The organism is Rufibacter ruber, assembly GCF_001647275.1.
Classification (GTDB): Bacteria; Bacteroidota; Bacteroidia; order Cytophagales; family Hymenobacteraceae; genus Nibribacter; species Nibribacter ruber_C.
Window position 1 is genome coordinate 57,672 of sequence record NZ_LRMM01000003.1, and the last position, 57,671, is coordinate 115,342.

A 57,671-nucleotide genomic window follows, 5' to 3' on the forward strand; every position below is an offset into this window, starting at 1 on the left:
AAAAACAGACAAGGCATCTTATCTTTACATTCCGTTTGAAACCCATGCTGGGCTCCGGCAAAACGGTTATGACCCGGGAGGCGACCCTCCTGATTTTCCAAACTCAGAACCACCCGTGCAGTTCTCTACTATTTACGGCCATCAGGAAACTAAGCAGCTGCTGCTGAACTCCGTTACGTCACAGCACGTGGCGCACGCCCAGTTGTTTCTGGGGGCAGAAGGAGGTGCCAACCTGGCGCTGGCGCTGGCCTATGCCCAATACCTCAACTGCGAAGACCCACAGCCCCAGGACTCCTGCGGCGTCTGCCCCAGCTGTACCAAAATCAGCAAGCGCATTCACCCAGACCTGAACTTTGTGATGCCGGTGACCAAGGTGAAAGACAGCGAGGCGCTCAGCAAGAACTTTGTACCCCAATGGCGCACCTTCCTGGCAGATAGCCCCTACCAGACGCTCAATGACTGGATGCAGTACATAGGGGCCGAAAACAAACAGGGAACCATTCCAGTGGGGGAGAGCCGGGAACTGGTGCGCATGACCTCGCTCAAAGCCTTTGAGGCCAAATACAAGGTGATAGTGATCTGGCTGCCGGAGCTTATGAACATCAGCGCGGCCAACGCCCTCTTAAAATTGCTGGAGGAGCCACCTGCCGCCACGGTCTTCCTGCTGGTAAGCAACGGGTCAGACAAGATCATGCCTACCATTCTCTCCCGCACCCAGCTGGTGAAAGTACGGGCCTTTACAGACGCCGAGGTGATCCGGTACCTGCAGGAGCAGCAGGGCGTGGAGGAGGAGCGGGCTTACCAGGTGGCGCAGCTCGCCGAGGGGAACCTGCAGGCGGCGCGGGTGCTGAGCCGGGAAATGACCTCAGACTATTTTACGTTTTTCCTGAGCTGGATGCGTCTGTGCTACAACCATAAGTTTGACGCCGTGCTGGAGCAGAGCGAAGACTTCCAGAAACTGGGCCGCGAGAATCAGAAAAACTTTCTCCAGTTTGCACTAAGCCTGCTCAGAAAAGTGTTGCTGTTTGGGGTAGACAACCAGCTGATTACCTTTCTGCCGGCACCGGAACTGGACTTTGTGCAGAAATTTGCAAAGCTCATTCACCAGGGCAACGGGGCGCAGCTGGCGCAGGAACTGAATGAGGCCCATTACCACATTGAGCGCAACGCCCACCCCAAGATCACGTTCCTGAATACATCTATCCAGATTGCGCAGCTTATACGGCCGGTCGCATAACCTTATATTATGGAAACAACTTCAACCACGTCTCCCATCAGAATAGGCACCCGCGGCAGCCGTCTGGCCCTCTGGCAGGCGCACCACGTGGCAGATACCCTTCGGGCCAACGGCATGGAGGTAGACATCATCACCATCACCACCAAGGGGGACCTGGTGCTTGACAAGTCACTGGATAAGATTGGCGCCAAAGGCGTGTTCACAGAGGAGCTGGAGGAGAGCCTTCGGAACGGGGCCATTGACATTGCCGTGCACAGCGCCAAAGATGTGCAGTCAACCATTCCGGAAGACCTGGAGCTGCTGGCCTTTATGGAGCGCGAGCAGGTGCATGACGTGGTGATCTCATTCAACCCGCTGTTCAAGCTGGGCGAGGGGCAGCAGGTCATTGGCACCTCGTCTACCCGCCGCCGGTCATTGCTCAAACGCTTCTACCCAAACGTGATCACCGCTGAGTGCCGCGGCAACCTGCAGACCCGTATCCAGAAGCTCAAAGACGGGCAGTATGACGCCATTCTGCTGGCCTACGCCGGGGTGGCCCGCATGCAGTATGACCACATGATTGCCCAGCACCTGCCGCTAGACACGTTCATTCCGGCCGCCGGGCAGGGCAGCGTGGCCATTGAGTGCGCCAAAACCCTTCCGCTGGAGCGGAAATTGAACCTGAAACTGGCGTTAGACCACAAACCCACCCACCTCTGCCTGCTTGCTGAGCGGGCGTACCTGCGCACCATGGAAGGCGGCTGCAGCATTCCTTCCTTCGCCCTGGCAACCTTAGACGCAGACACCTTGACCTTGAAAGCAGGCATCATTAGCCTGGACGGGGAAGAGCTGCTGGTGGAAGAAATGACCGGTTCTCCTGAAGACGCAGAAACCATGGGCGAGCAACTGGCGCACGCGGTACTGAGCCGTGGCGGTGACCGCATCCTGGCTGAAATCAGAAAAGAGAAGGATAGTTAACAGGCCAGGCCGCCCTTTTCACCCGGCTACCCTGGGAGCCGGGTAGAAAGGGCGGCCTGGCGTAGAAAAGAAGTACGTACCAACTTGAAAACCTGTTTTTGGCCTATTTTTCTGAAAACGGCCAAAAACGAACATTGTAACATGAGACCAATTTTGTTCCTGCTGGTGCTGTTGCTAGGTGCTGGCGCCGTGGCTACCGCCCAGAAGAAAAGCAAAAAAGACTATCTGGTGACCATAGAGACCAGCCAGGGCACTATGCGGCTGGTGTTGTTTGAAGACACCCCCAGGCACCGCGAGAACTTCCTGAAGCTGGTGAAAAAGAAGTTCTATGACGGCACCACGTTCCACCGCGTGATCAATGACTTCATGATACAGGGCGGTGACCCCAACAGCAAAGACAGTGACCCCAACAATGACGGGGCGGGAAACCCCGGCTACACCCTTCCGGCCGAGATTCTGCCCCACCACCAGCACGTGTACGGTGCGTTGGCGGCGGCGCGGTTGGGTGATGCCATGAACCCCCGGAAAGAGTCCAGCGGTTCCCAGTTTTACCTGGTGGAAAACCATGAGGGCGTTCCGTTCCTAAACAACCAGTACACCGTGTACGGGCAGGTGATTGACGGTCTGGCCGTAATAGACAAGATTGCCGAGGTGCAGAAAGATTACCGTGACCGGCCCACCGCTGATGTGAAGATGACGGTGACGGCCAGGAAAATGAAAAAGAAGAAAATCACCAAGACCTACGGCTACCGCTACCAATAACCCCCTTTCCCTATGAAAACCATCCTCATCACCGGCTCTAACGGCCTGCTGGGCCAGAAACTGGTAGACCTGCTGCACACAGAGCCTACTGTCAAGCTCATTGCGTCTTCGCGCGGCCAGAACAAGCTGGCCCAGATTTACCCGCAGGTGGCCTTTGCCGCTATGGATGTCACCAACGCCGGGCAGGTGGAGCAGGTGATTGCTGAGACCCAGCCTACCCACCTCATTCATACGGCGGCCATGACCAACGTAGATGACTGCGAGAGCCAGCGCGAGGAATGCTGGAAACAGAACGTAGACGCCGTGGAGAACCTGGTGAAAGCCTGCGAAAAACATGGCGTGCACCTTATTCACGTTTCCACAGATTTCATCTTTGACGGCGAAAACGGACCGTACTCAGAGGAAGCCGAGGGCAAACCGGTGAACTTCTACGGCGAAAGCAAGCTGGCCGCCGAGGAGCTGGTGAAGCGCGCTGCCTGCAAATGGGCCATACTGCGCACCGTGCTGGTGTTTGGCATTGTGCATGACTACGGCCGCTCCAACATTGTGCTGTGGGTGAAAGGCAGCCTGGAGCAGGGCAAGCAGATCAAAGTAGTGAATGACCAGTTGCGTACGCCTACGCTGGCCGAAGACCTGGCCCAAGGCTGCTGGCTGGCCGCCAAGCATGACGCCCAGGGCATCTTCAACATCTCGGGCGAGGAGCTGCTCACCCCGCACCAGATGGCCGTACAGGTAGCCGAGTACTTCAACTTAGACCAGAGCCTGATTGAGGAAGTAGACGGAACTCTCTTCACTCAGCCCGCCAAACGCCCACCGCGCACCGGCTTTGACATCACCAAAGCCAAAACGCAACTGGGCTACCAGCCGCATACCTTCAAAGAAAGCATCGCTATTGTGGCGGGGCAGATTTAGGTTTATTCAAGATTTTGCAAAACCCGTTTTTGCTGTTTTTCAGAAAACAGGCCAAAAACGGGTTTTGCTTTTACCGGTAGGGAAGACCCTGTGGGGATGATGGCGGCCGCAGTGGAACCCACTCCAATCCCTCTCAGGAGGGGAATCTCTGCCCGGGTAAAAAAAGCGATAAGCTCTACCGGATTTGCAATCTGGAAGTACATACCTCAGGGATTTGTAAACCCCGCACGTATTGATCAGCTCGCGCCGCGGAATACAAATCCGCAGGTATCTAAATTCGGGATTGCAAATCCCGAATAGCGGAAGAGTATAGCAAGATCATCTGCAAAAGTAGAAGAGGGAAATCCCCTCCCGGGAGGGGTAGGTTTTACGCAGGAGGTTAGATTTCCTGACCACCAATCCTAAATTATTGCGTAGAAGCAGGTTATGCTGAAGCGCCTGCTGCAAAACCTACAGGAATACTTCTCCTTCTCCCAGCGGGAGTTGCGGCAGTTTTTTCTGCTGCTGTTGCTCATGGGGGCGTGTATTGCGGCCCCGTTCCTCTTCTTTCAAGAAGATGATGCCTATGACCCCACCACTGACCAGCAGCTACTGGACAGCCTGGTGGTACAGCTGGACCAGCAAGCTGAGGACGCCGCCGTGGCCCGGGCTGAGCGCTACAGGCGCAAGCCCATCAAGCTCTACCGCTTCAACCCCAACCAGCTAACGGTGGCGCAGTGGCAGGAACTGGGCCTGAACCAATACCTCGCGCAGCGCATCCTGAACTACCGCGCCAAAGCCGGCGACTTCAAGAGCAAGGCGCAGCTCCAGAAAATCTACGGCCTGCCAGATTCCCTCTTCCAGCTGTGGTACCCGTACATTCAATTGCCAGATGAAAGTCCGGGCTACGCCCGAAACCAAGACCGTGCGTTTAGCGGCTCTTTTTCTGAAAACAGGCCAAAAACAGACTTCCCGCGTAAGCGGTGGCAGCTGCAGCCGTTTGACCTGAACACCGCCGACACGACTGAACTGAAGCAAATCAGGGGCATTGGCAGCAAACTCTCGCAGCGAATTATCAATTTCAGAGACAAGATGGGCGGTTTCCACAGCATCGACCAGGTGACCGAGGTGTACGGCCTCCCGCCCGAAGTGGCAGACAGCGTGCGCAAATACGCGTTTATTTCAGAAGCCAGCCGTGTCCAGAAAATCAACCTGAACACCGCCACTTTTGACGAACTCAGGGCGCACCCGTACATTGGCTACAGCCTGGCCCGCTCCATTGTCAACTACCGCACCCAGCACGGCCCGTACCCCAGCGTAGAGGAACTGCGCAAGATCAAGGTGCTCAAAGAGGAGCAGTTCCAGAAGATGCAGCCGTATCTGGTGGTGCAGTAAGCCAAGATTTTTTTACGGCACCACAGTGTTCTTGTGCATACCCTATGGTAGGGCGGGTTTGGTGCTGGAAGGGTGTGGTTAATGCAAACCGTTCTTCCGGCAATACTCTTTTTTTAGGCAATAGCCCTTGCCTTCTCCCTGATGTACAAATTCTGCTTTCCCATCTTTATTGATCAAGGAGTGTCTCCTCTGCTCCTATTAGGTAATCATATGTTATTTGTTTATTAACAATTATTTAATCCAATGCTCAGGACTTATTGCAAAATTTGTCAAAAGTTTTTGTTTTAATAAAAAATATTTGTTCCTTGGCCATGAAGAAAGAAATGCCTGCCTTTTAGGAGGATAAGCTGCAGATATTAAAATTTTTTCAAAAGTTACACGACCAGATTAGAGGGATTATTGGAGAAGGGCAGGTGAAGGGAGTCGTTTTATGAAATTCATAAAAGAGCTCAGGAGGGAACTGCTAAGAACAGCCAACCCTCTACAGCGTGCTGACTGGTACCACCCTCAAGCCAACAAGCGCTAGAGCAGCGGGAAAGGGTAAGCCAAGGATAAGCTCCCATTCAAAAAGTACCACATAAGGGATAGTGATTTGTGATGGTAGGCTTTCACGAGCTTACTGAATGGAGCGGTCAATACAGAAAAACAATTGCCGGGGGTATGACAAGCTGCCCTTCAAAAATAGGATCAGTAATAAACTAGAACGGATACATAAGACTAATTAGACTTCATGCTTTTATGAAACAATTGCTACTACTAAAAAACACTGGAAGTGCCCGACGAGGAGGCTCGCTGCTGTTGTTGGCGCTGCTGGGCCTTGCTCCGTTTGAGGGCTCTGCTTCTAAGAGAGAGCCTTCTAAGGTTGGTCTGGAGGTGACTTCTGCCAATGAGAAACAAAATGGACCCGTCACCGGGGTGGTAAAAGACGCCGCCGGCCAACCGCTGCCTGGTGTTTCGGTTTCTATAAAAGGAACCACCATTGGAGCCGTTACTGACATTGACGGGAAATTCAGCATCAACACCTCAGGGGTTAGCCAACCCGTGCTTGTCTTCACCTACATAGGGTTCAGGAACCAGGAGATAGCCTACACAGGGCAAACATCCTTGAATGTAGCTCTGCAGGAAGACACCAAATTGATGGATGAGGTGGTAGTGGTAGGCTATGGTACTCAAAAGAAAGCAAATTTGACGGGGGCTGTGCATCAAATTGAGGCCGAAGCTTTGGAAGACAGGCCGATAACAAATGTGACCTCAGGTATGCAGGGCCTTATGCCGGGCGTTACCATCACCGGGGCATCCGGTGCACCTGGTAACAATGGCGGCTCCATCCGGATCAGGGGGATTGGTACCATTGGAAACCCTACTCCTTTAGTAGTGATTGACGGAATTCCAGAAGGAAATATTGATATCCTTAATCCAAATGATATAGAGTCAATTACAGTTTTGAAAGATGCGGCCTCTTCCTCAATTTTTGGAGTGCGCGGAGCTAATGGGGTTATTTTGGTGACCACTAAAAAAGGTAAGTCAGGCAAACCTAACATTTCTTACAATTCCTACTTTGGAGTGCAAACACCAACCGCATTACCTGAGTTCGTAGGCTCACCTGATTACATGACTCTGCTCAATGAAGCCCAGGTTAATGCTGAACGTAACCCAACATATTCACCCGAGGATATTGAAATTGCCCGCAATGGCTCTGATCCTAATTACTTCGCCAATACCAACTGGGTGAAAGAAGTTTATAAGAGTTACGCACCTCAGCAAAGCCATAACCTAAGTGTAAGTGGCGGGGGGGATAATGTAAATTATGTATTGTCTTATGGTTTTTTAAAAGAAGGAGGCTTAGTGACCGGAGATGCCTTTGAGGCCAATCGGCACAATGTGCGGGCTAAGTTAAGTACCACTTTGGTAGATCGTCTTGATGTTTCTGCCAATCTGGGCTACATAGACAGAGCGTATTCTGGAGCTGCTGCGGGTACTGGTCCTCTTTATTCCGCCCTTTCCATCAAGCCTTTAGTGCCGGTGCGTTTTACCACAGGTACGTGGGGCTACCATGGTGGGCAGAGTAACCCAATAGCCGTTGCTACTGATGGAGGTTATAATAAATTTGGGTCACAGGAATTTACCGGTAACCTGAGCGCCACTTTAAAAATCATAGATGGGTTAAATGTGAAAGGTCAGTATGGCATCATTAGATCTAATTCTAAGCGCGATATCTTCAATAAGACCATTAATTATTATAGCCCAGACCCATCAGTTACAGACCCAATCTATACAACCGGCTATCCAAACAATTTTGAGGCCCGTGACTATACCAACTTTTATCAAACGTTTATTGGTACCGCTGAGTATGAGAAACGGATTGCTGATGACCATTACGTGAAACTACTGTTAGGTGCTTCGCAGGATGAAAATATTGGAGATAATTTTACCGCCTCCAGAACCAACCTGGCCACTCAGGAAGTGGGCCACATCGCGCTGGGAACCGATAAACAGCAAAATGACGGTAGCGCGGCTCAAAATGCCCTTCGTTCTGCCTTTGGCCGGTTGAACTACGGTTTCAGAGACAAATATCTAGTAGAATTGAACTTCCGCTATGACGGGTCTACCCGCTTTGCGCGTGATAAGCGCTGGGATTTATTCTATGCTGCTTCTGCAGGTTGGGTGTTTACTGAGGAAAGCTTCTTTGAAGGGGTTAAAAACATTGTAAACTTCGGGAAAGTGCGATTCTCCTACGGAACTCAAGGTAATGACAGAATTACGTTGCCAGGCGGAGGAATTATTGATTTTGGTTATATGGATATCCTTGGAACAGTAACCACCATGCCCATAGGGAACCAAGAAACCTTTGGTATGAGACAAACCAAGGTAGGTAATGAAATTTTAACTTGGGAATCAGCTATTAAGCAAAATATAGGGTTTGATTTAGCATTTGCCAACAACCGTCTGAACATTACGGGAGATTACTTTATCAATGAAACGGCTGACATTCTTTTGGTTCTTCCACAGCCGGCCCCTTTCGGGAATATATTCCCGCCCCAAAACGCAGGTAGAGTAGAAAACAGAGGTTGGGAGTTACAGGCGGGCTGGAAAGACCGCAAAGGTGATTTTGACTATAGCTTTAACTTCAATATCTCAGACGTAAGAAACAAAATTACCAGTCTGGGAGGTACCTTGGCTACTTACGGTGACCAGGTACGTTTGATAGGCGAGCCTATTGATGCATTTTATGGGTTAGTGGCTGATCGCCTGGCTCAGGAGTCTGACTTCTCTTATAAGCCAGAATCTGGCACCTTTGTAGCTGATTTCCCTTACATAGCCGGTGATAAGATAGCGCCAGGTGATATTATTTATAAAGACCTGAACGGAGACGGACAAATCACACTAGAAGGTGACCGGCAAGTAATTGGAAGTGCTATTCCCCGTTACACGTTTGGTTTTAGAGGTGATGTGGCCTGGAAAGGGTTTGATTTTCGTTTCTTTCTGCAAGGGGTAGGAGATGTAGATGGTTACTTGATGGGCAATGCCCGGCATGCTTTTGCCGCAGAAAGTAATATGGCGCAAAAAATACACTTAGATCGCTGGACCCCTGATAATCCAGGGGCCAGTTACCCTCGTTTGGCATATCAGCTTACCCATAACCAACGGCTGTCTACTTATTGGCTAGAAGATGCTTCTTATCTGCGGCTTAAAAACGTGCAACTTGGGTATACTTTGCCTGCCACGCTTACTGAAAGAGTGCGGGTAAGCCGTCTGCGCATATATGCCTCTGCTGACAATATATTTACCAAGACAGACTACTTCTATGGTTATGACCCAGAATCTCCTATCAGCAACGGGAACTTTTATCCGCAAGTGAAAACGTTCGTGTTGGGTGTAAACATCAATCTTAAGTAAGCAGTATCATGAATAAGACGAAATTATACAGCCTGTTATTAAGTGCGCTCCTGCTGGGGTCTTGTAACGATGATTTTCTGGAACGAGCTCCTTTAGATGAAATTTCCAATGAAACTTTCTGGCAAACCGAAGATCAGTTGGTGTTGGCTGTTAACGCGCTGTATGCTAACGTGAAAGCTTATAACACGGTTAGCATGGAGAATATGGGAGATAATACCCTGTGGCCTTCTTCTACAGCCTATCAATTGATAGGTAGCGGAAATTACGGGAATGACTTGGCTACACTCAATAATGAGTATACCTCTCAGTATGCTGGAGTACGTCAGGCTAACGCGTTTCTGGAGAATTATCAAAAAGCCAATGTAAATCCGGCGCGTAAAGAAGCCCTTGCGGCCGAAGTACGGGTTATCAGAGCCTTAATGTACAGCTATCTTGTTAACTTTTGGGGAGATGTGCCTTTGGTGACCAAAACCCTCACGTTAGAAGAGGTATTTGTACCCCGCACCCCAAAAGAGGAAGTGTTAGACTTTGTCCTGGCTGATCTGGATCTAGCCGCACAGCACTTAGACCCCGCTATCCCGACAGGCGCTAATTTAGGGCGCATGAACAAAGGTGCAGCCCTAGCCCTGAAGGCCCGTATTGCTCTGTACCACGGTCGGTATGATGTAGCTGAGAAAGCCGCCAAAGATGTCATGGATCTGGGAGTTTATCAATTGTTCACCTCTGGCAATCCGGATCGGAATTACTATGATTTGTTTACCTATAAAGGCAAGCTAGCTACTAATAACAACAAAGAGACCATCATAGCCCGCTTAACTATAGATTTATTAGGTTATTATCATAACCTGAGCCGCGAAATTCAGGTGCCGGACCAGGTAGTACGCTGGAACCCCACTAAATCATTGGTAGATTCTTACCTGATGAAAGATGGTTTGCCTATTGAGACATCTCCGCTCTACAACGTTACCAAGTACGAAGATGTGTTTGAAAACCGTGATCCCCGCATGACCCAGACTATCTTGAAGCCGGGTGCAGCTTGGGGCGGGCGTTTAGATGGCCGACCAGCTAACCAGAATCCAGACCCTTCTATTTTCATGGTTCCTAAATTCACATCAGATGGCCGTGGGGCAGTTACTGTTACAGGATATTATTTCACTAAATACGCAGAGATTTCCACAGTAGGTAGTGTTAGCCGTGACTATAATGATATCCACTTGTTGCGCTATGCTGAAGTGCTGCTTACCTATGCTGAGGCACGTTTGGAGCAGGGCAAACTGACCCAGGCAGACTTGGATATAACCATTAACCTGTTGCGTGACCGGGTAGGTATGAAACGTATGGACTTGGCGGAGCTGGCGGCTAATGGGCTTGATGTGCGGGAAGAAATTAGACGGGAACGCCGGGTGGAGCTTGCCCTGGAGGGACAGCGCTATTTTGATATCAAGCGCTGGAAGCAAGGCCATCTTTTGGCCGAGGATACCAAAGGAACCAATGTGAACTGGTTATCAAATCCTGCTTCTGCTTCTAACTTGCGTAGAGATCCCCAAGGGTTCATTATAGCCTTGAGCGGTAGAACCTTTGATCCTGCTAAGCATTACTTATGGCCAATCCCGCTGTCACAGCTAGAGAGATTCCCTGGCTTAGGGCAAAATCCAGGTTGGGATAGATAATGAATAAAGAAGCTCATCTATCTATTTGTTCTGATGGTAAACAAATGGATAGATGAGCTTCTCCTTGACATTCTGAGGATAAGACAACTGTTGTTTATAATAGTTTGGTTGATTCTGTTAGGGCTTAAATACTTAGTATTTACTTACATGTATAGCTATAACTGAATTTTATTATCATGTAATTCTTTAGTAAACACAGTTATAGTTATTAAAGCTTATTTGATAAAATACCCTTGTTTATTCTCCTAACAGGTGCTAAAAGAAATCTAGTAAACCTTTGCATCATCCATGCATTTTGTACTATCAGATTGTAGTGACATTTAACATTTTCAAATAATGAGAAAAATTCTAATACTATTTCTTGCACTCTTAGCAGGCGTTTCCCTTAATGCCTGTAAAGATGATGATATGGACGGCTTGATGGCGCCTGCAGCAGACTTCAATTTTACTCCATTGAAACCGGTAGAAGGAGTAAAAATGCTCTTTTATGCTGATCCAACTGAAGGTTCTGAAAAAATAACAGAATGGCATTGGAGTTTTGGAGATGGTAAAAACTCCACTTCAAACAAGCGGAACCCATATTTTACCTATGAGTCACCAGGGACTTATGAAGTAGTCCTAACCGTCAAAAATGCGGGTGGGGCTACTACTAGAGTGACTAAGTCAGTTACAGTAAATAAGATTCCAAAATTTAATTACACTAAAGTTTGGGAATTCAGTAACAGTACACCTGTTACTAAACTGAATGAAGGATCTAGTTCGCCAGTGATTGGTGATGACGGCACCGTTTATTATGTAGAAGGCCAGGGCAATCCAGTGGCCAACAGCAAAGTGGTGGCGGTGACAGACCTGGGGGCCACAGCCCAATTGAAGTGGGCTACTGCTGTTGGAAATTATATCGCCAATGCTCCGTCTATTGGAACTGATGGTAGCATTTACATAAATACTTGGGACAACACTAAATCTCTCTATAAACTAAACGGAACTGATGGATCTGTGATGTGGATGCGGGGAGGATCAGGACTTCTGGGAGCTTCCAACACTACCCCCGCCGTAGATGCACAAGGTAATATTTACCATGGTTCAAGATACACTTCACCCAATGGAGGCTTTTTCTCATGGACTCCGGGCGGCGATAAACGCTGGCAGATTGTTGGGGTAGGCTCTTTCTTCTCCTCCCCTGTATTGAGCAAAGATGAAGCGACAGTCTATGTGTACAACGCCACCGAAGGAAAATTATGGGCAGTGAATACCACAGACGGATCCCGTAAATGGACTGAATCTGTAGGGGTGGGCACTGCTGTCCATGGAACCTCATTGTCTATGGGCGCAGACGGTACTATTTTTTATACTACCAATACACACGTGGTGGCCATTACAGATAATGGCGCTACTGGTGCGGTGAAATGGTCTACCGCAGTTACCGGAGCTGCCCAATCAGGCGTGGTTATTGGAGCTAATGGTGATCTGTATACGGGTTCTACCTTAGGGCTTGTTTGCTTAAACCCAGCAGATGGCACTATCAGATGGACCTATGCCATGAGCAGCAATGAGAGTGTACCCGCCGTAGACAAGGAAGGGCGCATCTACCTGGGCTCTACCAATGGGAAACTGGTAGTAGTGAACGAGGAAGGGATATTAGTGTCTGAAATTCCGTTGGGAGACGGTAACGTGAACTCCCCCACCATTACCAGTAACGGGACAGTATATGTAGAGGGGGTTTCAGGAGCCAACATCAAACTCTACAAAATTGCCGTGGAAGACAGCGGTCCCGCCAACTCTTTCTGGCCCATGAAAGGAAGAAATGTGAAGAACACCAGCCAATCAAAATAACCGGTTTATCTTAAACTGAAATTTTGGGTTCCTCTCCTCTTAAAATGTTAAGCATACAAATGAAGAATATCCTCCTTGGAGTGATGGCAGGAGCCGCCTTAATGGTGGCCTCCTGTTCTCCTTCCGCCACTCAATCAGCCTCTGAGAGCCAGGCAAAAAAGCAAAATGCGCGTAAATCCCAGAACCCAGAACAACTGCGGGTCATGTGCTACAACATCCACTACGCCAATCCGCCCAGTAAGGAGAAGACGTTTATTGATTTGGACGCCATTGCGCGGGTCATCAAAGATGAAAACCCAGACGTGGTGGCGCTACAGGAGGTAGATGTAAACACCGCCCGTTCCGGTAAAATCAACGAAGCAGAGCAACTGGCTAAGAAAACCGGCATGAAAGCCTATTACTTCGCCAAGGCCATTGACCATGACGGCGGCGACTACGGCGTAGCCATGTTGTCTAAGTATGACCTGACAGACACCAAGACCTATGCCTTGCCAGATGACCGCAGCACCAACCCAGAGCCACGGGTCATGGCCACGGCCAAGGTGAAAACCAAGTCAGGGTTTGAGTTCATGTTTGCCGTTACCCACCTGGAGGTGAGAAGGGAAGAAAACCGGATGATGCAGATGGCTGAGATTGAGCGCATTGTAAAAGCTACCTCGCTGCCCGTGATCATTGCCGGTGATTTCAACGCCCGGCCGGAAAGCACCACTATTCAGTATTTGGATAGATTGTTCACCCGTACCTGCCAGACCTGCCCGCCTACCATACCGGTCATCAACCCCAACAGAACCATTGACTTCATCGCCTTCCGGCCAGGTGAAAAGTTTAAGGTATTGGAGCACAAAGTGATACCGGAGACCTACGCCTCTGACCACTTGCCTGTCTTCAGCGTATTGGAGATTAACCCCAACTAATGCCCTCGTCTGCACGTGACAGCCGGAGGCTGTTTTCGGCCTGTTTTTTGAAAAATAGACCCAAAACAGCCTCGGCTCCTGTGCCGTATAGAAGAAATACTTCATTGCCTGCTCCCCATTTTAATCTTCAGCAGGATTTTACCTTTTAAGCACCACTTGTATGCCTAGACATCTTTTTGCGTTTTTCATTGGCCTTGCTTTCTTCTCCCTCTCCTGTAAAGACTCTGACAAGAAAGAAGACCCGGCTCCCCAACCAGAACCTAAAGAAGTAGTGTCTTCTATAAAAGTGATGACCTACAACATTCACCACGCCAACCCGCCGTCCCGCGCCAATGTGATTGACTTGGATGCCATCACCAACGTGATCAAAGCCGAGAAGCCCGATGTGGTAGCCTTGCAGGAAGTGGATGCCAACACCCAGCGGTCCGGACCGGGGAACCAGGCGCAGCAATTGGCCGCGCGGCTGGGCATGCAGTTCTATTTTGTAAAGTCTATTGATTACCAGGGCGGAGAATACGGAGTGGCCATCTTGTCTAAATACCCGCTAACCGAGAAAACTATGTATATGCTGCCAACCAAAGCCGGTACTGGCGGGGAGGCCCGTGTGTTGGCCACTGCCAAAGTAACCCTGCCAGATGGGATGGTATTCCGGTTTGGGAGCACGCACCTAGATGCGCAGTCAGACCCGGCCAACCGCCAGTTGCAGATAGAAAAAATTACCGATTTGGCCTCCCAGGAAAGCCTGCCCTTCCTCATTGCCGGTGACTTCAATGCCACTCCGGGCTCAGAGGTCATCAATACCCTGGACGGCAGCTTTAAGAGAACCTGCCAAGCCTGTGCGCCTACCATTCCGGCAGTGAGTCCAACTAAGGCTATTGATTTTATTGCCTATAAGTACCCGGCCCCCAAACTAAGTGTAGTTTCTCATAACGTAGTCAATGAGCAGTATGCCTCAGACCACCGGCCCGTTGTAGCAGTGATTGGCATTGCAAAGTAACTGCATGAAGAACCTCTGGAGAACCTTTACCCTGGTGCTGTTGCTAGTGGCTTTTTGCCGTACGGGAATGGCCCAGCAAAAACGGGCCCTCACGTTTGCAGTGGTCACTGATACGCACATTGGCAAAAGCGGGAATGATACGGGCTTGGCGTCCATTGTGAAAGACATCAATGGAAACCCTGACATACATTTTGTCCTGCACGCCGGCGACGTTAGCGACTTTGGGTACAATGACCAGCTGGGCAAGGCCAAGGAACTCATGGACGGGCTGAATAAACCCTATTTCATAGTACCCGGTAACCATGATACCGGCTGGTCTGCCAGCGGAGGCCTGGTGTACAACACCCTCTGGAAAGAACAGAAGTTTGTGACTGATATTGAAGGCGTCCGTATCATCGGGTTCAGTACTGGGCCTTACGGCCGAATGTCAAGAGGATATGTGCCGCTGGACCAGATGCGGTGGCTGGACAGTCTGGTGCAAGCTACGCCAAAGAAGCAGCCCGTATTTTTCATTAGCCATTATCCGTTAGATGAAGGGCTAAGCAATTACAGCCAGGTCTTTGACAAACTGCACCAATTGAACACGCTCGCCGTTTTCTGCGGGCATGGGCATGTGAACAAGCTGTATGACTATGACGGGGTGCCGGGCATCATGACCAGAACCGCCCAGGTAAGACAAGGTACGCTGGCCTACAATATCTTCACCCTCACACCAGATTCGCTCCGTGCTCAGATGAAAGAGGTGGGGAGGCCACTTGGTGCTGCTTGGGCTTCCCTTTCGGCCAAAGGGAAAAGAGCAAGAACCAGAACCGCTGCTTTAACTCCCGGCAGATCCCCTATCGCCCCTGAGCATAAGCAGGTGAGGGCGGTATGGACCTACCAGGACAAAGGCAACATTGTCTCTACCCCGGCAATCTGGAAAGATCAGGTGCTGCTAGGGAACCTGCTGGGCGAGTTCAAATCCCTTAACCCAAAGAAAAACAGGGTCAACTGGAGTTTCAACGCAGGGCAGGGAATTTATGCGTCGCCGGTGGTGACGGGCAACCGGGTGATATTTGCCTCTTCAGACAGTTCTGTCTACTGTCTGAATGCCCGTACAGGAAAGCTGCTGTGGCGGGTGAAAACCCAGGCTCCGGTGCTGGCCACCCCTACCGTTGAGAAGGGGACAGTCTATATTGGCAGCAGTGACTCCACCTTCAGGGCGTTAGCCATACAGTCAGGCAAAGTGCTGTGGGCATATAAGGGGCTGGAGGGGTTTCCGGCCAGCCAGCCAACGGTGGCAGAAGGGAAAGTGGTGTTTGGCACCTGGGGCAAAACTCTTTATGCGCTCAACAGCAGAGACGGGAGCCTTGCCTGGACATGGAAGAACCTTGACTACAGCCACTACTACTCCCCGGCCATGTGTGTTCCCGTGATCCAGAACAAGAAGGTGTACATGGTGGCCCCAGATGAAAAACTGCGCCAATTTGACTTAGAAACCGGTGAGCAAACCTTTACCACCGCCAGATACCGGGTGCGGGAGTCGTTAGGCGGACAGGCAGAGCAGAAGCTGTTGGTGGCAAAGACTATGCAGGACTCAGTAGTGGTTTGGAGCACAAAAGGAGCGCAGCCTGAGCCGGTACTGAACTTCCATGCAGGGTTTGGAAACGATTTTTCAGCCTCTATGCCCGTTATTCAGGAAAAAACAGCCTTCTTCGGGACCACGTTTGGGCGGGTTTATGCGGTTGAGTTGCAGGCAGGGAAGGTGAGTTGGGTTTATCAGGCCAGTGAAGACATGATCAACACGGTACGGGTGTTACCCAACGGGAAAGTGCTGGCTGCCAGCGTTGACGGTAAAGTTGTATTACTGGAAGGATTAAAATAAAGGATCTCTGCCGTGCCTCTAACAGTGGGCGCAGCTAAGATGGTGAATTTTCTGTTTCCGGCCTGTTTTCTGAAAAACAGGCCGGAAACAGAAAACCTATACAGGCTGCAAGAGGAAGGCAGGAAAATGAAACTCATGCTGGAGGAACCGCCTTCTCCCCATCTTTGCCTGTCTGGAGGCTCCTGTTTATGGGCTGTTTTTCTTAAATCAGAGCAAAACCAGGAATAATGTTGCGCGTGCCACCGGTTAGGCAAATGCTGCCAAAGCCAGAAAATGGCTATTCCTCTAATAATAAATGTCTATTGCCCCTCGTAACTAGAAGCCTATGAATATTGTCATCGCCCCAGATTCTTATAAAGGGAGTTTATCAGCCAAAGAAGTGGGGCTTACAATTCAGGAGGCTTTTCAAATGGAGGCCCCTGAGGCCAAGGTGTGGGTGGTTCCTATGGCAGATGGCGGGGAAGGAACCCTGGAAACCCTACTCTATTCTACAAACGGTACCAAGGTAGAAACAACGGCAAGTGGCCCTTTGGGCAACACTGTAACCACAGGCTATGGCATCCTGGGTGATGGGCGTACCGCTGTTATTGAAATAGCCCAGATTGCTGGCCTGACCATGGTACCTGATGCGGAGAGGAATCCAATGCAGACAACCTCGTACGGGGTGGGGGAGCTGATCAAAGAAGCCCTTGGCAAAGGCATCAGAAACTTCATTATTGGTCTGGGCGGAAGTGCCACCAATGATGGGGGCTTGGGTATGTTGCAGGCGCTGGGGGTGGTGTTTCAGGATGAAGAGGGGAAGCCGGTGCAACCCATTGGGGCATCCCTTTCTAAAATAGTGAGCGTAGACTTTGCGCCTCTTCTCCCTCAGATGCAGGAGTGTCAATTTAAAATTGCCAGTGATGTGAAAAATCCGCTGTGCGGATCAAATGGCGCCTCCTTTACCTATGGCTCCCAGAAAGGGGCCTCTCAGGAGCAGGTGGTGCTGCTGGATAAGGGCATGCGCAACTTTGCTGATTTAATAGAGCAGGCCCTGCAGCAGAAGCTGCAGCAGATGCCGGGGGCGGGGGCTGCAGGAGGCCTGGGGTTTGCCTTTCTCGCTTTGGGCGCAACCCTGGAGCCAGGGGCGCGGCTTATAGCCAATGCCGCAGGTTTAGACCGTTATGTGCAGCAGGCAGACTGGGTTATTACCGGTGAGGGACAGAGTGATTACCAGACCTTGTACGGGAAACTCCCTTTGCATATAGCCCAGGTGGCCCGTTCTTACGGCAAGCCAACCATTTTGATTTCTGGGGCCTTGGGGCGCGGGCATGAACAGCTTTTACCCCATTTTTTCAGCTGCCACGCCATTACCCATGCCCCCGTGACGTTGCAAGAGGCCATGGCCAGCAGCAAAGAAAACCTCTATTTCTGCGCCCGTAACATTGCCCGGCTTATCTCAAAGAAAAACCACTAAACAGGCTATATGGTACAGGGAGCTTTACTTTGTTTGATACTGGTGGCAGGGGTGGCGTTCATTGTGGTGGCCACTGCAAAATTTAAGCTGCATCCTTTCCTGGGGTTACTGCTGGCTGCCTTTGGGGTGGGTATTGCCGCTGGGGTTCCCTTGCCAGAGGTGGTCAAAGCGGTGAATGACGGTTTTGGCGGACTCATGGGCTATATTGGGATAGTGGTGGTGGCCGGCACTATCATTGGTAAAATTCTGGAAAAATCAGGTGCTGCGCTGCGTATGGCCGAGGTGGTTCTGCGGGTGGTGGGGGAGAAAAGACCGCAGCTGGGCATGTCCTTAATTGGGGCGCTAGTGAGTATTCCGGTGTTTTGTGATTCTGCGTTCGTCATCTTGAGCAGCCTTAGAAAAGCGCTGGCGCAGAGGGCGCACGCCCCGCAGGCATCTATGTCAGTGGCCCTTGCCACGGGTTTGTATGCAACGCATACGCTGGTCCCGCCCACCCCGGGTCCCATAGCCGCAGCGGGTAATATTGGTGCCAGTAACTACCTGGGTACGGTGATTCTGTTCGGGTTGATCGTGTCTGTGCCTACCATGTTGGCCGGCTATTTCTGGGCCACCAACGTCGCCGTTAAAATTCCGGTGGAAGAGGAGCAGGAGCCAACCGACTCCTATGAGGACATTCTCAAGGATTTCGGCCAAATGCCTTCCGCTTTCAAAGCCTTCACCCCCATTCTATTGCCCATTGTCTTGATTGGGGCAGGCTCAGTAGTCAGCTTCCAGCAGTGGTCAGGGGAGGCGGCCTATGTCATGCTTTTTCTGGGAACGCCTGTGGTGGCGTTGCTCCTAGGGGTTTTGGCCGCGTTTGCCCTACTGCCCAAATGGAATGAAGAAACCCTGACCGGTTGGGTGGGCGAAGGGCTGAAAGATGCCGCCGTCATTCTCCTCCTTACCGGTGCCGGCGGTGCCTTTGGGGCGGTGATCAAAGCCACCTCTGTTGCAGAAGTGATCAAAGGGGTGGCTCAGGGCGAAGCCATGCAGGGAGCCTTGTTGCTGCTTGTGCCCTTCCTGATTGCGGCAGCCCTAAAGACGGCCCAGGGGTCTTCAACCGCCGCCCTGGTTATTACCTCAGCGCTGGTTGCCCCTACTCTTGCTCAGGCGGGCATTGTGGGCGCGGTGCCCTTGGCTTTAGTGGTCATGGCCATAGGGGCAGGGGCAATGGCGGTAAGCCATGTGAATGACAGCTATTTCTGGGTGGTGACACAGTTCAGCGGCTTAAAAGTAGCAGATGCCTATAAAGCCCACACCATGGCTACCTTGCTGCAGGGGATCACGGCTATTATAACGACCATGATCCTGTGGTGGCTCTTGGTATAGCCAGCTGCAAGTGGTTACTGCTGGTGCAGGCTCTGGTTTTACGCTGATTTCTGAAAAGTAAGCCATAAACAGCCTGTAAAGAGGGTATGATGCTGGCCAGGCTAAGAAATTATATTTTGTAAGCGCATAGAAGTAGTAAATTATAAGGAAAACCAATTTTTAGCGTAAAGACTTTTATAAAAAAATACCGAAAGTATTTTAAGATTAGGTAAAAAAGTTGTTATTTGTAAAGTGATTAGTTGCAAACAGGTATGAGTACATTAATTCAGGTAGATGCTTATATAGATTCTCTAAACCATGTAGAGAAGAAAAAATATAACCAGAAGATTAAAATAATCAAGGAGTTGTATGTGCAGGGGCCTAAGACCAACGCAGAAATCTGTACAGATTTCCGGATCAGTTCCCCCACCTCCAAAGGTCTTCTGAAAGAGTTGATAGAAGAAGGGTTGGTAGAGAAGCAGGGGCAGGGGAAATCTGAGGGCGGGAGAAAACCAGCCCTGTATGGTCTTCGGGATAACTCTTTATACGTGTTGAGCATAGCCTTGGGCCGTTTTAGAACCCGTATGGCCATCTTTGACAACAACAACAATAACATTACCCGTACCCGCGTCCTGCCTATCCATATCTCCAAAGACATGGGCATCATAGAACAACTCTATGAACACGCAGAAGAGCTCATTGCCTCCTCTGGTATTGACCGGGAAAAACTGTTGGGTATTGGGCTCAGCATGCCCGGCCTGGTAAATGCCAAGGAAGGAAACAACCACACCTATCTTATTCCGCCTTCCGGAGCAGAGTCCCTGCAAAAAATACTTTCAAGCAAGTTCAACAAACCTGTCTACCTGCAGAATGACGTCAAGAGCATTGCGTTGGCAGAGTATAGGTTTGGGTTGGCCAAAGGCCGGAAAAATGTGCTGGTGCTAAAACTGGACTGGGGCATTGGCTTGGGCATTTTAACCGACGGGAGACTGAACAGCGGCTACACGGGCTTCGCCGGTGAGATAGGGCACATCCCGCTGGTAAACAATGGCGCCCTTTGCTATTGTGGCAAGATAGGCTGCCTGGAAACGGTGGCCTCCGGCATTGCGCTCACCAGAATGGCCAAAGAGGGCATCCAATCGGGCCAGTATTCCCTGCTCAACGAGCTTTCCGGAGGCGAAATAGACAAGATTAACCCGCAACTCATCATTGACGCCGCCAACCTGGGTGACCAGTTTGCCATTAATATTCTTTCAGAAATGGGCATCAGCCTGGGCAGGGGCATTGCCATTTTGATTCAGTTGCTGAACCCGGAGCTCATTATCCTGGGCGGCAGAATGGCCGAGGCCAGACAATACATCACCACCCCCATTCAGCAGTCCATTAACCAGTACTGCATGGCCCAGATGCGGGAGAAGACAGAGATTGTGCTGTCTACCCTAGGGCTGGAGGCAGATATTATGGGGCCGGTGGCCGTGGTCATGGAGAACATTTTTGAAGACGTGCTGGAGAGTGACAGTGAATAACCCCAGGCCAGGTTTCTGTTTTTGCCTGTTTTCAGAAAAACAGGCCAAAAACGCCTAAGACGCAGCTAGCTAGGTGTGCCCTTGTAGCGCCTTTGTTTTGATAAGATTATAAAGACTGTAGTGCTGAGTAAGAAGTTAATAGTGGAAGATGAAACAATTACAGATGAATAAATACTTTTCTTTTGTACTGGCCCTAATAGCCCTGCTGGCGGTGGCTTGTACCAACACGGGGCAGCGGGAAACAGAGGCGGGCAAAGCCAGTGAACAGCAAGACCAGGTGATTGCGGCGGCCAGAGGGGTCATGCAACGGTTGATTGGCGACCGGGCCAAAGACATCACCCTTGAAATCATTCCAGCCCAGGACAGCCTGGATACCTATGAGATTGAAGCCAAAAACGGGAAATTAACCGTGAGGGGCAGCAGTGCCGTGGCCATGACCTTTGGGTTTCACCAGTACCTCAAGAAAGCCACCAACAGCATTGTAAGCTGGAGCGGGAACCATCTGAACCTGGGGGACCAATGGCCAGACTATGCCAAAGAACGCGCCACCTCGCCGTACCAATACCGCTATTTCCTGAACGTGGTGACCTACGGCTACACCACGCCTTACTGGGACTGGGAGCGCTGGCAAAAAGAGATTGACTGGATGGCCCTGCACGGCGTGAACATGCCGTTGGCCGTGGTAGGCAGTGAGGCCATTGCCGAACGGGTTTGGAAAAAGCTGGGCCTCACCAACGAGGAAATCAGGGAATTCTTCACCGGACCGGCGCACTTGCCGTGGCACCGCATGGGCAACATCAACAAATGGGACGGCCCTTTCCCAGACGGTTGGCATGACGGTCAGGTAAAACTACAGCACCAGATTCTGGACCGCATGAAAGAACTGGGATTTGAACCCATCGCGCCCGCGTTTGCCGGTTTTGTGCCTGAGGGTTTCAAGAAAAGGCACCCAGAACTGAAAGTGAACGCCCTGAAGTGGGGTGGCTTCCCAGAGGAAAACAATGCCTACGTGCTGGCCCCAGATTCGCCTTTCTTTGAGAAGATAGGGAAGCTATTTGTGGAGGAATGGGAAAAGGAATTTGGGAAACACAAGCTGTATCTGTCAGATAGCTTCAACGAGATGGACGTGCCCGTACCCAAAGACAACCCCAACGCCAAATATGACCTGCTGGCTGGCTACGGCGAGTCTATCTACAAGTCTATTGTGGCCGGTAACCCAGATGCCGTGTGGGTGACCCAGGGCTGGACCTTCGGCTGGCAAGCCGATTTCTGGGACAAGAAAACCCTGAGCGCCATGATGTCCCGGGTGCCAGATGACAAAATGATCATCCTGGACCTGGCCAATGAATACCCGAGCCTGGTTTGGAACATCCCATCGGTATGGAAGGAGCACGAAGGCTTCTATGGAAAGAAATGGGTGTACAGCTACGTGCCAAACTTCGGGGGCAAAACCCCTTATACCGGCGTATTGTCTATGTACGCCTCGGGGGCTATTGAAGCTCTGAAATCACCGTACCGCAAGACGTTGATTGGTTTCGGCTCAGCGCCGGAAGGCATTGAGAACAATGAGGTGGTGTATGAACTGCTGGCAGACATGGGCTGGGCGCACGAGGAAATCAACCTGGACCAATGGATGCAGGCGTACAGCAAAGCCCGCTACGGCGGCTATCCGGCCGAGGTGCAGACCGCCTGGGACCAGCTCCGCAAATCAGTGTTCAACAGTTTCTCGCCGTACCCGCGCTTTGTGTGGCAGTTGGTGGTGCCAGACACCAGAAGAAAAGGGGTGGTGAACACAGAGCCGCTCTTCTTTAAAGGGGTTGAAAACTTCCTGGCCGGTTCAGAGAAGCTCAAAAGTAGCCCATTATACCGCCATGACGCTATTGAGATGGCCATGCTGTACCTGGGCGCCAAAGCAGATGAGCATTACAAGCGGGCCCTGGCCGCCAAGGCTGCCAAAAACCAGGCTCTGATGAAACAGGAAGGGGACAAGGCCATTGCTATTCTGTTAGACATTGACCGTTTGCTGGAGTCGCACCCCACCAACCGCCTGCAGCCGTGGGTAGAGTTGGCCCGGTCACACGGCAAGAATAGCCAGGAGAAAAATTACTATGAAGCCAACGCCAAGCGCCTGATAACTACTTGGGGCGGCGTGAACGAAGACTATGCCGCCAGGCTCTGGAGCGGTCTCATCAAAGATTACTACGTGCCGCGCATGAAACTGCACCTGTATGAACCCAACGCCAATATTGATGCCTGGGAAGAAGCCTGGATACAAAAGCCCTGGACCAACAGGACCACTCCTTTTGAGGACCCGCTAGCCAAAGCCAAAGAACTGGTGCAGAAGCACAAAGGCGCATGAGGTATTATCTGGTGAACGGAAATTCATCTGAAGGTTCGGGTCACCGGAGTGTATAGAAAAGCTGTTTTCGGCCTGTTTTTCAGAAAACAGCGAAAACAGAAAATTGGCAGGCGGCCTTGATGTTTAGCTCCTGCCAGAAAACTATCTAATGTTAAACTTGAATGAAGGTGCAATCCCCCTATAAAACCCCCTTACTTTTCACCCTGACGCTGTGGTTAGGCTTGCTCAGTTTTGGCTGCGCCCGAAAGAATGTGACCCCCACGGCCTCTACGGCTCCAGCGGCAGCGGCCAATTCTACTACAGATGCCGTAGCTGCTAAAGCCTCTTATGACCTCATTAAGCGCATAGTAGGCAAGTACGCAGACCAGTTCGTGGTGGAGTTCATCCCAAAGGAAGGGGAGAAGGACGTGTTTGAGGTGGAGAGCCTGGGCGGCAAGATTGTGCTGCGCGGCAATAACGGCGTTTCGGTGGCCAGTGCACTGAACCATTACCTCAAATATTACACCCACAGCAGCATCACGTGGAACGGCAGTAACCTCAACCTGTCAGACAAGCTGCCCGTGGTAACACAGAAAGTGAGACAGGCAAGCCCGTATAAATACCGCTACTACCTCAACTACTGCACGTTCAACTACACCATGAGCTGGTGGGACTGGGAGCGCTGGCAGTGGGAGATTGACTGGATGGCCCTAAACGGCATCAACATGCCGCTGGCCGTAACGGGGCAGAACGCCATTCACCGCCGCGTGTACAAGAGCATGGGACTGACGGATAAGGATTTGGAGAGCTTCTTCAGCGGCCCGGCGTATTTTGCGTGGTTCTGGATGGGCAACCTGGACGGCTGGGGCGGCCCGCTGCCCGTGAGCTGGATGGACAGCCATGAGGCGCTGCAGAAGCAGATTCTGGAGCGGCAGCGCGGCCTGGGCATGACGCCTATTTTGCCCGCTTTCACCGGCCACGTGCCACCGGCTTTCAAAGACAAATTCCCGAAGGCCAACCTGAAGAAAACCAACTGGGACGAGATGTTCCCAGATGTGTACCTGTTGGATCCGGACGACCCGATGTTCGTGGAGATTGGCAAGAAATTTATTGAGGAGGAAATCAAGACCTTCGGCACTGACCATTTCTATACCTCAGACACCTTCAACGAGAACCAACCGCCGTCCAGCGATTCTCTGTTCCTGAACAACGTGGGCCAGAAGGTCTATCAGTCTATGGCGGCGGCAGACCCCAAAGCCACCTGGATTATGCAGGGCTGGCTGTTCCATTTCTCCCGTGATTTCTGGCAAGCGCCCCAGATTCAGGCCATGCTCAACGGCGTGCCCAATGACAAGATGATTATCCTGGATTTGTGGAGCGAGAAGAACCCCATGTGGCAGAAGACAGAGGCGTATTATGGCAAACCCTGGATTTGGAACATGCTGCACAACTTCGGGGGGAACGTGAATATGTATGGATTGATGGATAGAGTGGCTACCTGGCCAGCTGAGGCGCTGCACCACCCCAACCGGGGCAAACTGACCGGTATTGGGCTCACGCCCGAAGCCATTGAGCAAAACCCGGTCATGTATGAGCTCATGATGGAGAACGCCTGGCGCGAAACGCCTATTGACCTTACCTCCTGGTTGAAAGGGTACACCCATCGCCGGTACGGCAAGGAAAACGCCAGCGCCAACCAAGCCTGGGAAATCCTGCGCCGCACAGTCTATGCAGACAGCGTGACCTCGGGCGGGCCCGAATCTATCATTGTGGGCCGGCCTACGTTCAACAGGAACGCCGGAGGGGCCACCACGAATTTTACCTATAACCAACTGGAGCTTGTCACCGCCTGGGATAAACTCATAGCCGCCTCTAATGACTTAAAATCAGCCGAAGGCTACCAGTTTGACGTGGTGGATTTAACCCGTCAGGTATTGGCCAATTACGCTACCCAGGTGCAGCAGCAGTTCGCGAAAGACTACAAGAACAAAGACGCGGCTGCTTTCAAAAAGCACAGTGCCGAGTTCATCACGCTGATTGAAGACCTGGACCGGCTGGTCGCCACCCAGGAAGACCTGTTGCTGGGCCGCTGGCTCAACGCCGCCAAGGCCTGGGGAACTACCCCTGAAGAAAAGCGCTTATACGAAAAAAACGCCCGTAACTTGTTGACTCTCTGGGGTGACAAAGACAGCAAGTTGAGTGAATACGCTAACCGCCAGTGGGCCGGTCTCCTGAATGGCTATTACAAACCGCGTTGGCAGCAATATTTCAGCTATGTGAACAGCCAAATGGCCAAAGGGCAGGCCATAGACCAGAAAGCCTTTGATGCCAAAATCAAAAACTGGGAGTGGCAATGGGTGAACAGCACTGAACCTTACCCAGCTAAAACCGCCGGGAACTCGGTGACTGTGGCCAATGAGTTATACCAGAAGTACCATGCCACTATCAGGAACAGCTACAAATAGAAACTAACAAACAGCTTAGGTAATTTAACGTGAAGATTATGAACCGGAGAAACGTACTGAAATCATTAGGCCTTTCCATTGGGGCAGCCGTGATTAGCACAGAAGCCCTGGCGCATCTGGGTGACAACAAATATTCCTATAAAATCCCGGAGAACCCGCTCTACGGGCCCATGGCCAAACCGGTGACCGCTATCTCCATTGGAGCCGGTAACCGCGGAACCGTGTACGGGAACTTCGCCGCAAAATTCCCTGAGCAGTTAAAGATTGTGGGCGTGGCCGAACCCAACCAATACCGCAATGACCGTCACGCGCAGGTGCATTCCATCTCGGCAGAAAACCGTTTCCAGACCTGGGAAGACGTGTTCAAAAAGCCCAAGTTTGCTGATGCCGTGATTATTGCCACCCCAGACAACATGCACTTTGAGCCCTGCATGAAAGCCCTGGCCATGGGCTATGACATCTTGCTGGAGAAACCCATTGCACCTACCGAGAAAGAGTGTCGCCAGATTCTGGACATGGCCCACAAAACCAATAGAATTGTAGCGGTTTGCCACGTGCTGCGCTACGCTCCGTACTTCGTGAAAATGAAGGAACTCATTGCCCAGGGTGCTATTGGCGAAGTTATCAGCGTGCAGCATTTTGAGCCTATTGAGCACACGCACATGGCCCACAGCTACGTGCGCGGCAACTGGCACAACTCCAAAGAAACCACGCCTATCATTCTGGCCAAATCCTGCCATGACCTGGACATCATCAAGTGGGTGGTGAACAAGCCCAGCCAAAAGATTGTGGCCATGGGCGATTTGAAGTGGTTCAAGAAAGAAAACGCCCCCGCCGGCAGCACTGCCCGCTGCACTGACGGCTGTAAAGTAGAGCGCGAGTGCCCGTACTCGGCTATCAAAGAATACTACGAACGGCGAAACCGCAACAAGGTGCTGGACTTGCCAACTGATAAATCACAGCAAGATGCGGCCATCATGGAGCGCCTGAAAACCACCAACTACGGACGCTGCGTGTACCGCATGGAAAACGACCAGCCAGACCACTACGTGACCAGCATTCAGTTTGCTGACAGCGTAACGGCCAACTTCTCTATGGAAGCCTTCACGTCTTACCATGACCGCCGCACCCGCATCATGGGCTCTATGGGCGACATGGTAGGCGACATGAAAGAACTGGTGGTCACCGATTTCCGCACCCGCAAGTCAACCACGTTTGTGCCTCGGGCCGAAGACGTGGAAGGCTACAAAAACAGCGGTCACGGCGGTGGTGACTGGCTTCTGGTGCGTGATTTTGTGCAGGCGGTGGCTCAGCAAAATCCTGCCTTGTTGACGTCTACCATTGATGAATCCATTGAAAGCCACGTAATGGGCTTCATGGCAGAGGAAAGCCGCAAGAAAGGCAAAGTCATGGATATTAAAATGGAGAAAGTAAAGACTCCTCAAGGCCAGCCACAGGCGTTGAAAAGCTAGTCTAATACCTAGTTTTCCTGAATGAATTCCCGTTTTGGGGCTGTTTTCACGAAAACAGCAAAGGGAATTTTTGTTTAGGCCAGAACTTACTGGCCCGATGCAATAGCGGTCTGATTTGTATTGCGTTGTGCATTGTGTAAATTAACCACAGGAGCTTTGTATAGTAGCAGCTTGGCAAATGATGTATACCTTTTTGCGTTGTTATCATGGAAGCTGCCCCGAAAAGAAAAAGCTGAGTTCTGTTTAGCCATGCCGTTAAGGGCAAGCAATAAATTATATATGACTGTAGACTTAAAAAGGATTGTTCTCACGACAACAGCTTCCTTCATGGTTGCCACTCTCGTATTCCATTTCGATGGTCAGGACCAAGGTGCTTTTTTAAGTCCTTTCCTTTTCTCAATAGCAGTAATATTGACCAATCTTGACAGGATTGTCATAAATAAATTCATAGCAATCGCCCTTGGGCTTATTCTGACGTTGCCTGTTTTCTTCATTACAATGCTGTCAGCAATCGGATTATCTAGCGTAATGGGCATGGGTTCAATAATTGTATGCTCCATTCTTGCAGGAACGCTTATGTTCCTTGTCAACAGCATATTCATAAGAATGGGAAGCTTTAAAATGGGTTTAGCAATTACAATGGTCGCTTCATTATGTGCCTTTCCTTTAGTAGAGCAGATGAAGAAGCACAATCTCGGTTTAAATATTACAACTGTACTTGCTACCGACCCAAGCCTTTTTTTTATTTCTTGGCAAACATTGGTTGGGTTAGGGATAAGCATTGGAATTTGGGCAAAAGCAGAAAAAAAACCTGCCCCTAACATTGTTTAAATGTCAGCCTTCGACCGACGGCCTTGCTCGTTGTTAATACTAGCCGTCAGGTCAAACTTGAAATATTTAAGAATTTATCTGTTCCTGTAGGAAAAGGAATCTTTGGGATTTGCAAAAGTCTAGAAATGGATATAGGCAAAAGACAGTAATGCCAGACAATTACAATCATTAAACGCTACTATATGAAACTCCAATTAGACACCAAATCCATCATGATTGGCTTTTTAAGCGCAGCCTTGTTAATCTCGGCTTTTAGTTTCAAGAATGACAGTTCCGGGAATGGAGGAAAATATCAGACATCTATGGGAGAAAGAGGAATAATTATACTAGACACAGAAACAGGAGCTTATATAATCAACACTGATGCAACGAACTCTGGGTGGCGGAAAGGGAATTTTGAAAACACTTTTAAGGTAAGCAAAGACAATTTAGATAGAAAGTAATATTGTGGTAAAGTGGCTGGTTCCGTTCCACAAGAATTTATCTCCAAAACACGCAAACTTGACTGACAGAAATGCGTTTTCGGGCTACTTTCAGAAAAACAGGTCAAAAACAAAAAGATAAGAACGAGCAGTCACTTGAAAAACAAGCATGTCCTAAAACGTTAAACGGCGGCCGATTGCCTTCTGCCGTCGTTTAGCCAAACACGTTAAATCCTTCGTAAAACACGCGTCCGGCTCCACCGTTTACCCCATATGCCCAACCCTGAAACTCCGCTTCCGCACCTGCTCAAACAGTACCAGCGCCGTCTGCTCAACCTCAGTGGCTCTAACCGTTCGCTCGTCTTGCTTAAGCCGTCGGCTAGTCTGCACCTGGATTTGCACGCGCTGGACCACGCGCACAAAGGCCCTTCGTTTGAGTATATCAAAGAGTTGCTGGCGGGCAAACAGAACATCACCCTCTGTGCCGTTGCCGATGCCCGTGATGCCACCTTGGCCTCGCTCACCAAAAGCCTGAAAACCATTCAGCGGCGGGCGCACATGATTTGGGAGGAGCGCGGCGCGAAGGAGCTGTTCGTGGGGTATCCCATGGTGGAAGGCGCGTTCCCAGACGGTACCCTGGTGCGGTGCCCGTTGCTGTTCTTCCCCGTGGAGCTGAAGGTGAACGAGAAACGGCAATGGCAACTGGTTCGGCCCGAAGCCACACCCGCGTTCTTCAACAAAAGTTTCCTGCTGGCCTACGCGCACTACCTCAACCTCAAGCCAGATGAGGCGCTCATGGAAGAAGATTTTGACGAATTTCCTACAGATGATTTACAATTCAGAACCAAGCTCTACGAACTGCTTCGCGATAGCAATATCGACATTAACTTTAACCAGGAACTGCTCAAAGACGCGCTCCAGCCGTTCAAAGCCTACAAACGCGAAGACCTGGAGAAAACCTGGAAGCCGGGACAACTGAAACTGCAGCCCGAGGCGGTGCTGGGCATCTTCCCGCAGGCAGGCTCTTACCAGTTGGCAGACTATGATGATTTATTGGAGAACCCGCCCGCCGCATCATTAGAAGAATTGCTTCTTCCGCAAGCGGAAATCAACCCAACGCATGCGCAGCTGGAGCAACAGCTGTTCACCGCCTTTGACGCCGATGCTTCACAGGAGGCGGCGCTGCGGCAGGTGAAGGCGGGGCAAAGCGTGGTGGTGCAGGGTCCGCCGGGCACCGGAAAATCGCAGCTTATCTGCAATCTGGTCTCTGACTACCTGGCGCGGGGCAAAAGCGTGCTGGTGGTCTGCCAGAAGCGGGCCGCGCTGGACGTGGTATATCAGCGCCTCTCCACCACCGGCCTGGACCAATTCTCTGCGCTGGTGCATGACTTGAACCTGGATCGCCCGGCCGTGTTCAGTAAAATCAGAACGCAGATTGAACAGGTAGAAGAATACAAACGGCAGAACGTGGCCTTGGGCAACATCCACGCCGAGCGGCAGTTTCTGGAAACCAGCCGCCGCATGAACCAGATCAGCGAGCGTTTGAACAGCTTGAAAGACGCGTTGTTTGACACCTCGGTCTGCGGTTGGTCGCCCAAAGAACTGTATTTGCGTAGCAACCCGCGCGCACCGCATCTACCCGCCGAGGCCGTCTTCCAGCACTTCAATGCCCAAACCTGGCCCGATTGGCGGCCGCGCCTGCTGCATTACCTGCAAGACGCGGTGCTGCTCCAGAACCTGGATTTCCCGTGGAACGAACGCCGTTCCTTCCACCACCACACCTGGACCGAGCGCCAGAAACTGACTCAATTGCTCACTGCTATTCCCGCTTCGGCGCAAGCCGTGGCCACCCAAGTGAAGGAACTGCTGCCACCCCAGGCTGAAGTCTGGGACGCGCTGCAAGCGTTGCTGCAGGAGCAGTCCACGCTTTTACAGGTGCAGGAAGCCTTGCAGGACAAAGCCGTTTCCAGGCTGTTTTTTGGAAATCTGGCCCAAACCAAAGACTTTAAAACCAGGGAGGAGCAGCTGCAGCAACTGCAGAAAGAAACGGCAGCGGCGCAGACCAAACTATCATCAGAAGAGGCCATTCAGGTAACCCAACTACTCGCGGAGCATGACCAGGCGCAGAGCGGTTTCTTTAGTAAAATAGGCTGGGGCTTCTCTTCGGCTAAAAAGAAATTATCGGCGTTCGCCGAAGGCAAAAAACTCACGGATCCAGACACGGCGGTAGAGCACCTGCGCATGGCCTTGAAGCAGTTGGAGACGCTGCAAACCAGTTGGAAAACCCTGCAGGAGCAAGAGCCGTCGCTGGAAATTCTGGCAGATGTGTATGGGTCCGCCGCAACGCAGGAGTTGACGCATTTGCAACAGGCGTGGGAACTGAGAAAAATGGTACACAAACTGATGGCTTACGAGGTGCTGCCGGAGGAACTGCTGCAGCTGCGCGTCGAGCGTTTTAGGGCTGTTTTTTCTGAAACGTTGCCAAAACTCCAGGCTTTGCAGGAAAAACTTCGGGAGTGGGAACAATGGTTGACGTCTTCTCAAATTGAAGCGTTGGCCACCAGCCCCGCCGCTGCCCAGGAAATGGCGCAGAGCCTCAACGAGCATTTTGATAGAATGGTGGCCTTTGATGCGCTGGTGCAAACGTTTTCGCCGGAACTGAAAAGCTGGCTGGAAGAAGTACGTGCGGCAGTGCCTGAAAGCGTGGAGGCTCAACTGCGCGCCATTGAGAACAGCGTGCAGCTGGCCTGGCTGCAACAGCTGGAAGGCCAGAACCCCGTGCTCACCATTGTGAGCACCGGCGAACTGGAACGGTTGGAAACGGAATTACAAGAGAAAATCAAACAAAAAGCGGAATTCAGCCGCCAGATTATTCTGCTCAACCTGCGCGAACAGACTTACAAAAACATGGAGTACAACCGCCTGGGCAACCCGGTTACGTACCGGCGGCTGCTCACGCAGGTGAGCAAAAAGCGCATGCTGTACCCGCTCCGCAAGCTCAACGCCGAGTTCGGGGATGAGATTCGGCAGTTGTTGCCGTGCTGGCTGGCCTCACCGGAGACGGTATCGGCGTTGTTTCCGCTGGAGCGGATTTTTGATTTGGTCATCTTTGACGAGGCGTCGCAATGCTTCGCCGAGGTGGGCGTGCCGGCCATGGTGCGCGCCAAACAGGCCGTGATTGCCGGCGACGAGCAGCAGCTGGGGCCGTCAGATTTGTACCGCGTGCGGTTTGGCAACGAAGAAGACGAGACGGAGGAACTGCTGGTGGAATCTCTCTTGCAACTGAGCGCGCTGCACCTGCCGCAAACCCTGCTTTCTGAACATTACCGCAGCCAATACCCAGAGCTGATTCAGTTCTCTAACCAGAATTTTTACCGCGCCAAACTGCAACTAATCCCGCGTCTAGAGGCCATGAACACCGCGGAACCGGCGCTGCAATATTTGAAAGTAGACGGCGTGTGGGAAAACCAGACCAATAGGGTAGAGGCCGAGCGCGTGCGGGATTTGGTCTTCGAACTCATCGCCAAAGGCGAAACCAATGTGGGCGTGATTACTTTTAACTTTCCGCAGCAACAGCTGGTGCAGGACTTGTTGGAAGAGCACGCGCTGGCGCAGAATGTGCCTCTGCCCGAGGAACTCATCATCAAGAACATTGAGAACATTCAGGGCGATGAGCGGCAGTACATTATCTTCTCCATCGGGTACGCGCCAGACGCGGGTGGCGTGGTGCGGGCTATGTTTGGCAGCCTGAACGCCGCCAAAGGCGAAAACCGCCTGAACGTGGCCATTACGCGCGCCATTAAGCGGGTGTACGTGGTGACCAGCCTGTGGCCCGAGCAATTCCCGGTGGAGAACGTGAAGCACCCCGGCCCCAAACTGCTGCGCGAATACCTGGCCTTCGCCAAAGAGGTGAGTGAGAATGGGTTTTCGCCCCAACCCTCGGCCCCGGCCGGTATTCCTTCGGCGCTGTTGTTGTACCCGGCGCTGCTGGAAGAGTTCGGGCAGAATAGTACAAATCTGGAAATGTCATTGGAACTTCCCTTCGCTGACCTCACTTTCCGCAACGGCAACCGCTATGAGGCCGTAGTGTTAACCGACGACGATTTGTACTATAGACGCCCTTCCGCCAAGGCATCTCACGCTGATGTGCCCCTGCGCCTTCAGGCCCGCGGCTGGAAATACGGCGCGGTGTACAGTCGGCAGTTCTGGAGCCAGCCCCAGCAAGTCTGGCAGAGACTAACCGAACTGACCCAACACTATGAAAAGTAAATTACTGGAGGTGACGGCAGGGCTAAGCCTGCTGATTGCCGTGGCCTGTGACAGCGGCTCCGCCAAAACCGAAGACGCTACCGCCGAAAACACTGAGAAAAAGGAAGGCAAAAAGAAGAAAGACAAAAATCCCGCCACCCAGGGCTTTGCCGTCAACAACAACTATGATTTGCAGGAGGTGAGCAAGATGGGCAAGAAAACCGTGCCCGAAAGCTCTGGCTTGGAAGCCTCTGCTGATGGAAACTTCTGGACCCACCCAGACGCCGGCAATGACGCGGTCTTATACAAAATCAACCAATCGGGCGAATTGCTGGAGACCATGAACGTGCAGGGCGGCAAAAACAATGACTGGGAAGACATCGCCCGCGGCGAAGACGGTTTCCTGTACCTGGGCGACATGGGCAACAACGAGAACGCCCGCAAAGACCTCCAGATTGTGAAGGTAGATGAGAAAGCCAAAAAAGTGGTGGGCACCATTCCGTTCAAGTACGCCGACCAAACCGAGTTTCCGCCGTCTAAGCAGAACCTGAACTTTGACGTGGAAGGCTTCCTCATGCACGGCAATAACTTCTACCTGTTCACCAAAAACCGAGGCAAAGGCGACTGGGTGAAACTCTACAAAGTAGCCAACCAAACGGGCGCTTCACAAACCGTGCAGCCGCTGGACAGCGTACAGATCACCACCAAAATCACCGCCGCAGATATTTCACCCAACGGGAAAAACATCGCCCTGCTGGGCGAAGGCTGGGTGTACCTGTTTGAAGCCGACAGCCCTGACAGCGCGTTCAAAGGCAAGAAAGAGCAAATCCCATTAGGAAAAACCGGTCAGGCCGAAGGGTTGGTGTTTGTGAATGACACAGATATGATGATTTCTAATGAGAAAGGCACGCTGTATATGCTGAGCCTGAAGAAGTAGGGACCTCACCCCCGGCCCCTTTCCCGTGGAGAGGGGAGAGCGTACATGCGTTTTCGGGCTGTTTTAGCTAAAACAGGCCGAAAACGGAAATATCATTTAGCCCTTACAGGTTGCAAAAACCTGCGAGGGCTTTTTATTTAACCTTGTTTTCCCCTTTCAGCTGTTTTTAGGCTGTTTTCTCAAAAACAGCCTAAAAACAGGAATTCCTCCAAATCGTTTTCAAATTGTCTTCTTAAACTAAGGTCCCTTTCAAGTGAGTTCTTCCTCAGCCTTTTACATCAGCACTGCCACATTATAATTTGAACAAATCACACGGCTGGGGAAAATCAAATAAAAATTTTGCAACTAAATAGTTGCGCGTATCTTTGCAACCATTTGGTAGCGTAATGAATGAGAATGGAAACAAGACGAGATGTATTTCAAGCCATAGCCGACCCTACCAGACGCGCCATCATCATGTTGTTGGCCGCTGGTTCCATGACCCCCAATGCCTTGGCTGAACACTTTAACAGCAGCAGGCAGGCAGTTTCTAAGCATCTCCAGGTTTTGACGGAATGTGAAGTTTTAACCCAGGAGCAAAAAGGCCGGGAAATTCATTACCACCTAAACTCAACCAAAATGAAAGAGATTGAGCACTGGCTGGAACAGTTCAAGCAACTGCTCTCCAAGCGGTTTGACCAACTAGATGATGTTTTGACCAAACTTAAAACAAATAAAAAATGAACAAAGCCATTCTTTTCAATTTTGAGGTGGAGAAGGAAAATAACCTCATCAAAGTAGAGCGGAGCTTTCAGGCACCCAAAGACTTGGTGTGGGCCGCCTGGACAGAGGCTGATATTCTAGACCAATGGTGGGCTCCTAAACCTTGGCAGGCTGTGACCAAAGCCATGGACTTTACCGAAGGTGGCCGTTGGCATTACTACATGCAGGGCCCGGAAGGAGAGCGGCACTGGTGTCTGTTTGAGTACAAGCAAATTCAACCGCAAGTTTTTTATGCGGGTATAGATGCTTTCTGTGATGAGAATGCCGTTTTACACCCGTCTATGCCCAGAGTAACCTGGAAAAACACGTTCACGGCAGACGGTGACAGCACGGTGGTGCAGGTGCGCATGCAATTTGAGAAGCAGGAAGATTTGGAAACCATCATTCAAATGGGCTTCAAAGAAGGCTTCACTGCCGGGTTGGAGAACCTTGACCAATACATTGCCGCCCAGTTTTACCTGCGCAAGCAAAACAAACCCAACCACAAAGCAAGAGTTACCAGCTATATCAACTTGCCGGGTACTACAGAAGAAGCCTTCAATTTTTACAAATCGGTTTTCAAGACAGAATTTGTGAATGGCATCAAAAGATTTGGGGAAATACCCGCCGCCCCCGGCCAGCCACCCGTGGCCGAAGAAATAAAGAGAATGGTCCTGCACGTGGAGTTACCGTTGTTAGGGGACTATGTGTTGATGGGAACAGATGCACCTAAAGAAATGGGTTTTACACTTTCTAAAGGAAACAACATGCACATAAGCCTGGAACCAGAATCCATGGAGGAGGCTACCAGGCTTTTCAATGAGTTGTCAAAAGAAGGTGAAATTGAAATGCCGTTACAGGAAATGTTCTACGGCGCGTATTATGCCGGTTTCACAGACAAGTATGGCATTAACTGGATGATTAATTACCAAAACAACTAGCGCTTTTCACCATGAAACAGAAACTTCTAACCGGTCTTTCCCTGCTGTTCGGGTTGCTCCTTATCAACGGAGGCCTCAACAAGTTCTTTAACTACATGCCCGTTCCGGAGAACCTGCCCGAGGAACTGGTGAAAGACTCCACCGCCCTAATGGAAATTGCCTGGTTAATGCCCTTAATTGGCTTCGCCGAAGTGCTGGGCGGCATTCTCATTATCTTCCCCAAAACCAGGGCGCTAGGCGCTTTGGTGATTTTCCCGGTCATGGTGGGCGTGCTGCTTACCCATCTTTTGGTGGAGCCCAGCGGATTACCCATTGCCTTGGTCATCTGGGCTATCCTGCTCTGGATTATCTATGAAAACCGGAAGAAATACTTGCCCATGGTCAGCTAAAGGTTTTCAACTGCCAGACCTTTCTATTTTAGTTGAGACAAAGAATCTGTTTGAGATTTCTGGGAAGGTTCTGCTGGCGTAAGCCGCTGCCGGTGCCTGCGTTTTGGAGCTGTTTTCAGAAAAATAGCCCAGAAACAGTAGGTCTAGCTGACATTTGTTCATAAACCAATACGTGCGTCTGAGGCAATTATAAATTTGAGAATCTTATCGAAATTTGAGAACCTTATTAAAACAAAAATTCCCCGCTGACCTCAGCGGGGATTTTTGTTTTAGTCAAAAGACTTTGGCAGCCTAGTCTAATTCTTCTCTGGAAGAAGACCCGCCGCGCGAAGAATTTCCGCCGCGGTTGCGGTTGCCGTAGTCATCATTGTCGTTATAGGAATCCCGGCCGTAGGCCGAATTGTTCTCGTAGCCAGAGCCACCGCCGCCGTAGCTGGAGCGGTTGTCACCCATGCCAGAAGAGCCGTAGCCCCCGCGGGAGCCCATGTCATTGCTAGACGAGCCGTACCCGCTGGAAGAGCCGTAGCTGCTTCCGCCCTGGCCGTAGCCGCCCATGCCGTAATCACGGCTCTGGTTGCCGTAGCCGCCGCCGGTCATAGAGCCGCCGTGGCCATGGTCACGGCCGCCGTTGTGTGAACCGGTGCCCGATGATTGGTAGCCGCCTCTGGAGCCCATGTCATTGCCCATGTTGCCGTAGTTGGAACCTCCAAAGTTTCCGCTGCCAGAACCGCCGTAGTTGCTTCCGCCTTGCGAGCCGTAGCCACTGTTTGAACTGCGTGACCCGAAGTCACCGCCCTGGGCATTGTAGGTGCTGTAACCGCCGCGGTCACCGTAGTTGCCGCCGCTCATAGCGCCGTAGCCGCTGCTGTCGCCGCCACGGTTGCTACCGCCGCGCGAGCTTCCTTGCCACTCTTCATTGCCGCCCATTGATGAGCCATAGCCGCCTCTGGAGCCCATGCTGCCAGAACCGTAGTTGCTTCCGCCGCCCTGTGAACCAGAGCCGCCGTAGCTGCCCTGGCCATAGTTAGAGCCGCCTTGGTTTTGGGTGCTGTAGCGGTTTCCGCCTTGGCTGTAGCCGCCGTCAAAGTCTGAATTGCCGTCATAGCCGCCCTGGGAGCCTCGGCGCGAGCCGTACTCTTCCCCGTAAGAACCGCCGCGCGACCCCATGTTGCCATACGAGCTGCTGTCCTGGTTGCTGTAGCCCTGGCTGTACCCGCCGTGGCTGCGGCCGTGGTCGTTGCCGTGCATGCCGTAGCCGCTTTCAGAGCCATAGCCCATCTGGTTGCCATAATAGCCAGAGCCGCCGTAGTTAGAGTAGCCGCCGCGGTCAGATTCTGAACGGCTGGAGTTTCCGGCGTAGCCCCCCTGGGAGCTCATGCCGTACGGGTTGCTGCCCATGTTAGAGCCGTAACCGCCGCGGGAGCCCATGTCTGATGAGCCGCCGTAGTTGCTTTGACCAGAATTGCTGTTGCCCATGGAGCCATACCCCTGACCGTAGTTGGAGCCGCTGCCGGAGCTGCCTTGGGAGCCGTAGTTAGAGCTTCCGCCCTGAGAGCCGTAGCGGTTGCTTTGGTCATCATGGTTGTTCCAGGAGTTTCCGCCGCCAAAGCTGCCAGCGCCCATGCCCCCAAAGTTGCCTCCGTACGTGCCGCCCATGCTGCCGTAGCTGCCCTGGCCGCCGTAGTTGCCGCCCTGTGAGCCAGAGCCGGAACCGTAGCTGGAGCCACCGTAGTTGCTGCCGCCGCCCTGTGAGCCTGAGTTGCCGTAACCGCCCTGGCCGTAGTTAGAGCCACCGCCCATGTTGGAGCCGTAGCCGCCGCGGGAGCCCATGTCATTGTCCTGGTTTCCGTAACCGCCCTGGCCGCCGTTAAAGTTGCCGCCGCCGCTCATGCCGCTCATAGAAGAGCTGCCCTGGTTGCCCAGGTCGCCGCCCTGTGAGCCGCCGTAGCCCATGCCGCTTCCCATGGAGGCAGACGAGCCCGCCATGGAGTTGCTCTCCTGGTCAGAAGAGCCGGTGCTGGCTGAGGTTGATTTCCCAGAAGCTCTTCCGCCTGTTTTTGAGGTAGAGGCACTGGCTTTGGTGCTGGCTTTGGGGGTTGATGATTTGCTGGTGCTGCTTTTCTTAGAAGAAGAGTCAGCGCCTGTGGTGGAGGTGGCGCTTTTCTTAGAGCCGGTGCTGTTGGTGGTACCGCCGGCAGCCGCCGACCCTGAAGTGCCAGAGCCCATGCTGGAAGTTGTACCGGAGATGCCAGAGGCGCTCACCCCAGAGAGGGAGGCGTCTGAGTTAGAGCTTTTACCAGAAGTACCGCCGGTGCCGCCGCTTGAGGCGCTGGTGCCGGTGGTTCCTGAAGAGGATGCAGATGCGTTAGTACCCGTGTTTCCGTTTGAACCAGAAGAGGAGCCAAGATTATTACTTTGCTGATCTTTTTGATTGTCTTTCATAGTGATTCTCCTTAGTTAATGGTTATAGAATGGTTTTGGGTAAGCAGATATTTGCCTGGGAGCCAAAAACAGATGTCCTTGCTCAGAGGCAAGTGTTAATACTATACGAGTGCGAATGCGCATGGTTAAATCCCAGTGGCTGAATTTTAATTTGTTAGGGAGAACTCTCCTTTTCCTGAATCTTTCTTACCTAAAAGCCATGGGTTGCCCCTGTGGGGCGAAGAAAATCAGGAGTTGTGAAGTGAATTTTATAAGAAAAGTCAGAAACAGCGGTTTTCTGTTTTAGGGCAGTTTTCTCAAAAACAAGCCTAAAACAGAACCAGATTGCCCCGCGAATGGCAGACGGCTTTACAAAAGGTCATAAAGCAGAAAACGTCTGCCCACGGGGATTTTCCCGTTCAGGGAAGAACCTCTTTGCCTATACGGTAATTCAGGCCCCTAAGCGCTGTGAGCATTTACAGGTATAAGTTAAAGCAGAAAATAATCTCCGGGGAAAAGGGCAGCGGGCAGGTGGTTTCAGGCAGGGGTTGGGGCCGCCGCCTTGCCTCCTGCGCCAGAACTAGCAAGCGTACGGAAAACCTGCGGGTGTCTGCCGCAACGGCAGGCGTTGTCTTGGCAGCTTCTATGGCTACGCCTTCTTTTAGGCCGAATAGGTTGAGCATATCGTCTCCCTGCGCGTCTTGGGGCTACACTCCCGCACCCTAAAAGAGAAGCCCTGCGCCGGTATGGAGAACCGGGCAGGGCTTCTGCGTTTCTGGCCTGTTTTTAAGAAATCAGCCCTAAAACGCACGTCTGTATACGGGTGGTGAGGAACTCTGCCATTCCCAGTCAGGTAGGCGACTGCTGGATATTTTCTTTGGCTTCATTCAGGAGCTCTTCCGCGTCTTCGGCCTCTTCTTGATCGGGTTCCGGAACCTCGTGCTCGTCTGCCTCCAGCGGCTCATAGTTCAGCCTAATGAAGATGGGGAAGTGGTCAGACCCGAAGAACCCCAGACATTTCATTCTAATGAGCCGGAAAGCGGGGTCATAAAAGATATGGTCAAGCGAGTACCGGAAAAAAGGCACAAACGCATTGTACGTGTTGTAGAAGCCCCGGCCTATGCGGGGGTCCAGCAGCCCGCTGATTTTCCGGAAGAGGTTGGTGGTATATGACCAGGCCACGTCATTCAAGTCGCCGGCCACTATGCTGGGGTACGGGGAGTCTTTGGCCATCTTGGCGACGGTTAAGAGCTCTACCTCCCGGGTATCTGTGTCTTTGTTCAGGTGGGGGGGCTGCGGGTGTACGGTAAACAGGTCAAACTTCTTGCCCGTGGGCAACTCCACCACCGTGTAAAAAGAAGGAATGCCTTCCTCTACCAGGTACCGCACCTCAGTATGGTTCAACTTGAACTTGCTGAAGAACATCATGCCGTACGTGTTTTCCAGCGGTTTTTTGATGCAGTACGGGTAGCGTTCATCTAGTTCGGCAATGGCGTCTGCCCAGGCTTGGTTGGGTTCGTTGATGAGCAGCATGTCCGGGTCTGTCTCACGCACCACCTTCAGGAACTTCTTGTAGCGGGTGTTAGACATGCGCACATTGGAAATCATAAAACCGAAGGAGTTCTTGGGTGCTTTTATCTTGGAGCGCAACGCCTGAACCCGCACCAATGGCGTGAATTTATAAATGTGCACCAACTCAATGATAGCGGCAGCCACCAGCATGGCGGCAAAAACTTTCTGCGGGCCATGGCCGAGGCCGTAAAGCCACTCATACACCACCAGCACCGACACGGCCAGCACTGCCACCTGCACCCGGGGGAAATCCAGCATTCTGACCCACCATTGCGTGGTTTTGATGAGGGGCAGCAAAGAAGCCAGAATGGCAAAGCATCCTAGAATCTCCAGGGTCAGTTTCATAGGCGATGGTGGTTCTGTTATCGGTACAAATACTGAAAAAACAGATTAGGGTTTCCTGTGTAGAAGACCCTACGGCAGAAAGTGGGGAAAGGGCACAAAAAAAGCGTTTCTGGCCTGTTTTTTAAAAACAGGCCAGAAACGCTTAGATATGCGAAAGACCGTTATTGGGCTACTTTCTCAACTCTTACCCCCACAGACATGATGCCCGGCAGCGGGTCCTGGCGCATGTACTGGTTGAGCTTGAGCCGGTACGTACCGGCTTGCCTGAACGTGACATTTTTAAGCGCCCTGAACTGGTGGTCAAAGATGTCTCCCGCGCCGCTGCCCAGGGGCTCACCCGTTTTAGGGTCCATGAGGTACATCTCATGCAGATAGGAGTTTAGCAGCTCTCCGTTTGGGGCCGTAAGGTAATGACGCAGGTACAGGTTGTAAAACGGGTAATGCACGGCGTTGCGCACATTGAAATACACGTTGAACCGCTGGGTGGTGTCTGTGATCTCAAACGTATACACCGGGGCCAGGTTCACAGGCCACTGGTTCTCCGGTAGGTCCTGATTCTCTTCAAACACCCGGTTGGTGTCACAGCTGGCCAGGAGCAGCATCAGGGCAAAAAGGCCGGAAACGCGCATTAAAAGTTTTCTCATGAGGCGTCTGCGTTTGGAGTAGGGCCTGCATTGTCTGCCTTGCCGCCGTTAGGCTTACGGTTGCGGTTGTTGCGGCCGCGGTTGCGCCTGTTGCGCTGTTCTCCCTCTGGTTTGGGGCCACGCTCTGCCTGCAGCGCGGCCATCACGGCCGGAAGGCCGGCGGCGGGTGCGTCAGCGGTGGGCTGAGGACGGTTTTGCGGCGGGCGCTGGCCTTGCGGTCTTTCACCGCGCGGCGCACGGTTGTTCTGGCCGCCTTCGCGGGGTGGTTGCTGCTCCCGGGGTGCACGGTTCTGCTCCCGCTCCGGCCTCGGTTTTGCCTGCGGTTGCTGGCCTTTGGGTTGCCCCTGCGGCGGCTGCTGCGGTTCCCGCTCTGGGCGGGGTTTGTTTTCGGCGCTGCCGGAAGGCCTGGCGTTGCCGCGCTCCGGCCGTTGCCTTGGCTGACTGGCGTTAGGCAACCCAGACGGACGGTCTTTGCGGGCTTCTGGGGTAGGGGCGGCCTGAGCCAGCCCTTCTGCGGCGGCTGTGGCGTGGCCGCCTGCTGCGCCTGCTGCGCCCTTGTTCTTTTTCTTGTTGCGTTTCTTCTTATTCTTGAACTGTTCGTCCAGGCGGTCAAGGTTGCCTTCCAGCGACTCAACAAAGTCTACCACCTCTTCCTGCTGCTTTTTCACCTCTTCGGCTAAATTTTCAGGCATGTCACCGGCGGCGTTCATTTTCAGGACCTCGTGCACGCGCTCAACCGCAACCGGGAACCAGTTGCTGTCACCTTTGTAGCCAAACCACATGATGCGCCGGAAGATGTCTGTCTTCTGCAAATAGGCGTCACCGGCTTTGGTCTGCAAAGGGCGGTTCACGGTAGGGATGTCTTTGAGCGCCTCCATGTACGTTTCCAGCTCATAGTTGAGGCAGCACTTGAGGCGCCCGCACTGGCCAGACAACTTGCTGGGGTTCAATGACAGGTTCTGGTAGCGTGCAGCCGTAGTGGAGACGCTTCTGAAATCTGTAAGCCAGGTAGAGCAGCAGAGTTCGCGCCCGCAGGAGCCAATGCCGCCCAGCCTGCCGGCCTCATGCCGTAGGCTGATCTGCCGCATCTCAATGCGCACTTTAAACTCCTCGGCCAGCTTTTTGATCAGCTCCCTGAAGTCAACCCGGTCATCTGCCGAGTAAAAGAAGGTGGCTTTGGTTTTGTCTGCCTGGTACTCCACATCAGAAAGCTTCATTTTAAGCTGGAGCTCCTGCACAATGGCGCGGGCGCGGTACATGGTGGCAGATTCCTGGTCACGGGCCGCGTTGAACTTCTCCATGTCCTTCTCAGTGGCCACGCGGTAGATGCTCCTGATCTCGTCATTGTTCTGCACCTTCTTCTTGTTCATCTGCAGACGCACCAGCTCCCCTTTCAGGGACACGTGGCCAATGTGGTGGCCGTTGGGCACGTCTACCACCACGGGGTCACCGGTAATGAGGGGCAGCCGGTTCACGTTCCGGAAAAATTCTTTACGGCCCCCTTTGAACCGGATCTCCACTATATCAAACTCCTTGAAAGACACGGGTATCTCCATGTCTGAGAGCCAATCAAATACATTTAACCGGTTACAGCCTCCCGTGCTGCAACCGCCGTTGCTTTTGCAGCCGGCCACCACTTCGCTGCCATCGGCTGCGGTGGTTTTGGTGCTGCATCCGCCACTAGAACATGAACTACATCCCACGGGTAAATTCCTTTATATCTATAATTCTTGTTTTCACAAATAACAGGTGACGCAGGCAGACAAGTCCATCGGCTACGCCGATGATCAAAAATGCCACGCTTGTAAATCAGCGCGTTGTAACGGTAGAACCGTAGAAATAGGCTGCTACCTGCAGGTTGGGGTTGTTTGCCTGAGACCCTAATTAACAAATATAATAACTTAATTTGAATAGGCAGGCACCGGTAGCCTACTTATCAACCTTCTGTTTTTCTGTTTTCTGAAAAACAGGCCAAAAACAGACAGCCCAGTCACTAAAAAGAGCGCCAAAGCGCTCCTTTTTTAGTGACTGAAAGCTTGGGGTCAGGGTTTCAAGACCACTTTCACGCAGTTGTCTTCCTTCTTTTTGAAGATGTCATAGCCGTGGGCCGCATCTGCCAGCGGGAGGGTGTGGGTGATGATATCTTCCAGCTTTACTTTACCGTCAACCACCAGTTGCATAAGGTGGTCAATGTAGTACTGGACCGGTGCCTGCGTACCCATCAAGGTTACGCCTTTGTCAAACCAGCGGTGAATGGGGAAGTTATCAAACGGGGAGCCGTACACGCCCACCACGCTCACCACACCCGCCCTGCGCACCGCCCGCAGGCAGGCTTCCAGAATTTTGGGGGTGCCTTTCTCCAGGTTGATGACTGCTTTGGCTTTCTCCAGCAGGTTGCGGTCAGCTTCCATGCCCACGGCGTCTATGCAGACATCTGCCCCGCGGCCCTCAGTGATGCTTCTGATGTACTCCACCACCTGGTCTTCACTTTCCCAGAGCAGCGTCTCTGCGTTGGCTGACCGTTGGGCCATTTCCAGCCGGTACGGTTGAATGTCTATGCTGATGACCCTGCCGGCGCCCATGAGCCAGGCAGATTTAGCCGCCATGATGCCCACGGGGCCCGCCCCAAAGATAGCCACGGTTTCCCCGCCCCTGATCCGGCCCCAGTCAGCGGCCGCCCAACCGGTGGGGAAGATGTCTGTCAGAAACAGGACCTGCTCGTCTGTGAGGCCTTCTGGCACTTTTCTGGGGCCGAAGTCTGAGTATGGCACGCGCACATATTCGGCCTGGCCGCCGTTAATGCCCCCGTAAAGGTCTGTGTAGCCAAAGAGGGCGGCGCCTTTCTCACTCATCAACCCACCGTCTGGGCCGTATTTGTCATTTGAGTTTTCACACTGGGTGGGCCAGCTGTTGTTACAGAAAAAGCAGTGGCCGCAGGCAATAGGGAACGGTACCACCACGCGGTCGCCTTTCTTGAGGTTGGTCACCCCGGGCCCCACTTCCTCTACAATGCCCATGAACTCATGGCCCAGCACCATGTCATTCATTTGGGGGACAAAGCCGTCATAAATATGCAGGTCTGAGCCGCAGATGGCCGTAGAGGTTACTTTGATGATGGCATCACGGGGTTCTTCAATGATGGGGTCTGGAACGGTGTCAACACTGACATCGCCAATTTTGTGGAAGACAAGTGCTTTCATTTTGTGTGTCGGTTAGGTAAAAGGCTGACCCTCAAGGTGTGTCAGTACATAGGCTAAACGGGTTTTTACGTACTCAGTTGCCCGTGGGGCAGTAGAACTACTGAGTTGGAAAAAGAGGAGTAATTTTGTTATTTAGACTTCCCCTAGCCCGCTTTCACAACTATGACCTTTTCTTTTGCTGATTCTGCCACCGTGCCGCAACTGTGCACCCTGTTCAACACGGCTTTTTCTGACTATGTGTTGCCTTTGGTGCTGACAGAGGCGGTGATGGAAATGAAACTGACCCGTGATGGCACCCACCTCCACCTTTCGCCGCTGGCGCTGAATGAAGAAAAGGAGCCGGTAGGTTTTATCCTGAACGCCCTGGGCGAATGGCGGGGCAGGAAAACCGCCTATAACGGAGGAACGGGCGTAGTACCCCACGGCAGAGGCCACGCCTTGACAGAGCGCATGTACCAGTTCTGTATACCGCGGCTGCGGGAGCAGGGCGCTGAGCAGTGCCTGCTGGAGGTGATTCAGGAGAACAAGCGGGCGCTGGCCATTTACCGGCGGCTGGGCTTTGCGATACAACGTACCTTCAGGTGCTTCAGGCTGGAAAAAGAGCTGTTGTCCTGGCACGCCCATTTGCCCCACGGGGTGACACTGCATAAGGTGGCCGGGCCAGACTGGCCCCGCTACCAGACCTTCTGGGAGATTGAACCCAGTTGGCAACACCACGTGGCGGCCATTGGCCGAAGTGGCCACTATGTGCAGGTGGTAGAGGCGCGCCTGCAGCACGAGTGTGTGGGGTACGGGGTTGTCTACCCTTTAACTGGCGCTATTGCCCACCTGGCGGTGGCCCCTGCGTGGCGCGGGAAAGGCATTGGGCAGGCACTTTGTCAGAAACTGGTAGAGATGGTCAGCGCACCCGCGGTCACGGTGGTGAATGTAGATGCGCACGGTGCCAGTCTGTTGAATTTTGTGCAGGGGCGCGGAATGCAGGAGACCCTGGGGCAGTATGAGATGGTGTTGGATATATGATCTGCCATGATACCTTTGCCCAATTCATCTAATAGACAAGTTTTTACTTTCTGATATGACCACGAACGCCAAAAGCTGGGGTATTTCCATTTTCGCCACCATTGTGACAATAGTGCTGTGCCTGGTTTTTTTCAGAATGTTTACGGTGGAGAGCTTTGTCTTCAGCTGGGGTCTGAACTTTCTGCTCATGGGGTGGTACACAGTGGTGATTACACTGCTTAAACCAGATTTGGACTGGTCTTACTTTCAACCGAAGCCCTTTGAGCAGGAGGGCAGGTGGTATAAATATCTGGGGCTGCATCTGTACCGGAAACTGCTGGTGGCAGTAGGGTGGGAGAAGATCAGCAAGCAGAATAATCCGGTGAAGAAAGAGCCGGCGTGTCTACAGACATGTGAGCGGAATACCCGCATCTCTGAGCTGGGCCATCTGATCATTGCCGTAATTGTCTTCGCTATTGCAGTTTTTTTTACTTCCTCTGTCACAGAAAGCAAATGGCTAATCATTTTGAACGTGCTCCTCAATATCTATCCCATCTTACTGCAGCGGTACAACCGGCCCAGGTACAGGAAAATTCTGCAAAGAATGGAGGCACGTCAGCATGATCAGGAATTGGTGAGGCTGTTGAAGTAGAGTAGTATCCTGTTTTGGAGCTGTTTTCAGAAAAACAGGCTAAAAACAGGAGCTGAAAAGGAGATAAAAAAAGCGCTCGGCAGTGGTTAACACTGCCGAGCGCTTTTTGTAAAGTAGCGAAAGCTTAGCCTCTGCGGGAGCCGCTCTTCTTGCCCATTTGCCAGGCCACCACGGCCGCCACCAGAAAGGCGCCAATGGCGGCTTTCTGGATAAGCCCTGAGCGGTCATGTTTTAAATCAGCGTTCATGCCTTTCTCTGCGAAGATGTTGGGCACTTTGCCGTCTTTGAAGTCTTCAATGATGCCTTCCACCACATTAATGCGGTCTGCCAGCAGCATGGGCAGCCAGCGGCGGTACTGGTTCTCTGTATGTTTGAATGCGAAACGGCGCAGCATGCCGCTCAACCCGCTGGGGGGCACCGCCGTCCCGAAGACCGCGCTCACGTTGGGCCTTTCTGTGGAGTGGTGCACCTCAATGTTGATGGGCTGCTGCGTGGGCCTTTGCCAGTTGTAGCCGCCGTGGTCATCTGCAGAGCGTTTGCGCATGGGGTACGTGGGGTCATTCTTGGGGTCGGCGTCTATGCCCCAGCCAATGATATGGGAATAATTATTTGCTAATGTTTCCATGAGGGTGTTGCGTTAGATTCTGGCGGTTGATGGAATAAGTACCGGTTTGATGCAGTTGTCCAGCTTCTGGGAGAAGATGCGGTAGCCTTCTGAGACTTCCTCCAGCGGAATGCGGTGCGTGATCAGGCCTTTAGGGTTCAGCACCCCGTTCTGCACGTGCTCTATCAATCTTGGCAGCAGGCGCTTTACAGAGGCTTGGTTAGCCCTGATGGTAATGCCTTTGTTCACCACGTTGCCAATGGGCACCAGGTTGTCAGTGGGGCCATACACGCCCACAATAGACACAATACCGCCTTTTTTCACTGAGTTAATGGCCCAGTGCAAGGCAGTGGCTGAACCCGCTTGCAGGAACAGCTTTCTACCGGTAATGGTTTGCATGGCATTGCCGGCGGCCTCAGCGCCTACGGCGTCAATGCAGACATCAGCCCCCATCCAGTCAGTGGTTTCTTTCACAAACTGCACCACGTCACCCATCTCCCTGAAGTTGTAGGCTTCGCACTGCGCGTAGTTTTTGGCAAATTCCAGGCGGTATTCCACTTCGTCAATGATAATGACGCGGCCGGCACCAAAGAGCCAGGAGCAGCGGGCGGCCATGATCCCTACCGGACCGGCCCCAAACACCACCACGGTGTCTCCGGGCTGTATCCCGCCCATTTCGGCGGCCTGGTAGCCGGTGGGCACCACGTCTGTCAGGAGCACCGCATCATCTGGGTCCATTCCCTCTGGGATCACCGTGGGGCCCACGTTGGCGTAAGGCACGCGGGCGTACTCGGCCTGGCCGCCGTTGTAGCCCCCGGCGGTATGCGAGTACCCAAAGATACCGCCCACGGCCGTGGCCTGCGGGTTGGACTCATGGCAGTTGCCGTACAGTTCCTGCTTGCAGAACACGCACTGGCCACAGGCTATGTTGAACGGCACCAGTACGTGATCACCTACTTTTATTTTAGTTACCTCAGAGCCCACTTCCTCTACAATGCCAGTGAACTCATGCCCAAACGTGGTGCCTACGCGGGTGTCTGGCACGGAGCCGTTGTACAGGTGCAAATCTGAGCCACAGATACAAGACCGGGTCACCCGCACAATGGCATCTTGCGGATGTTCGATTTTTGGCATTGGTTTTTCATCTATTCTGACCCGCAGGGGGCCTCGGTAATTCATTGCTCGCATACTATTTTCCTTTGGGGTTAAGGTGAGACATCAACGCGTTTGAAACTTGGTTAATTGGGACTTACCCGGTTTTGCCTCCGGAGCCGTCTATTAGATTACTTATATGCGGGATTTTAGTTGCAAATGCGCAGTAACCGGCAAAACCGGAGGGCGGGTACGCAGGGTAAACAGGAACATGCCCCACCGGTGAAGCGGGCTGGGGCGGGCGGTTCTGTTTCTGGCCTGTTTTTGCGAAATCAGGCCCAAACCAGCGGGTAGCTAAGGGAGAGGGTGTTTCAAGGTTGCCTTTGGGCCGAGACGGAGCATAGCCTGAACGTGCCGGTACGCTTCTCTGGTCTTGACGGCACTGCTACGGGGGCCTAACAACGCCTTGGCAGGACCCCATGCTGCCCTTGCCCTTCATCATTGAAACGTTTATTCATGCGCTGGAGCCTTACTGACTTTAACCAGGCTACTTTTCTATCTTTGACTTGAAAAAGAACCGGAAATGCAGAACACCCACCAAAGCCCCAGTCCTGTGATCAGGAGCCTGAAAGAGGCAGACAATGAACCGCTGGCCGCCTTAATCAGAGCCGTTTTCAGGGAATTTAATATTGACCGCCCCGGCACTGTCTATACAGACCCCACCACAGACAAGCTGTACCAGCTGTTCCAAACCCCGGGCAGCGCTTATCTGGTGGCCCAGGAAGGAGACGAGCTTATTGGTGGCTGTGGCCTGTACCCTACAGAAGGGCTCCCAGACGGCTGCGCCGAACTGGTGAAGTTCTACCTTGCCCCGGCCAGCCGGGGCCAAGGCGTTGGGTTCCAACTGTTGCAGAAGACTTTGGTTCTGGCAAAGCAGCTGGGGTACAGACAGCTGTACCTGGAGTCTTTCCCTGAGTTGGCAAAGGCGGTGCGCCTGTATGAGAAGGCAGGTTTCAAGCACATCCCGCACGCGCTGGGAAACTCCGGCCACTTTGCCTGCACCATCTGGATGGTGAAGGATCTGGCGTAGAAGCCATTTCTGTTTTGGGGCTGTTTTACTGAAAACAGCTTGAAAACAGGATGTTCCAGAACCATGGGCGCAGCAATTTCATTTGGTAACAACTCAAAAAAGGCTACTTTTAAAGTAACCAATTTACCCTGTATGCACACCACCAACTACTACAACACCTTCATTGAAGTAGCCGAAGATTGCCCCGTAGCCACTGCTGAGATGCCGCCCCAGAAGGGCGATGCCAAAACCGTGGCCAACCTGCAGTTTGAAATGCTGAACGGGAAGCCTTATCAATTCACGTCAGATGAGGTTTTGTTTAGCGTTTTCGCGGCTAAGAACGAGGTGCCTGAAGAAGAACTGGACGCAGAAAGGCAGAAGTTTTTCTCTAAGGGGCAGGCCTGTTTCAGGGCATCGCCGCTCACCAAGCGCTACGGCTGGGGCGTGCATGCCAATGAAGAGGGAAGGATCGCTTTGGTGCCGCTAGGCTCAGGAGAATATGAAACGCTGGTGGGTGATGGACGTTTGAAAGTGGTGAAGGCGATGCGGTCAAAGAAGGGGTGATTCCAAAGTGAGGAGGTATGTTTATCAGCTAGTGAGGGATAAGTTAAAATATTAAGAATTAAAAAAAATTATGAAATACCAGCTTCCATTTTTCGGTGAACTAGACCTTAGTAAGCTTGAAGAATACTATGAAACAGACATTGAATTTGAAGGAAGAACAATTCAGATTGACTTGACCTTTGAAAATACCGACATCGGAATAGAAAAGTTTGACTTAATCAAAATTCAATTAACCGACATTGAAAGTTTAAACTTTGAGAACAGAAAAGAAATAAGCAAAGACTTTCAAGAAGGCGGGAATGTTGAGTTTTATGTTAAGGAGATACTTGAACAACTAGATGATGATATAGAAGAGATTTTAGTAGAAGCCGACTCATCTAAATCAAAGAAGGAACATGTATTGGATGCTGTAAAACTAAAGAGAATCGGATTCTATCCAGAAGTTGAGAATGCCGGAATCGTTTCCGACTACACGATTAGCGAAGAACTTACAGATGACCTTGTGGTCGTGTTCAGAAAACTTGACAGAACATTTGATGGCATCTCCATTGAAAGCTAAAAAGGGAAGAAAACCCACCGTTAACAATGTATAAACGTCATCTCGGCCTACGGCCTTCCCGTCGTTTATACTAGTTAGTAGAAGGCACAAGCCCATAAATAACTTCGCTTTCCTGTTTTTGGGCTGTTTTCAGGAAAACAGCCCAAAAACAGAAGCTACTTCCCCAGCCACTCCTTGAAGGCATGCGCGCGCTCGTTGCTGATGATGATCTCCTTGTCTGTAGCTGGTTTCACATATACTTTGAGGCGGCCCTTGAGGTACGGGTGAATCTCATCAATGGAATGGATGTGGGCAATGAATTGGCGGTTCAGGCGGCTGAACTGCTCCGGGTCCAGCAGTTCCTGCAGGGTGTCAAGGGTATAGTCAGTGATGAAGCGCTGGCCGGTGGTGGTGATCAGGAAGACAATCTTGTCTTCGGCGTAGAAATAGGCGATTTCCTCAGTAGAGATGGACCTGATCTTCTGGCCGCTCTTCACCAGGAACCGGTTTTTGTAATGCGGGGTCTCGGGCTGGTTGTTACGGTTCAGCAACGCCATGATCTGGTGCATGTCCAGGGCGGGTGGGGCCGGCTGGCTCTGCCGTAGGCGCTTGAACTTCTCCATGGCCGCCGCCAGATCTTCATTGCTGATGGGTTTGAGCAGGTAGTCTATGCTGTTGACCTTGAACGCCTTTACCGCATACTCATCATACGCGGTGGTGAAGATAATGGGGCATTTCACCTCTACCTTCTGGAAAATCTCAAAACTGTTGCCGTCTGACAGGTGAATGTCCAGAAACGCCAAATCTGGGGCGGGGTTATTCTCAAACCAGCGCACCGCGTTCCTGATAGAGTCTATGGTGTCTAAAACTCTGATGCGGGGGTCATAGCGCAGGAGCTGGGCCTCCAGTTTTTCTGAGGCCAGGTATTCGTCTTCAATCAGGAGAATGTTCATGGGAGCAGGTCTAAGGTTTGCTTTTGCGCGGCAAACGGGTGTAACAAGAACCGGGCTTACTATGAAGCTGTTTAGAATTTTTGTAACTGGGAGGCAAAGGCAGTCAGATAAGGTTTTCACCAGCCAGTGGTTCTGTTTTTGGGCTGTTTTCTGAAAAACAGCCCAAAAACAGAAACTAGAAACTTTGCCAAATGCCTTTCTATCTAAACTCTAAACAGCTTCTATCTTTCTCTGCCATAGCGCTGCTATGCTGTTAAAAAAATGTATAGCCAGAACCTTTCGCCCCAGGTTTGGCATGCAAGAGCTACATTGATGCATGCGCTCAGGCGGCGTTGCTAAGGAGCGGTAATTTAGCAATGAAATTGTCTGCGGTCACCTCAACGCCCACTTTTTTGTCTGTGATGAACTTGTAGCGGTTGATGATGTTCTTGAGGCCCACGCCGGTAGACTCCTCCCGGCTTTCGCGCAATTGCAGATTGTTTTTGATGATGATGTAATCGCCTTCCACAAACACGTCAATGTAGAGGGGCTCATCACGGCTCACAATGTTGTGCTTGATGGCGTTCTCCATGAGCAGCTGCATGGTGAGCGGGGCCACCTGGTGGTTTTGCAGTTCTTCAGGCACGTTAATGTCTACGCGCAGGTTCTCCCGGAACCGGATCTTGAGCAGGAACAGGTAGGAATAGATGAAGTCCAGCTCAGTGAACAGCGGCACCAGCTCCTTGTCTTTGTTCTCCAGCACGTAGCGGTACACCTTTGAGAGCTGTTCCACAAACTTGGCAGCCATGTCCTGGTCCTTGTAAATGAGTGAAGACAGCGCATTGAGGCTGTTGAACAGGAAGTGCGGGTTCACCTGCTGCTTCAATGACTCAAACTGCACCTTGATGGTCTCTTTCTTGAGTTTCTCAGACTGCACCAGGTAGCGGTGCCACTGGTTGTAAAAATAAATACCGGACCGGATGAAGTGCACAAACAGCAGAATGATGGAGCCGAACACAAACACCTCTTTCACGTCCCGTATGGTTTCGGCGTCTGTGAAGTTGTAGGAGCCCACCTGCCCCAGAATGAGCCTGGGAATGATCTGGAAGAGCACCATCACCAGCAGGATATAAGACTGTACCGCAATCCATTCATAGACAAACCGCCTGAGGCCAAACTCCCGCCAGTCATACTTCTTGCTCAGGCGCTTGGCAATGCGGCGGGTACCCTCCAGAATCACGTTCACCATGACTGAGTTGTAGAGCAGCCGGAACACGTCATCCCCTTCAAAATCCTTCAGGCCGGTGCGGTGAATGAAAAAGAAGGTCCAGAAGATAAGAAAGGCTATGCCGGTGTTGGTGCTGTACCGCACCAGTTTCTTGTGTTTAAAATGAAAGGGTCTTTTCATATAGAAGGTTGGGTGAGTCAACCTGAAAGGCTAAGTGTACAGGTGGGGGAGCAGCGGCCTGCTCAAGAAACAATGGCAGTTATCTATTCTTTCCTGTTTCTGCTGTTTTCAGGAAAACAGGCCAGAAACAGGAGGAGGGGGCATTTTAGAATTTCCCAAACTTAAAGGTGAGGGAAACGGTGGGGGCGCTCATGTCTCGGTCACTGGACCTGGACAGGTCCACCCCCTGGGCAAACCGGTAGCTCGCAGCCAGGCCCAGGCGCATGAAGCGGGCCATGTTCAGTTCTGCCTGCACGCCCGGTTCCATCACAAAGAAAGTGTCTGTCTGGTACACCTCGTAGCTGTAGCGGTTAGAGGTGTTGTTGCCCAGCGGCGAATTGGTATAGGCTGCGCCGCCCACGCCAATGATCAGCGGGAAAGAGAAGTGCAGGAGCCGTGAAGGGTTGGGGGTGTACTCCAGCAGGGCGCCGCCGTAGCCAACCTGCAGAAAAACGTTGTTGGCGTACTGCAGCACTTCGCCAATGTTGTTGCGGGTGGTGAGCCCGTAGCCCGCCAGCCCCAGCCCAAACTTCTGGTTCAGCACCCAGGCCACCTTGCCGCCCACCATAAAGCCCGATCTATCTTGCCAGCGGGTGAGCATGAGCGACGGGGCAAAGTAGAAGCTGTGCGACACGTCACCCTGAAACAGGGTTTCGGGCTCTGTTGTTGCCAGGCCGGCAGGCTGCCCCGCCGCCAGCAGGAGAATGCCCCAAAAGAAGCACCACGTTAAGACTGCTTTTTTCATAAGTTTGCGAAGTAGAGACGCAACGGCAAAAATTGGTGTAGCCTTCTCTGCAAATAAAGATTTTACCCGTAAGTACACAAGTAAAACCTGACCAAAGCGGAGGCTAACCGCCTGAACCTACGCTAACAGGTTCTAAAGTAGTTGCTTACTTCACTCTAAACATGATGAACATGAACTCAGCGTGGTTATACCTGATTGCCGCCGGTATCTGTGAAGTTGCCTGGGCCATTGGTCTCAAATATTCTGAAGGCTTCACCAAACTGGGCGTGAGCGTGGTCACCGTCATTATTATGATCCTGAGCTTTGTGCTGCTGGCGCAGGCCATGAAATCACTGCCCCTGGGTACCGCCTACGCCTCCTGGACGGGCATTGGCGCCGTGGGGGCCGCCCTGCTGGGCATTTTCCTGTTCAATGAACCCAAAGATGCCATTCGCCTGCTCTGCATTGGCCTTATCATAGCCGGGGTGCTGGGGCTGAAGTTTCTGGCGAAGGAGTAGGTATTCACAGCCGGCCAGAAAGGGAGTACCAGCCTGTAGTTTCTGTTTTAGGTCTATTTTCAGAAAAACAGGCCAGAAACGCACCTTCTCCTATTTCCGCCAGCGGAGAGCCAGGAGGGTATCCTGGGTGATCAGGTACAGGAATTTATCTCCGGCCAGCACCTGCCGGTAGGGGGTAGAGCTCTCAGGCAGCGCTACGGTGCGGGTCTGGAGGGTGTACAGGTGCTGGAAGTGCAGTTGGTTGCCAGAAAGGTAATACAATTCATCTCCCAGAAAGCCTACGTAAGCCAGATGGGGCACTGCAATTCTCTTCTGGTAGTTGCCCATGTTGTCAAACACATAAATGCCAGACTGGCGGTCTACCATGTACAGCTTGCTCTGGTACTCCCGTAGAAAGGTGATGTCACGCTGCTGCCGCTCCAGGATCAGCTCCAGAGGGGTTTCATGGGCTATTCTGGTATAACGGGTGTCTACTTTCAGGAGCCGGAACGTGGTTTCATCAAAAAGCCAGAGGCGGTCATCGGCGGCCAGGGTGGCGGCCCGCACGGTGCCGTCTGTATACTCCCGCAGGTCTGCCAAGCCCAGCGGCGTGAGAAAACGGTCCAGCAACTGTACCCGCTGGCGGTCATCATAAAAGACGGTAATCTTGGCCGGGCTCCAGGCCTCCACCATGGCCACCCGGCCTTGAATAGGAGGGGAGAAGGTGCTTATCACCTTGCCCAGCGTGTCTAGCTGCAGTACGTTCTGCCGGGCATCAGAAACATAGAGGCGGTCAAACCGATCTATGGAGTGCAGCGTGATTCCTTTGGCCGGAGACTGAAAAGCCACCACCCAGGCCGGTGTCTGCGCCCGGGGCCGCCCTGGCAGCAGGATACCCAGCGCCAGCCATAGAAACCAGAGGTTACGCTTGATCTTTCTCAAAATATGTGAGCGTGAGTTGCTGACCGTCATATACGGCATAGGAGCAAAAATTGACCCATTCTCCCAGGTTCAGGTAGCGGCTTTTCTCCCCAATGGGCAGGTCCAGCGGGAGGTGGCGGTGCCCGAACACGTAGAAATCATGGTGCTGCCGCTTTTCCACGTGGTTGCAGTAGTGCACAAGCCACTCATCATCGCCCAGAAATTTTTCGTCTTTCACGGTGTTCTGCAGGCGGCTTTTCCTGGACCAGAAGTTGGCCAGGCCAATGCCCAGGTTGGGGTGTACCCGCGCAAACAGCCACTGCGCCCCTTTGTTGGCGAAGACACGCTTGAGTACCTTGTAGGTATAGTCTTTGGGGCCCAGCCCGTCACCGTGGCCAATGTAAAAGGTATGGGGCCCAATTTGGGTTGAAACCGGTTTCCGGATGATGGGAATGTTCAGCTCCTTGGGGAAGTAGTCAAACATCCACATGTCATGGTTGCCCGTGAACAGGTAGATGGGAATGCCGCTGTCTGAGATTTCGGCAAGCTTGCCCTGTAACCGAATGAAGCCCCGCGGAATGGCGTGCCGGTACTCAAACCAGAAGTCAAAGATGTCACCCAGCAGGTAGATGGCCTGTGCGTCCTGCTTTACCTGATCCAGCCAGCGAACTATTTTTTTCTCCCGCGCCAGGCTTTTCTCCCGGGTAGGCACCCCCAGATGGAAATCTGAGGCGAAATACACTTTTTTACCGGCAGGGAGCGTGTCAATCGGTGTGATCATCAATCAGGAACAGAATAAGTTCTTTGGGGCCGTGGGCACCCATCACTAGGGTCTTTTCAATGTCGGCGGTACGGCTGGGGCCGCTCACCAGTGAAATCATAGAGGGCAAGCGCTTGTCATACTTCTGTTGAACGAACGCAAGCGCCTGTTTAATATCTGGGACCAGCTGTGACAGCTTGGCCACCACCAGGTGCATGGCCGGGTACACAGACAGCCGGCGCCCGCTGGCATTGGCAGAGGAGACCAGGAGGCTGCCGGTGCGGGCCACCAGCGCCTCACAGGTGGTGAGGGCGGCTTCGGCCGCGCCCAGAAAGTCTTCTTCGGTACCGTTGAAGTGGATGCCGCCGGCGTGCAGGATTTTTTTCAGGGCGGGCTCCCAGACGTACAGGTTGTCAAGGCCGCGCTCCTTCTTGAACTCAAAGAGCTGGTCAAAGAAGTCCTCTTCGTTCTCACAGTACACAAACGTGCCGCTGTTTCTAATGAAGGCCTCTGCAAACTGCACAGAAAGGTCTTCCAGCAACGGCCCGTAGACCGAGGTGCTGAAGTCAGGGGTAGGAGGCAGAAAAGGCGCTGACTTTGCCAGCGCCTCTCTCACCTTGCGGAGCACAATCTCTTTCGATTTGGCTTCGTACATGTTGAATTTCTGTTTTTGGCCTACTTTTCAGAAAACAGCTAAGAACTGAAGGTAGTCCCTTCGCCGGTGGCGGAACTTTCAGACCCGTTTGGCTCAGCGGCCGTTGGCGTGTCTTCCTGGTTCTGCTGGGCACCGGTTGGTGCGGTGGTGTGGGTCTCACTGGCCAACTCACTTTGGGTCTTGCTGCGGTCTGTTCCGGCGGTGTGGGCCTGGTAGGTGGTGAGGGCCTCAAACGGACGCTTCCCAACCAGGCGCTCCAGATCGCTCTGGAAGATGATCTCCTTGGCCAGCAGCTCCTGTGCCACCACTTCCAGCTCCTGGCGTTTGTCAGTTAGCAACTGGATGGTGCGGTCATAGGCCATCTGTACCAGACCGCGCACCTCCGCGTCAATGGTCTCAGCGGTAGCCTCAGAGTACGGTTTGGTGAACGAATGGTCAGGCTGCTTGGAGTCATAGAACGACAGGTTGCCAATTTTGGCGTTCATGCCGTACATGGTCACAATGCTGTAGGCCATTTTAGTGATGCGCTCCAAGTCACTCAAGGCACCGGTAGAGATTTTGCCAAACACAATCTGTTCGGCGGCGCGGCCGCCGAGGGCCATGCACATTTCATCAATGAGCTGCTCTGTGTTGTACAGGAACTGCTCTTTTGGCAGGTACTGCGCGTAGCCTAGCGCGGCCACCCCGCGGGGCACAATGCTGACTTTTACCAAGGGGTCGCAGTGCTCCAGGAACCAGCCGGCAATGGCGTGACCGGCTTCATGGTACGCCACAATTTTCTTCTCTTCTGGGGAGATGATTTTGTTTTTCTTCTCCAGACCCCCAATCACGCGGTCAATGGCGTCATTGAAGTCCTGCATCTCCACTGCCTTTTTGTTACGGCGGGCAGCAATCAAGGCGGCCTCATTACAAACGTTGGCAATCTCAGCACCGGCAACCCGGGTTGCGCGGCCAGTTTCTTGGCATCTACATCTGGGGCCAGGGTGATAGGGCCCAAGTGCACCCCAAAGATTTGGGTACGGCCCACAATGTCTGGCTTGTCAATGCTGATCTGGCGGTCAAAACGGCCTGGGCGCAGCAACGCTGAGTCAAGGGTGTCTGGGCGGTTAGTGGCGGCCAGGATGATGATGCCGGAGTCTGTGGCGAAACCGTCCATCTCTACCAGCAGGGAGTTCAGGGTGTTCTCGCGCTCGTCATTGCCACCGGGCACCTGGCCACGGCTACGGGAGCGGCCTACGGCATCAATCTCGTCAATGAAGATGATACAGGGGGCCTTGGCTTTGGCTTGCTTGAATAGGTCACGCACGCGGGCGGCACCCACCCCTACAAACATCTCTACAAAGTCAGAACCTGACAGGGAGAAGAAGGGTACGTCTGCCTCACCGGCCACGGCTTTGGCCAGCAAGGTTTTACCGGTACCCGGAGGGCCTACCAGCAACGCACCTTTGGGGATCTTACCACCCAGAATGGTGAATTTGGTGGGGTTCTTCAGGAACTCTACAATCTCCTGGATTTCTTCTTTGGCTTCTTCCAGGCCGGCTACGTCTTTGAACGTGATTTTTACCTTGTTCTCAGCGTCAAACAGCGCAGCGCGGGATTTGCCTATGTTGAAAATCTGCCCGCCGGCGCCTCCGGTGGCCATGCGGCGCATCAGGAACCAGAAGCCCACCATGAGCAGGATAAAGAACGGCCAGCCCATCAGGAGTTCTAACAGCCCGGTGCGTTTCTCAATCTCCAGCGGCACCCGCTGGTCTCTGGGTACGTTTTCCTGAAGTTTGTCAAAGTCCTGCTTAAAGGCTTCTGCGGTAATAATAGGGAAGTTGAAGTGAGCCCCCTGGTCAGTGCCAAAAGAGCCCCTGTTGTCTAACAGGCCTTTGTACTTCTCATTAGTGAGTGCTTCTTTCTTCAGGGTCACCTCTACCATGTTGTTGTTCACCACGGCCACTTTGCTTACATCCTGGGCCAGGAGCATCTCCTCAAACTGCGGTTGTCTTATCTCTGCCGTGGCGTTGAGGTTGTTGTAATAGGTGAGGCCAAAAATGAAGAGCACCAAGGCCGCCAGCACCCAAATCTGCATGGTGGGGCGGGGCGGGGTGTTCGGGATGATTTTCCTCTTTTTCTTATTGTCTGGTTTTTCTGTCATGGATTGTTCTCTTCAATAAAAAGTAAACCTCCTGGCTGGCTTTTAGTTTAGAAAGCAGCCGGTGTAGAGCCTTCTTCAGACGCTACGTGCGTAATTTCGGCGTCGCCCCAAAGTTCTTCCAGGGCATAGAAACTACGTTTGTCTTTCAAAAAGATATGCGCCACCACATCTACGTAGTCTAGCACCACCCACTCCCGGTTGGTACGGCCCTCGCTCTGCCAAGGATGTTCTTTGGTTAGCTTGAATACTTCTTCCTCAATAGAGCTGGCAATTGCATCTAGTTGGGTGTCTGAGTTGGCCGAACTGATGATAAAGTAGTCTGAGACGGCGTTTTTCAATGATTTCAGGTTAAGAACGACAAT

Annotated in this window: 46 protein-coding genes and 1 pseudogene (1 of these 47 only partly in view); 31 read left to right on the forward strand and 16 right to left on the reverse strand. The window is 52.3% G+C overall.

The features are described 5' to 3' along the window. The first annotated feature begins 115 nt into the window (after positions 1–115). From A8O25_RS01970 to A8O25_RS01985, 4 genes are all read left to right on the forward strand, one after another. Complete coding sequence (locus A8O25_RS01970) at positions 116–1,237, forward strand: DNA polymerase III subunit (protein ID WP_066830078.1); 1,122 nt, start codon at positions 116–118, stop codon at positions 1,235–1,237. A gap of 9 nt (positions 1,238–1,246) precedes the next feature. Continuing rightward, the gene (hemC, locus tag A8O25_RS01975; RefSeq protein WP_066830081.1) at positions 1,247–2,194 is read left to right on the forward strand and encodes a hydroxymethylbilane synthase; all 948 of its coding nucleotides are present in this window, start codon (positions 1,247–1,249) and stop codon (positions 2,192–2,194) included. Between the two features lie 141 nt (positions 2,195–2,335). Continuing rightward, a complete protein-coding gene (locus A8O25_RS01980) occupies positions 2,336–2,956 on the forward strand; it encodes a peptidylprolyl isomerase (RefSeq protein WP_066830302.1) in 621 nt (206 codons plus the stop codon). Positions 2,957–2,968: 12 nt separating this feature from the next. After that, complete coding sequence (locus A8O25_RS01985; protein WP_066830085.1) at positions 2,969–3,868, forward strand: SDR family oxidoreductase; 900 nt, start codon at positions 2,969–2,971, stop codon at positions 3,866–3,868. 2 nt (positions 3,869–3,870) lie between these two features. Here the strand turns inward: A8O25_RS01985 and A8O25_RS01990 are convergent, their stop codons facing one another. Further along, positions 3,871–4,071, reverse strand: coding sequence for a hypothetical protein (locus A8O25_RS01990; RefSeq protein WP_066830093.1), 201 nt, complete (start codon positions 4,069–4,071; stop codon positions 3,871–3,873). 223 nt (positions 4,072–4,294) lie between these two features. On the opposite strand from A8O25_RS01990, the gene A8O25_RS01995 reads away from it, so the two are divergent. The 20 genes from A8O25_RS01995 (at position 4,295) to A8O25_RS02100 (ending at position 35,530) form a co-directional block, all read left to right on the forward strand. Then, positions 4,295–5,242: a ComEA family DNA-binding protein gene (locus tag A8O25_RS01995; protein WP_066830096.1), complete on the forward strand. Its 948-nt coding sequence runs from the start codon at positions 4,295–4,297 to the stop codon at positions 5,240–5,242. A gap of 738 nt (positions 5,243–5,980) precedes the next feature. Next, positions 5,981–9,139, forward strand: a complete 3,159-nt coding sequence (locus A8O25_RS02000) for a SusC/RagA family TonB-linked outer membrane protein (protein WP_082893384.1) — start codon at positions 5,981–5,983, stop codon at positions 9,137–9,139. 8 nt (positions 9,140–9,147) lie between these two features. Continuing rightward, positions 9,148–10,809: a RagB/SusD family nutrient uptake outer membrane protein gene (locus tag A8O25_RS02005; RefSeq protein WP_066830101.1), complete on the forward strand. Its 1,662-nt coding sequence runs from the start codon at positions 9,148–9,150 to the stop codon at positions 10,807–10,809. Positions 10,810–11,229: 420 nt separating this feature from the next. Next, positions 11,230–12,642 carry an outer membrane protein assembly factor BamB family protein gene (locus A8O25_RS02010; RefSeq protein ID WP_420911786.1) on the forward strand — a complete coding sequence of 471 codons (1,413 nt, stop codon included), beginning with the start codon at positions 11,230–11,232 and terminating at the stop codon, positions 12,640–12,642. A 59-nt stretch (positions 12,643–12,701) separates the two neighbouring features. Then, the gene (locus tag A8O25_RS02015; RefSeq protein WP_074987925.1) at positions 12,702–13,556 is read left to right on the forward strand and encodes an endonuclease/exonuclease/phosphatase family protein; all 855 of its coding nucleotides are present in this window, start codon (positions 12,702–12,704) and stop codon (positions 13,554–13,556) included. A gap of 160 nt (positions 13,557–13,716) precedes the next feature. Continuing rightward, on the forward strand, positions 13,717–14,553 hold the full coding sequence (locus A8O25_RS02020) for an endonuclease/exonuclease/phosphatase family protein (protein ID WP_241498911.1): 837 nt from the start codon (positions 13,717–13,719) through the stop codon (positions 14,551–14,553). Between the two features lie 4 nt (positions 14,554–14,557). Next, the gene (locus A8O25_RS02025; RefSeq protein ID WP_066830107.1) at positions 14,558–16,417 is read left to right on the forward strand and encodes an outer membrane protein assembly factor BamB family protein; all 1,860 of its coding nucleotides are present in this window, start codon (positions 14,558–14,560) and stop codon (positions 16,415–16,417) included. 325 nt (positions 16,418–16,742) lie between these two features. Beyond that, complete coding sequence (locus tag A8O25_RS02035) at positions 16,743–17,873, forward strand: glycerate kinase (protein ID WP_066830113.1); 1,131 nt, start codon at positions 16,743–16,745, stop codon at positions 17,871–17,873. Between the two features lie 9 nt (positions 17,874–17,882). Beyond that, a complete protein-coding gene (locus A8O25_RS02040) occupies positions 17,883–19,241 on the forward strand; it encodes a GntP family permease (protein ID WP_066830116.1) in 1,359 nt (452 codons plus the stop codon). 251 nt (positions 19,242–19,492) lie between these two features. After that, positions 19,493–20,746, forward strand: coding sequence for an ROK family transcriptional regulator (locus tag A8O25_RS02045; protein WP_066830120.1), 1,254 nt, complete (start codon positions 19,493–19,495; stop codon positions 20,744–20,746). Positions 20,747–20,909: 163 nt separating this feature from the next. Continuing rightward, positions 20,910–23,105, forward strand: a complete 2,196-nt coding sequence (locus A8O25_RS02050) for an alpha-N-acetylglucosaminidase (RefSeq protein WP_066830308.1) — start codon at positions 20,910–20,912, stop codon at positions 23,103–23,105. A gap of 161 nt (positions 23,106–23,266) precedes the next feature. Then, positions 23,267–25,549, forward strand: a complete 2,283-nt coding sequence (locus tag A8O25_RS02055) for an alpha-N-acetylglucosaminidase (RefSeq protein ID WP_074987926.1) — start codon at positions 23,267–23,269, stop codon at positions 25,547–25,549. A 38-nt stretch (positions 25,550–25,587) separates the two neighbouring features. Beyond that, the gene (locus A8O25_RS02060) at positions 25,588–27,021 is read left to right on the forward strand and encodes a Gfo/Idh/MocA family protein (RefSeq protein WP_082893386.1); all 1,434 of its coding nucleotides are present in this window, start codon (positions 25,588–25,590) and stop codon (positions 27,019–27,021) included. A 171-nt stretch (positions 27,022–27,192) separates the two neighbouring features. Further along, positions 27,193–27,852, forward strand: coding sequence for a hypothetical protein (locus tag A8O25_RS02070; protein ID WP_153042549.1), 660 nt, complete (start codon positions 27,193–27,195; stop codon positions 27,850–27,852). Positions 27,853–28,034: 182 nt separating this feature from the next. Next, positions 28,035–28,295, forward strand: a complete 261-nt coding sequence (locus A8O25_RS02075) for a hypothetical protein (protein ID WP_066830127.1) — start codon at positions 28,035–28,037, stop codon at positions 28,293–28,295. Positions 28,296–28,547: 252 nt separating this feature from the next. Beyond that, positions 28,548–32,543: an AAA domain-containing protein gene (locus A8O25_RS02080; RefSeq protein WP_066830128.1), complete on the forward strand. Its 3,996-nt coding sequence runs from the start codon at positions 28,548–28,550 to the stop codon at positions 32,541–32,543. Then, positions 32,533–33,459: a hypothetical protein gene (locus tag A8O25_RS02085; RefSeq protein ID WP_066830131.1), complete on the forward strand. Its 927-nt coding sequence runs from the start codon at positions 32,533–32,535 to the stop codon at positions 33,457–33,459. Before A8O25_RS02080 ends, A8O25_RS02085 begins: the two co-directional genes overlap by 11 nt. A gap of 396 nt (positions 33,460–33,855) precedes the next feature. After that, the gene (locus A8O25_RS02090) at positions 33,856–34,182 is read left to right on the forward strand and encodes an ArsR/SmtB family transcription factor (protein ID WP_066830134.1); all 327 of its coding nucleotides are present in this window, start codon (positions 33,856–33,858) and stop codon (positions 34,180–34,182) included. Then, a complete protein-coding gene (locus tag A8O25_RS02095; protein ID WP_066830137.1) occupies positions 34,179–35,141 on the forward strand; it encodes an SRPBCC domain-containing protein in 963 nt (320 codons plus the stop codon). Before A8O25_RS02090 ends, A8O25_RS02095 begins: the two co-directional genes overlap by 4 nt. 11 nt (positions 35,142–35,152) lie before the next feature. Continuing rightward, complete coding sequence (locus A8O25_RS02100) at positions 35,153–35,530, forward strand: DoxX family protein (RefSeq protein ID WP_066830140.1); 378 nt, start codon at positions 35,153–35,155, stop codon at positions 35,528–35,530. Between the two features lie 291 nt (positions 35,531–35,821). Here the strand turns inward: A8O25_RS02100 and A8O25_RS02105 are convergent, their stop codons facing one another. Continuing rightward, the gene (locus A8O25_RS02105; protein WP_066830144.1) at positions 35,822–37,516 is read right to left on the reverse strand and encodes a hypothetical protein; all 1,695 of its coding nucleotides are present in this window, start codon (positions 37,514–37,516) and stop codon (positions 35,822–35,824) included. Here A8O25_RS02105 and A8O25_RS02110 point away from each other — a divergent pair. Then, entirely contained in the window at positions 37,482–37,952 is a 471-nt protein-coding gene (locus tag A8O25_RS02110) for a hypothetical protein (protein WP_153042550.1), read from the forward strand. The two genes, A8O25_RS02105 and A8O25_RS02110, sit on opposite strands and share 35 nt — an antisense overlap. A gap of 848 nt (positions 37,953–38,800) precedes the next feature. Here A8O25_RS02110 and A8O25_RS02120 read toward each other — a convergent pair. The 4 genes from A8O25_RS02120 to A8O25_RS02135 all read right to left on the reverse strand — a co-directional run bounded on the left by A8O25_RS02120 (position 38,801) and on the right by A8O25_RS02135 (position 43,712). Beyond that, a complete protein-coding gene (locus A8O25_RS02120) occupies positions 38,801–39,868 on the reverse strand; it encodes an endonuclease/exonuclease/phosphatase family protein (protein WP_066830152.1) in 1,068 nt (355 codons plus the stop codon). A gap of 161 nt (positions 39,869–40,029) precedes the next feature. Continuing rightward, positions 40,030–40,512 (reverse strand): gliding motility lipoprotein GldH, encoded by a 483-nt coding sequence (locus A8O25_RS02125; protein ID WP_066830154.1) that lies wholly within the window; start codon positions 40,510–40,512, stop codon positions 40,030–40,032. Beyond that, positions 40,509–42,215, reverse strand: coding sequence for a PSP1 domain-containing protein (locus A8O25_RS02130; RefSeq protein ID WP_338152722.1), 1,707 nt, complete (start codon positions 42,213–42,215; stop codon positions 40,509–40,511). Before A8O25_RS02130 ends, A8O25_RS02125 begins: the two co-directional genes overlap by 4 nt. A gap of 339 nt (positions 42,216–42,554) precedes the next feature. Next, the gene (locus A8O25_RS02135) at positions 42,555–43,712 is read right to left on the reverse strand and encodes a zinc-dependent alcohol dehydrogenase (protein ID WP_066830157.1); all 1,158 of its coding nucleotides are present in this window, start codon (positions 43,710–43,712) and stop codon (positions 42,555–42,557) included. A gap of 162 nt (positions 43,713–43,874) precedes the next feature. Here A8O25_RS02135 and A8O25_RS02140 point away from each other — a divergent pair, with 162 nt between their 5' ends. Both A8O25_RS02140 and A8O25_RS02145 read left to right on the forward strand, forming a co-directional pair. After that, on the forward strand, positions 43,875–44,732 hold the full coding sequence (locus tag A8O25_RS02140; protein ID WP_066830159.1) for a GNAT family N-acetyltransferase: 858 nt from the start codon (positions 43,875–43,877) through the stop codon (positions 44,730–44,732). A gap of 55 nt (positions 44,733–44,787) precedes the next feature. Further along, positions 44,788–45,363 (forward strand): glycosyl-4,4'-diaponeurosporenoate acyltransferase CrtO family protein, encoded by a 576-nt coding sequence (locus tag A8O25_RS02145; RefSeq protein WP_066830162.1) that lies wholly within the window; start codon positions 44,788–44,790, stop codon positions 45,361–45,363. Between the two features lie 124 nt (positions 45,364–45,487). On the opposite strand, the gene A8O25_RS02150 is transcribed toward A8O25_RS02145, so the two are convergent. Together A8O25_RS02150 and A8O25_RS02155 are read right to left on the reverse strand one after the other, a co-directional pair. After that, a complete protein-coding gene (locus A8O25_RS02150) occupies positions 45,488–45,988 on the reverse strand; it encodes a hypothetical protein (RefSeq protein ID WP_066830165.1) in 501 nt (166 codons plus the stop codon). A gap of 12 nt (positions 45,989–46,000) precedes the next feature. Next, positions 46,001–47,155: a zinc-dependent alcohol dehydrogenase gene (locus A8O25_RS02155; protein WP_066830167.1), complete on the reverse strand. Its 1,155-nt coding sequence runs from the start codon at positions 47,153–47,155 to the stop codon at positions 46,001–46,003. 487 nt (positions 47,156–47,642) lie between these two features. Here A8O25_RS02155 and A8O25_RS02160 point away from each other — a divergent pair, with 487 nt between their 5' ends. The 3 genes from A8O25_RS02160 (at position 47,643) to A8O25_RS02170 (ending at position 49,251) form a co-directional block, all read left to right on the forward strand. Further along, positions 47,643–48,149: a GNAT family N-acetyltransferase gene (locus tag A8O25_RS02160; RefSeq protein ID WP_066830169.1), complete on the forward strand. Its 507-nt coding sequence runs from the start codon at positions 47,643–47,645 to the stop codon at positions 48,147–48,149. A gap of 132 nt (positions 48,150–48,281) precedes the next feature. Further along, positions 48,282–48,692 carry a DUF6157 family protein gene (locus A8O25_RS02165; RefSeq protein WP_066830171.1) on the forward strand — a complete coding sequence of 137 codons (411 nt, stop codon included), beginning with the start codon at positions 48,282–48,284 and terminating at the stop codon, positions 48,690–48,692. Positions 48,693–48,762: 70 nt separating this feature from the next. After that, positions 48,763–49,251 carry a DUF2004 domain-containing protein gene (locus A8O25_RS02170; protein ID WP_066830173.1) on the forward strand — a complete coding sequence of 163 codons (489 nt, stop codon included), beginning with the start codon at positions 48,763–48,765 and terminating at the stop codon, positions 49,249–49,251. 155 nt (positions 49,252–49,406) lie between these two features. On the opposite strand, the gene A8O25_RS02175 is transcribed toward A8O25_RS02170, so the two are convergent. The 3 genes from A8O25_RS02175 to A8O25_RS02185 form a co-directional block, all read right to left on the reverse strand. Next, entirely contained in the window at positions 49,407–50,183 is a 777-nt protein-coding gene (locus A8O25_RS02175) for a LytR/AlgR family response regulator transcription factor (RefSeq protein WP_066830176.1), read from the reverse strand. A 322-nt stretch (positions 50,184–50,505) separates the two neighbouring features. After that, the gene (locus tag A8O25_RS02180) at positions 50,506–51,570 is read right to left on the reverse strand and encodes a sensor histidine kinase (RefSeq protein WP_066830179.1); all 1,065 of its coding nucleotides are present in this window, start codon (positions 51,568–51,570) and stop codon (positions 50,506–50,508) included. Between the two features lie 145 nt (positions 51,571–51,715). Then, entirely contained in the window at positions 51,716–52,354 is a 639-nt protein-coding gene (locus tag A8O25_RS02185) for a hypothetical protein (RefSeq protein WP_066830182.1), read from the reverse strand. A 170-nt stretch (positions 52,355–52,524) separates the two neighbouring features. Here A8O25_RS02185 and A8O25_RS02190 point away from each other — a divergent pair, with 170 nt between their 5' ends. After that, complete coding sequence (locus tag A8O25_RS02190) at positions 52,525–52,851, forward strand: DMT family transporter (protein WP_066830327.1); 327 nt, start codon at positions 52,525–52,527, stop codon at positions 52,849–52,851. A gap of 90 nt (positions 52,852–52,941) precedes the next feature. Here A8O25_RS02190 and A8O25_RS02195 read toward each other — a convergent pair whose 3' ends face one another. The 5 genes and pseudogenes from A8O25_RS02195 to rsfS form a co-directional block, all read right to left on the reverse strand. Then, a complete protein-coding gene (locus tag A8O25_RS02195) occupies positions 52,942–53,772 on the reverse strand; it encodes a hypothetical protein (RefSeq protein ID WP_066830185.1) in 831 nt (276 codons plus the stop codon). After that, a complete protein-coding gene (locus tag A8O25_RS02200; RefSeq protein ID WP_066830188.1) occupies positions 53,753–54,532 on the reverse strand; it encodes a UDP-2,3-diacylglucosamine diphosphatase in 780 nt (259 codons plus the stop codon). The genes A8O25_RS02195 and A8O25_RS02200 overlap by 20 nt, the downstream gene beginning before the upstream one ends. Beyond that, positions 54,516–55,166, reverse strand: coding sequence for a LutC/YkgG family protein (locus A8O25_RS02205; RefSeq protein ID WP_066830190.1), 651 nt, complete (start codon positions 55,164–55,166; stop codon positions 54,516–54,518). Before A8O25_RS02205 ends, A8O25_RS02200 begins: the two co-directional genes overlap by 17 nt. Positions 55,167–55,204: 38 nt before the next feature. Continuing rightward, a pseudogene (gene ftsH / locus A8O25_RS02210) lies at positions 55,205–57,309 on the reverse strand (ATP-dependent zinc metalloprotease FtsH). A gap of 47 nt (positions 57,310–57,356) precedes the next feature. Then, on the reverse strand, positions 57,357–57,671 hold the 3' portion of the coding sequence (rsfS, locus tag A8O25_RS02215) for a ribosome silencing factor (protein ID WP_066830197.1). Its footprint extends 84 nt past the window's final position; the window shows 315 of its 399 coding nt (coding positions 85–399); the start codon falls outside the window, past its right edge; it ends in the stop codon at positions 57,357–57,359.

Bases quoted from the DNA above. Each gene is read 5' to 3' on its own strand.
- hemC (WP_066830081.1), top strand. From the start codon at position 1,247: ATGGAAACAACTTCAACCACGTCTCCCATCAGAATAGGCACCCGCGGC.
- A8O25_RS01980 (WP_066830302.1), top strand. From the start codon at position 2,336: ATGAGACCAATTTTGTTCCTGCTGGTGCTGTTGCTAGGTGCTGGCGCC.
- A8O25_RS01985 (WP_066830085.1), top strand. From the start codon at position 2,969: ATGAAAACCATCCTCATCACCGGCTCTAACGGCCTGCTGGGCCAGAAA.
- A8O25_RS01990 (WP_066830093.1), bottom strand. From the start codon at position 4,071: ATGTACTTCCAGATTGCAAATCCGGTAGAGCTTATCGCTTTTTTTACC.
- A8O25_RS01995 (WP_066830096.1), top strand. From the start codon at position 4,295: ATGCTGAAGCGCCTGCTGCAAAACCTACAGGAATACTTCTCCTTCTCC.
- A8O25_RS02000 (WP_082893384.1), top strand. From the start codon at position 5,981: ATGAAACAATTGCTACTACTAAAAAACACTGGAAGTGCCCGACGAGGA.
- A8O25_RS02005 (WP_066830101.1), top strand. From the start codon at position 9,148: ATGAATAAGACGAAATTATACAGCCTGTTATTAAGTGCGCTCCTGCTG.
- A8O25_RS02010 (WP_420911786.1), top strand. From the start codon at position 11,230: ATGGCGCCTGCAGCAGACTTCAATTTTACTCCATTGAAACCGGTAGAA.
- A8O25_RS02015 (WP_074987925.1), top strand. From the start codon at position 12,702: ATGAAGAATATCCTCCTTGGAGTGATGGCAGGAGCCGCCTTAATGGTG.
- A8O25_RS02020 (WP_241498911.1), top strand. From the start codon at position 13,717: ATGCCTAGACATCTTTTTGCGTTTTTCATTGGCCTTGCTTTCTTCTCC.
- A8O25_RS02025 (WP_066830107.1), top strand. From the start codon at position 14,558: ATGAAGAACCTCTGGAGAACCTTTACCCTGGTGCTGTTGCTAGTGGCT.
- A8O25_RS02035 (WP_066830113.1), top strand. From the start codon at position 16,743: ATGAATATTGTCATCGCCCCAGATTCTTATAAAGGGAGTTTATCAGCC.
- A8O25_RS02040 (WP_066830116.1), top strand. From the start codon at position 17,883: ATGGTACAGGGAGCTTTACTTTGTTTGATACTGGTGGCAGGGGTGGCG.
- A8O25_RS02045 (WP_066830120.1), top strand. From the start codon at position 19,493: ATGAGTACATTAATTCAGGTAGATGCTTATATAGATTCTCTAAACCAT.
- A8O25_RS02050 (WP_066830308.1), top strand. From the start codon at position 20,910: ATGAATAAATACTTTTCTTTTGTACTGGCCCTAATAGCCCTGCTGGCG.
- A8O25_RS02055 (WP_074987926.1), top strand. From the start codon at position 23,267: ATGAAGGTGCAATCCCCCTATAAAACCCCCTTACTTTTCACCCTGACG.
- A8O25_RS02060 (WP_082893386.1), top strand. From the start codon at position 25,588: ATGAACCGGAGAAACGTACTGAAATCATTAGGCCTTTCCATTGGGGCA.
- A8O25_RS02075 (WP_066830127.1), top strand. From the start codon at position 28,035: ATGAAACTCCAATTAGACACCAAATCCATCATGATTGGCTTTTTAAGC.
- A8O25_RS02080 (WP_066830128.1), top strand. From the start codon at position 28,548: ATGCCCAACCCTGAAACTCCGCTTCCGCACCTGCTCAAACAGTACCAG.
- A8O25_RS02085 (WP_066830131.1), top strand. From the start codon at position 32,533: ATGAAAAGTAAATTACTGGAGGTGACGGCAGGGCTAAGCCTGCTGATT.
- A8O25_RS02090 (WP_066830134.1), top strand. From the start codon at position 33,856: ATGGAAACAAGACGAGATGTATTTCAAGCCATAGCCGACCCTACCAGA.
- A8O25_RS02095 (WP_066830137.1), top strand. From the start codon at position 34,179: ATGAACAAAGCCATTCTTTTCAATTTTGAGGTGGAGAAGGAAAATAAC.
- A8O25_RS02100 (WP_066830140.1), top strand. From the start codon at position 35,153: ATGAAACAGAAACTTCTAACCGGTCTTTCCCTGCTGTTCGGGTTGCTC.
- A8O25_RS02110 (WP_153042550.1), top strand. From the start codon at position 37,482: ATGCCGCTTCCCATGGAGGCAGACGAGCCCGCCATGGAGTTGCTCTCC.
- A8O25_RS02105 (WP_066830144.1), bottom strand. From the start codon at position 37,516: ATGGCGGGCTCGTCTGCCTCCATGGGAAGCGGCATGGGCTACGGCGGC.
- A8O25_RS02120 (WP_066830152.1), bottom strand. From the start codon at position 39,868: ATGAAACTGACCCTGGAGATTCTAGGATGCTTTGCCATTCTGGCTTCT.
- A8O25_RS02125 (WP_066830154.1), bottom strand. From the start codon at position 40,512: ATGAGAAAACTTTTAATGCGCGTTTCCGGCCTTTTTGCCCTGATGCTG.
- A8O25_RS02135 (WP_066830157.1), bottom strand. From the start codon at position 43,712: ATGAAAGCACTTGTCTTCCACAAAATTGGCGATGTCAGTGTTGACACC.
- A8O25_RS02140 (WP_066830159.1), top strand. From the start codon at position 43,875: ATGACCTTTTCTTTTGCTGATTCTGCCACCGTGCCGCAACTGTGCACC.
- A8O25_RS02145 (WP_066830162.1), top strand. From the start codon at position 44,788: ATGACCACGAACGCCAAAAGCTGGGGTATTTCCATTTTCGCCACCATT.
- A8O25_RS02150 (WP_066830165.1), bottom strand. From the start codon at position 45,988: ATGGAAACATTAGCAAATAATTATTCCCATATCATTGGCTGGGGCATA.
- A8O25_RS02155 (WP_066830167.1), bottom strand. From the start codon at position 47,155: ATGCGAGCAATGAATTACCGAGGCCCCCTGCGGGTCAGAATAGATGAA.
- A8O25_RS02160 (WP_066830169.1), top strand. From the start codon at position 47,643: ATGCAGAACACCCACCAAAGCCCCAGTCCTGTGATCAGGAGCCTGAAA.
- A8O25_RS02165 (WP_066830171.1), top strand. From the start codon at position 48,282: ATGCACACCACCAACTACTACAACACCTTCATTGAAGTAGCCGAAGAT.
- A8O25_RS02170 (WP_066830173.1), top strand. From the start codon at position 48,763: ATGAAATACCAGCTTCCATTTTTCGGTGAACTAGACCTTAGTAAGCTT.
- A8O25_RS02175 (WP_066830176.1), bottom strand. From the start codon at position 50,183: ATGAACATTCTCCTGATTGAAGACGAATACCTGGCCTCAGAAAAACTG.
- A8O25_RS02180 (WP_066830179.1), bottom strand. From the start codon at position 51,570: ATGAAAAGACCCTTTCATTTTAAACACAAGAAACTGGTGCGGTACAGC.
- A8O25_RS02185 (WP_066830182.1), bottom strand. From the start codon at position 52,354: ATGAAAAAAGCAGTCTTAACGTGGTGCTTCTTTTGGGGCATTCTCCTG.
- A8O25_RS02190 (WP_066830327.1), top strand. From the start codon at position 52,525: ATGAACTCAGCGTGGTTATACCTGATTGCCGCCGGTATCTGTGAAGTT.
- A8O25_RS02200 (WP_066830188.1), bottom strand. From the start codon at position 54,532: ATGATCACACCGATTGACACGCTCCCTGCCGGTAAAAAAGTGTATTTC.
- A8O25_RS02205 (WP_066830190.1), bottom strand. From the start codon at position 55,166: ATGTACGAAGCCAAATCGAAAGAGATTGTGCTCCGCAAGGTGAGAGAG.